The sequence below is a fragment of the Thalassospira sp. TSL5-1 genome, assembly GCF_001907695.1.
Taxonomy (GTDB): Bacteria; Pseudomonadota; Alphaproteobacteria; order Rhodospirillales; family Thalassospiraceae; genus Thalassospira.
The window spans coordinates 518,044-575,714 of sequence record NZ_KV880637.1; the positions used below are offsets into that span (position 1 = coordinate 518,044).

Genomic DNA, 57,671 nt, shown 5'->3' on the forward strand with positions numbered 1-57,671 from the left:
AGTCTTCCTGGTTGCATTAAACTCGATGTGATCAGGGCAGCATTCGGGGATGGTGTCGCAAAGGCCTTTTCAGGGGATGGGGATGAAAAGCTTTTTGAATTTGTCGGTGAAAATACAGCTTCTTATTGCGATGGTCGGGCTGTCATTAACCGCTATTGCGGCGGTGCTGGGGGTGACGCAAGTCCAGTCTTTTCAAACCATCCGCAAAATTTCCGTCGAGAATGCCTATGAGCAGGCCTCGCGCTTTGCCAGCGTGGTTTCCGAGGATATGAATACCGCTGCCGAAGTTGCGCGCAGCACTGCCGGGGCTCTGAAGGGGCTTGTACTTTCGGGCAAGCCCGACCGCGATATCGCAGCGGCGATTGTGAGCGAAAATTTGCAGGAGCATCCGACAATTTTTGCAATGGGCACCTTGTGGGAGCCAAACGCCTTTGACAATGCCGATGCCGACAATGCCAATATTGCCGGAAGTGATGCAGAAGGGCGGTTTGCGCCCTATTTTTTTCGCGATGCGGCCGGCAAGATTGATGTCACGCCGCTGGTCGGGTTTGACACGCCGGGGGATGGCGACTGGTGGCTGGTGCCCCGCAATGAACGTCGTGAATCGATTGTCGAGCCCTATATTTACCCGGTAAACGGGGCTGATGTGCTGATGACAACAATTTCAGCACCGATCTATCAGGACCAACCGGGCAGCAAGGTAATGGGCGCGGTCACGGTGGATGTGGCGCTGAAAACCCTGGAAAACATCATTCAGCAGATTGATCTACCCGCAGGGGGCATCGCCACCCTGATTTCGGAAAAGGGATATATTGTTGCCCATAGCGACAGTGCACTGGTGGGCAGGAATATTCTTGATATTTATCCGGAGCTTGGAACGGCGCTGGGTCAAGTGAAGCAGGGAAATGTATTTCAGCAGGAACTTGCGCTCGGGCAGGACAAGGACGCGTTTTTTACGGTGTTTTCGCCAATTTCCATTGGCCGGACCGGCACGAACTGGTCCATCGGGATTGTGAATCCGATGAATGCCGTGCTGGCGGAGGCCAATAACCAGTTAACCGCCGCCCTGATTGTTGGCTTGTTGTCGGTCATTGTGGTTGCCGGTGTTGCCCTGTGGCTGGGGGGCACATTGGGGCGCCCGGTTCAGCGCATGACCGAAAGCATGAGCCTGCTGGCCGGGAACCGCACAAACATTGATATTCCCTTTACCGACCGCGAAAACGAATTTGGCGATATGGCCCGGGCTGTTGAAGTGTTTCGGGAAAATGCCATGCGTGTGCGTGCCGCCGAGGAGGAAAAACACCGTGCCGACCGGGAAGCCGAACAGCGCCGTCGTGCCCATCTTAATGAACTGGCCGATACGTTTGAGCGCTCCGTCGGTGCGGTGGCCCAGTCAGTTGGCGGGGCGGCAGAGCAGCTTTCCCATGCGTCGGGTCGTATGAACCAGATTGCGGTGGATACCCGCAGCCAGGCCGCCGCCGTCAATGAAGCGGCGGAGGAGGCATCGGGCAATGTGCAAACGGTGGCTTCTGCCACAGAAGAACTTTCTGCCTCCATTCGCGAAATATCGACCCAGGTTTCCCAATCCAACGAAATCGCCAGTAATGCCGTTGATGAGGCCAATCGCACGACCGAACTGGTGAGCGGCCTTGCCGATGCGTCGGAAAAAATTGGCGATGTGGTCACACTGATTCAGGAGATTGCCGCCCAGACCAACCTTTTGGCCCTGAATGCGACAATCGAGGCGGCCCGTGCAGGCGATGCCGGCAAGGGTTTTGCCGTGGTGGCCAACGAGGTGAAAAACCTTGCCAGCCAGACAGCTCGGGCAACGGACGAGATTTCGGGCCAGATTGGCGGTATTCAGGGGGCCACGCGCGAGGCGGTGGGCGCGATTGGCGGTATCAGCGAGACCATTCGCCGTATTAGTGAGATCGCCGCAACGATTTCGGCTGCAGTAGAGCAGCAGGGGGCCGCGACCGAGGAAATCTCGCGCAATGTCAGCCAGGCGGCGCACGGAACCTCGCAGGTCACAGCAACCATTGGCGATGTTACCACATCAACAGGCATGGTCGGCGATGCTGCCAGCGAAGTTGCCGAGGCCTCGCGGGAATTGACCGGGCAGGCCGCCAGCCTGCGTGAACAGGTTGAGGGATTTTTGCGTGAAATCCGGGTTGAGGAATAAAACCGTGCGGTGATGACGGAGGACAAACCTGTCAGGCACGCAACGCAAGGCACCTGTGGGGTAAACAGGTGCCTTTTCGTTTGACTCTCGGGCAATGATCTCTATATTGCGCCTCACTTCCGAGAAAGCGGGTCGTGGCAAAAGTCTGCGGCCCCGTTCTGTATTGTGATGGATACAGAAACTATCGGGACAACAAAGCACTTTAAAAAAGCGAGTTTTAGAATGTCGAAACGTATTGCTGCCAAGCATAAAATTGACCGCCGCCTTGGTGTTAACCTGTGGGGCCGTTCCAAATCGCCGCTGAACAAGCGCGAATATGCACCGGGCATGCACGGCGCAACCCGCCGTAAAAAACCGACCGATTATGGTACCCAGCTTTTCGCCAAACAGCAGCTCAAGGGCTACTATGGCAACATTTCCGAAAAGCAGTTCCTGCGTTACTACAAAGAAGCATCGCGTCGCCCGGGTGATACCTCGGAAACCCTGGTTGGTATCCTGGAAACCCGTCTGGACGCCGTTGTTTACCGCATGAAATTCGTCCCGACCGTTTTTGCATCGCGTCAGTTCGTGAACCACGGCCATATCCTGGTCAACGGCAAGAAGGTCACCATTCCTTCTTACCTGGTGAAGGAAGGCGACGTTGTTGAAGTCAAATCGGCTTCGCGCGAAATCCCGATGGTGATGGAAGCTGCTACCCTGGCAGAACGTGATATTCCTGAATATCTCGACGTTGACGCGAAGGCTTTCAAAGGCACCTTCGTTCGCGTCCCGAAATTCTCGGAAATCCCGTACCCGGTTCAGATGCAGCCGAACCTGGTTATCGAATTCTATTCGCGTTAATCTGCCCCGCAGATTACGCCGAATTCGGACAGAAGCGCCCGCTGGTTTCAGCGGGCGTTTTTTTGTGCGCGGGCCGGATTGTCAGTTTGTCGATATTCAGGCAGGATGGCGCGTAAACGAGGACGACCTCGCCCGTTGCGGGATAAAATCGTTCGGGACGACCCGGCAATCATTACGAGGTCGCCATGCGCACGACACTGGACCGTATCCGTCACGCCCTTTCCTTTGAAATTATCGGTTTGCTGATTGTCATCCCCCTGGGCGGATGGGTGTTTGATTTTGGCATGGCCGAGGTGGGTGTTGTCGCCCTTGTCAGTGCCACCATCGCCACATTGTGGAATTATCTGTTCAATCTGGTGTTTGATCACATCCTGCGCCGCCTTAAGGGGGATACCGTCAAATCACTGGCCCTGCGCGTGTTTCATGCCATTACCTTCGAGGCCGGTTTGTTAACCGTGCTGATGCCGTTTATCGCCTGGTATCTGGATGTCAGCCTGTGGCATGCCTTTACGATGGATATATCGTTTTCGGCCTTTTATCTGGTTTATGCCTTTGTCTTTAACTGGGCTTATGACGTGATCTTTCCCGTGCCGACACAGGGCGGGAACAGCGATTACGCTCAACAGGGGCGGTAGCGTAATGCCCGGCATTTTGTTGGCATAAAAAAAACACGCCAGAGGTGCCCCCTGACGTGTTTTTGCATAATTCAAGGCCTGAAGGATCAGGCGGCAGCGGCAACACCCTTGTCGCGCATATGCTGCGAAAGTTCGCCCGAAGCAAACATTTCACGCACAATGTCACAACCGCCGACGAACTCGCCCTTTACGTAAAGTTGCGGAATGGTCGGCCAGTTTGAAAAGTCCTTGATGCCCTGACGGATGGCCGGGTCAACCAGCACGTTGACGTCCTTGAACGGAACGCCCAGTTCGGCCAGGACCTGAACCACAGCGGCCGAGAAACCGCATTGCGGGAACATGGCGGTCCCTTTCATGAACAGAACGACGTCGTTGTCGTCGATATCTTTCTGGATGCGGTCAAAAACCGGATTTTCGGACATAACGGGTATCCTTGACTGTAATAAGCGCGGTACGGCGTGCGACCGCAGGTATATGAATAAGGCTGGCCGAAGATATGGCCTTCCGGCGCGTTTCTGTCAACTGTTGGCGCGTGCGGCACGGCTTGTGCGCAGATTATCCCAGGTAAAAATCGCCAGTCCGCACCAGACAAAAATATAGGTGATCAGGTGGGCCTGCGTAAAGGGTTCGCCAAAAAGCAGGACGGCAACGCAAAGCTGAATGGTCGGGTTGACATATTGCATCAGCCCCAGCGCACCAAATTTCATATTCCGCGCGGCAAAGGCAAACATCACCAGGGGAATGGTCGTCATGGCACCCAGGCCAATCAACATGGCATCATTGCCGGTGCTGGTATGAAGAAAAACCATGTCCCCCTTGCTTTGCAGCCAGCCGAGATAAATCAGGGCGATGGGCAGCAGGGCTAGACATTCGACAAACAGGCCGGCAATCGGGTCCGCCGGGACCATTTTGCGCAGCAGGCCATAAAAGCCGAACAAAAAGGCCAGGCCCAGCGCGATCCAGGGCAGGGTGCCAAAAAAGACCAGCAGATTCACAACACCCAGCGAAACGATCACGACAGACAGGATCTGAATACGGTTAAGCGTTTCCTTTAAGAAAATGCGCCCCATCACCAGCATGATCAGTGGCATGATATAATAGCCTAGGCTGGCCTCGATGGCGTGGCCGTGATTGACCGACCAGATATAGATTAGCCAGTTGCCCGCAATCAGCAGGCTGGTAATGCACAAAACCCCGATTGTCCGGGCCGACCCCAGCAATTGCATCAGCGCCGCCTTGCGCCCCAGGGCAAAGATCAGCACCAGAGTGAGAATCACGGACCACACAATGCGGTGGCTGAGAATTTCCAGCGCACTGGCGAACCCGACAGCATGAAAATAGGCCCCCGAGATGCCCCAGGCAACAAAGGCAAATAATCCGGCCAGGGGGCCAGCGCCGATCAGGGCCGGTTTGTGTGATTGTGACATAACAGGTGAACCAGGGTCAGTTGCGGGGGCTCAGTCTGGCCCCGGAAAAACTGTGCGCCCAACGTAAAGGCTGGGCGCACGGTATGGAATTTCCGAAAGAAAAAGCCCGGAACGGTTTATTCGGGAACCGAGGTTTGCAGGGCGAGCGCGTGCAATTCGTCGCCCATTTTGCCCTTCAGGGCGGAATAGACCATCTGATGCTGAATCACGCGGGTTTTGCCGCGAAAGGCTTCGGAGACAACCAGCGCGGCATAATGATCGCCATCGCCGCGCAAATCCTCGATTCGGACCTGGGCATCGGGAAGGGCTTCCTTGATCATGGATTCAATTTCGTGTGCTGCCATCGCCATGTGTATTATCCTTTATAAAACAGAGCCTGTGGCCCGTGCGGGTGGGCGGATCTGTTAAAAATGCGTTCTTTGTTCTGGTATATGTTGCGCCATCGGGGCTGTCAATCAAGGGACGAGAGAACATGCTAATCGCCGGTTGTGGTTGCGTGGCGTTGCCTGTGTGCTTTGTCCGATGCAGGATTGCGTTGCACGGCGCGCCACATTGCGCTATTGGCTGTTCTGGCTTTGTGGCAGCCTGCCGTTCGCACCCGCAAGGGAGGGTGAATGCCGCAGCATAAAATCTTTCGGTTCCGCGTCGGACCGGCAATGCGAACACCCGGCCTCCTTGATGGAGACGATGATGCGACTGAATAATCCGATGGATCAAACCCCCGATGTCCCCGCAAACGGGGCACCGAAAAACTTTAGCAGCGATGGTGCCGATACCCTGAAAGCCCAGGCAAAGCGCCTGCGTGCGGCCCTGGCCAATCGCGATGTTCGTGTTTCCCATGCGGGCAGCCTGGAATTGATGGCGCAAAGCTATGGTTTTCGCGACTGGAACACCGCCCTTGCCATGACCCGGCGCAATGCCACCAGCATGGATGTGGCCGATTTGGGCATTGGCAAACGCTTTGCCGGGTCCTATCTCGGCCATGCTGTAACCGGTAAAATTCTCGGCCTTACGGGCACGCCGGTTGCCGGTGTTTACCGGGTAGAGGTGCATTTGGATCACCCGGTTGATGTGGTGGCGTCCAAACATTTTACCGGCTATCGCCAGCGTATTGCCGCACGGATCAACAAGGAATGTGAACCCGTGCTGGCATCAGGCCAGCGTGGGCCGGGCCTGTCGGTTGATCTGCTGTTATAGGGGCGGCAAGTGACGTTGCTGTTAAGCGACATTTCCGATCAAACCCTCCGGCTGCTGCCCAAGGCAGCCGGAGCTTATGTTCTGGCAATTGCCCTGCGGCAGCCTGTAACGCCAACACAGCACCAGTTTGCCAATCAATGCCTCCTGCCGGGCCAGTATTTTTATTGCGGCAGCGCACGCGGACCGGGCGGGATTGCCGCGCGAGTCAAACGCCATTGTGCACCCGATAAAAAACGGCATTGGCATGTTGATGCCCTAACCACCCTGCCAGCGGGGCAGGTAACAGCCGCCCTTGCCGTTATTGGCGGCGATGAATGCCTGTTACGCGCCATGTTGAGTGATGAATTTGGGCTGGTTGCGGCCATTGCCGGTTTTGGCAGTTCGGATTGCCGGGATTGCCCTGCGCATTTGCTGACGATGCCAGAAGAGCATTTATGTGGTGCCAACATTTTGAAAATGTTGGCCGGCATGGTTGGCAGCCAGGCTTAAGTTATTTTTGTGGCGCATGCCCAGGACGCACGATCGTTGCGCCGTGGATCGATGAGAAATTTGTTCGTAATTGATTTGCGGGGATGAAACAGCGATAGTTGTGGCTTGTTTGGTTTTTATGTCCCTGAAACCTCCTGTTTTTGGGCCAGTGCGATTTCTGGTAGACTTGAGACATGCTTGAGCCGAAAGCTGTTGTCCTGCTGATTATCGCTGTTGTCGGGATCGGCCAGGCGCTTTTTTTGATATTATTGCTGCTTCAGGAAGGCAAACGTGCCTTTCGGGCCAATCGCTGGTTGATGATTTTCACAGCGATAGTTTGTGTTATTTTTGTTGATAAGGTTCTCGACGTTTTCCTGTCTCCATTGATACGTTTGTATCTTGCCCCTTTATTCTCGCCCTTTGTTTTTGCCGCCATTCCGGCAATTTTTTTGTATTTTCGTGAAATTTCAGGTCGTCCTGTGCCGCAACCGGCCAGGCATTTCGCCATTGTTTTGCTTATCGCTATCTGCACGTCAGTTATTGTCTGGACCATTCATGGCAATACAGATGCAAATCGCCTGTTATTGACGGATCAGGGGCTTGGTTTGAACTGGAAGGCCCCTGTCCCGGTAACGGCGTTGATGCTGGCGATGATTGCTGTGTATTGCGGGCAATTTATTGCCTATATGATTGCGATATGGCGAACATGTCTGGTCTATCACAGGCAGGTTCAACAGCAGTTTGGGCTGGATGGGGCGGTATTGCCCAACTGGACTATCGAGTTGCTTGTTGAAACAAGTGTTATTTTTGCGATTTATACAGCGATTAATTTGTTTGATATTTTTGTATTAAGAAGCGAATGGCTGATTATTGTGGCGCATTGTGGATTTGCTTTGGTTTTTTTCCGCATAAGCCATGTTATTGCAGCCAATCCTGCGCTTTTTGTCGAGGCGGGTCTTTCTGGTAAAGGGGATGTGCCGGGCAAAGATAACCGCCCTGTTGTGGATGTTGGTTCCGATAACGGGGCTACTTCCCGACATCTGGTCGAGATGGACGAGGCACAACGCATTTGTCGGCGACTAAACCAGATTATTGCCCGGGAAGAGGTGATCTTTGATCCCTTGCTGTCGATGCCCAAACTGGCCCAACTTGTTGGGGTGACGCCCAATCAGCTTTCCTATGTGCTTAACCGATATATCGAAAAAAGCTTTTTTGATTTCGTGAATTCGGAGCGGGTTGTTCATGCCAAACGCTTGCTGGTGACAGAGCCGGATCGTCAGGTGCTCGATATTGCTATTAATATCGGGTTTAATTCAAAATCGACATTCAATCTGGCATTTAAGAAGATTACAGGCACAACGCCATCCGTTTACCGGGCTGAAAGAACAGCCAAAGACATACCGCAGATTGTGTGATTTTTGAGAATAGCATGGCCTGCCTTTGTATCTTCTACGTTTCCGTTCCCGGAGTTTAGACATGGTCCACCCGCTTTTGACACCTGCCGATATTGAAACCTATCAGCGCGACGGCGTTGTTTTGGTGCGCGGCCTGTTTGCCGATTATTTGCCGCAACTGGCTGCAGGTATCGAGGCCAATATGCGTGACCCTGGCCCTTATGGGGCGGAAAACCTCAAGACGGGCGAGGCAGGACGCTTTTTTGATGATTATTGTAACTGGCAGCGTATTGGCGAATTTGAACAGGTTATTCGCCATTCCTCCGTCGCCGAAGTGGCCGCCGATTTGATGGCGTCGCAACAAGTGCAGCTTTTTCATGATCATGTGCTGGTCAAGGAACCGGGAACCTCCAAACCCACGCCCTGGCATCAGGACAGTCCTTATTATTTTGTCGAGGGGACGCAGACGGTAAGCTTCTGGTCGCCGCTGGACCCGGTGGGCGAGGCGACATTGCGCTGTGTTGCCGGGTCGCATAAATGGCCGCGTGCGGTGTTGCCGACACGCTGGTTATCGGAAGAAAGCTTTTACCCCGACGAAACCGCCTATATGCCGGTGCCCGACCCGGATGCCGAGGATATGGATATTCGCGAATGGCATATGGCGCCGGGCGATGCCGTTGCCTTTGATTTTCGCATCCTGCATGGCGCACGCGGCAACATGACGCAAAACCGCCGCCGGGCTTTTTCGTTGCGGCTGGTGGGGGATGATGCCCGCTATGTCGAACGGCCGGGGCGCACATCGCCGCCCTTTCCGGGGCACAACATGCAGGCAGGGCAAAAGCTGCGCGAGGACTGGTTTCCGGTGATTTTTCAACGATAACGGTTACACGCGGACTTACATGAAAAAGGCGGGCCATGTGGGGTTTGGTCCGCCTTTGGAATTTGAATTTTATGTACGTTTATCTCGTGAAGGTGCGTTAACCGCCCGTCATGCTCATATGCCGCGACACGGCGGGTTTTTGGCCTTTGCGGTCGATAATAAAATCGTGGCCCTTGGGTTTGAGCAGCATGGCGCGATCCAGGGCGGCATCGAGCAATGCCGGGTCGTTTTCGCGCAGGATTTCGCGAAGGTCGATATGGTCCTCCTGGCCCAGGCACATATAAAGCGTGCCGGTGCAGGTAATGCGCACCCGGTTGCAGCCCTCGCAGAAATTATGGGTCAGTGGTGTTATAAAGCCTAGTCGCCCGCCGGTTTCTGCAACGGAAACATAACGTGCCGGGCCTGGCGTAACATGGTTGCTGGGGATCAGTGTCCAGTCTTTTTCCAGGCGTTCGCGCACCACGGTTAACGGCAGGTAATGGTCGGTGCGGTCGCCATCAATATCGCCCAGCGGCATGGTTTCGATCAGGCATAGGTCAAACCCTTCTTGGCCGCACCAGGCCAGCATGCGCGAAAATTCGTCTTCGTTTTGTCCGCGCAGGGCAACCGCATTGATTTTAATGCCAATGCCAGCTTCTTTGGCGGCCTGAAGACCAGTCAATACCTGTTCAAGGCGGCCGCGCCGGGTGATGTCGGCAAATTTCTGGTGGTCCAGCGTATCAAGCGAGATATTGAGGCGTTTGACCCCGGCACGGGCCAGATCATCGGCATAGGTGGCAAGCTGGCTGCCATTGGTGGTCAGGGTTAGTTCATCGAGCGCGCCGGATTTAAGATGGCGTGATAGATTGCGGATCAGGTCCATGATGCCACGGCGCACCAGCGGTTCGCCGCCTGTCAGGCGCAGTTTGCGCACCCCGCGCGCGATAAAGGCGCTGCAGAGCTGATCAAGCTCCTCAAGTGTCAGGATTTGTGATTTTGGCAGGAAGGTCATGTTTTCGGCCATGCAATAGGTGCAGCGAAAATCACACCGGTCCGTTACGGAAACCCGTAAATACGAAACATGACGGCCATATTTGTCGATCAGTGGCTTTTGCACGGTTTCCTGCCTGAATTTTTTTTGGGTTTCGTGGTGTTCCTGACACTTCTGTCAACAGATAGTGCACAGAGACGGCAGCGGGCAAGGCCAGCTGCCGTGTTTTTTGCCAGTTACGGCCACCCCCAGGCCATAGCCTTAGTCCTGCCAGGTTGCGGCTTCGCGGTTATGCAGGGCGGCAATATCGCGGTCGATATTGGCCATCACGGTGCGCAGCACAGCAACCTTGTCATGGTCAATTTCGGCAGCCAGCAGGGCAGAACGTTCCGGGCTGGCAAGAATGGCGCGCACGTCGCGAAAAAGTGCGTGAATCAGTTTGATGAAATGGTTTTCGGTAAATTCCCACTGCGTACCATTACGGTGCATATTGTCATTTACCAGCTGGATAAACCATTTTTTGCGTTTTTCATAATCGGCAAAGTGCATGGCCATGCGCACAAATACCATCGTGATCTGCTTGGAAACCAGCGGGTTTCCGGCAAGATGATCCCAATAATCGGTGGCATCGCGCATGTCGTCATCTTCATCGGCATGGGCTTCGACGATGCTGCGGATTTCGCTATCGATCTGCTCGATGGTGTCGGCCCCGACCATCATGCGGATGGCATGAAAAAACGGCTGTAACATATCGCGCGAAAGTGCGCCGTGTTCCAGGTCGCCCGCTTCGCGCCCCGCCAGAAGATGGGCAAAACGGCTGACCAGCAGGCGGCCAAACGGATCATTGCGGATGGAGGGGGCACGCCGGGAAGTGGCGGCGGAAATTTCGGTTTTCATCGCCGCCCAGGCATCGTCAAACAACCGGGGTTGCCCGCGCAATGCGACCAGGGATTTTTCGATTTCTTCGGCGCTGATGGCATTGCCCTGATCGCGGGCCTTGTTTGCCAGTCCGGTGGCAAAACGTTCCAGGACGGCCCACGCGGCATCGTGGTGGCGCTGTTTGAAGCTGTCCGTTTCAAGGGGCGTTTCGATTTTTTTCATTATTCTGTCCGCTTTTGTTCGGGGTCATCTGAACGCAGGTCTTGGTTTGTTTGCTCATTGCTTGCCAGGGCAAGCATCATTTTGCGCGCATTGATCGTGCCGTGACCGGCAAGGACGGGCTGTATCCTGCCTGTTTTGGGGCAGGAATTATTCATACCCCATTGCCGGTTCGACAATTTCAAGGGCGACATGGCGCGTGCGAATGATCTGGCGGCCGACTTCCTCGAAATTGACAGCAAGGCTGTCACCGTTAACGGCCTGGATGCGGCCCAGCCCCCAATCGGGCTGGCCGGGATGGCGCACAATGGTGCCGGGTGTAAGCAGAAAATCCATAAAATTGCGTTCTCAACCAAGTGGGCCGGCGGGTACGTGTTGTCGTCCTGGCTTTTAAAAAAGCGGCACGGCCAACGAACAGGGCCGGTTTTGTGTCATCTGTTAAGATAAATCTATCATTGCAAAGCAGTTGTGACAAAGAAGGAAAAAGCGGGCATCATGGTTTTGTCGCATGAGGCATGTGTTTTTTGGCCTGATATTTAAATAAGGTTTTAATACCTGTTTTGCACATTAGGGCATCGATTCCCGTATCACGATGCGGGAAAGGCTTTGTTTTCATATGGGGATGCGGCTTTTTGGGGAAGGCGCACCGTCAAGATCTGGAGCGCAGTGCATGCAGCAGGACAGGCAACTGGAGCTTATCCTGATAGAACTTATCAGCTCGCGAATTTGTCATGATCTGGTCGGGCCGGTTGGTGCGGTCAATGCGGGTGCCGAATTGATGGACGAGGCAGGGGGCAGCGATGACGAGGCCCTGGCGTTGATGCGCCGAAGCGGGCAGGAGGCACAGCGCCGCCTGCAGCTGTTTCGTTTGGCCTATGGACGGGCGGGCAACAGTGTGGATGCCGCCACCATGCGCAAGACCGTGATGCAGGCTTATGAGGCTGATGGCAAAGTCACGCTGGTCTGGGAAAGCGACATCGATATGGATGCCGTAACCGCACGGGTTGTGCTGAACATGGTGATGATGGCGCGCGAGGCCCTGCCATTTGGTGGCGAAATTGCTGTAAGTTGCGACTCCGGGGCGAAAATAAATGTCATCGCACGGGGGAAACGGGCCGCCATCAGGCCGGAAATTGAAAATGTGCTTTCGGGCCCGGTTGACCCGCAAGACCTTGATCCGCGTAACATTCAGGGCTTTTTTGCCCGGAACCTAGCCGAAAGATTAGGCCGACAGCTACAGGTGGTGTCAGAAGAAAGTTCTGTCACTTTGATCTATGTTTAAAAAAATTGACGTGCCAGTATAGTAAATCCGTATGCTAGGCTCTACCTACATGGTAGCTCTCGTGTAAAACGGGAATTTAAGATGATTGGGCAGATTTGATGCGGTTGACGTCCCGGGTCCGGTGATGGTCTGATTGCCGGCATTGTGGAGGGGATATATGGACGATCTTTTAAGTGAATTTCTTACCGAAACTTCGGAAAGTCTTTCGACGCTCGACGTAGAGCTGGTGAAGCTTGAACAGAACCCGAACGATCCGGATATTCTGTCGAATATCTTCCGTCTGGTTCATACCATCAAAGGGACATGCGGCTTTTTGGGGTTGCCGCGTCTTGAAGCAGTTGCCCATGCTGGTGAAAACGTTCTGGGCAAGATTCGCGACGGGGAACTGGTCGTTACCCCCGATGCCGTAACACTGGTGCTTGAATCGATCGACACCATCAAATATCTGCTGAGCGAGCTTGAAACCAACGAAACCGAGCCGGACGGAAATGACGCCGACCTGATCGCGCGTCTCAATCATTTCGCCGATACCGGCACGTTGCCCGCAGGTGCAGGCAGTGCGCCCAAGGCGCAGGCCCGTGCCCCGGAACCCGAGCCCGCCGTTTCGGCTGCACCAGAGCCCGAGCCGGAACCCGAACCCGAGCCGGAACCTGCCGCTCCCGCCGCCGCGGCAACACCGCCTTCGGCACCGAAATCACAGGCGGTTGCAGCAGCAGCTGCGCATGATGGCGGGGCAAAGGCGGATGCCCATCCGCGCAACGAAGCCAAGGAAAGCTCTGTTGCGGCCCAGACCATTCGTGTGAATGTTGAACTGCTTGAAAACCTGATGACACTGGTTTCCGAACTGGTGCTGACGCGTAACCAGCTTTTGCAGATGGTCCGTGGCAAGGATGACAGCGAATTTACCGTTCCGTTGCAGCGTTTGTCGCACATCACCACCGACCTTCAGGAAGGGGTGATGAAAACCCGCATGCAGCCGATTGGCAATGCCTGGGCAAAGCTGCCGCGTATCGTGCGCGATCTTGCCCTTGAAATGGGCAAAAAGATCGATCTGCAAATGATTGGTGCCGATACCGAACTGGACCGTCAGGTTCTTGAGCTGATCAAGGACCCGCTAACCCACATGGTGCGGAACTCTGCCGACCACGGCCTGGAAGACATTCAGGGTCGTCGTGACGCAGGCAAGCCCGAAACCGGTACCGTCACGCTGAACGCCTATCATGAAGGCGGTCACATCATCATTGAAATTTCCGATGATGGCCGTGGCCTGAATGTGGAGCGGATCAAGGCGAAGGCCCTGACCAATGGTCTTGTCACCGAAGGCGAACTGGAAAGCATGTCGGATCAGCAGATCCACCAGTTCATCTTCAAGCCGGGCTTCTCGACGGCGGAAAAGGTGACGTCGGTTTCCGGGCGTGGTGTGGGGATGGACGTTGTTCGGACCAACATCGAAAAGATCGGCGGTACGGTGGAACTGAAATCGGTTGAAGGGCGTGGATCGACCTTCATCATCAAAATTCCGCTGACCCTGGCGATTGTTTCTGCCCTGATCGTTGAAAGTGGCGGCGAACGTTTTGCCATCCCGCAGATCAGCGTTCTGGAACTCGTTCGTGCATCGAGCAATTCCGAACATTCGATCGAACGTATTCACGATACCCCGGTTCTGCGCCTGCGTAACCGCCTGTTGCCGCTTGTCACGCTCAAGAAAATTCTGGGTCTTGATGAAACGGCAGCCGATGCCGAGGTAGATGAAGAAGCCTTCATCGTGGTCGCCCAGGTGGGAACCTACAGCTTTGGCATTATCGTGGACCGCGTCTTTGATACCGAGGAAATCGTGGTCAAGCCGGTGGCGCCGATCCTGCGTGATTTGTCGCTGTTCTCGGGCAATACCATCCTTGGCGATGGCAGCGTGATCATGATCCTCGATCCGAACGGCATTGCCACCCGGACCGGCGAAATCACCGTTGGTGGCCAGCAGGGTGTTGAATCCAAGGCCAAGTCGGAAAGCTCGGATCGCGAAACCACCTCGATGCTGGTGTTCCGCGCCGGGGGCAACGAAATCCGTGCCGTGCCGCTGGCACTGGTGGCGCGTCTCGAGGAAATCGATGTTGAAAGCATCGAATATTCCAACGGCCGTCCGCTGGTTCAGTATCGTGGCAAGCTGATGCCGCTGGTCTTTATTGACGGGGCGTATCAGATGAAGGGCGAAGGCCGCCAGCCGACCCTGGTGTTCCAGGATCGCGAACGGACGATGGGCCTGGTTGTTGACGAGATCGTTGATATTGTTGACGATGTTCTGAATGTTGAACTGACAGCCGACCGTGATGGTCTGGTGGGCTCGGCCGTGATTGATGGCAAGGCAACCGACCTGATTGATGCCGGTTATTATCTTGAACTGGCCTTTAGCGACTGGTTTGGCAAAGAAGAAGGCGGCGGTGAAAAGAAGAAGGTTCTTCTTGTTGATGACAGCCCGTTCTTCCGCAACCTGCTGACCCCGATGCTGTCGGTTTCCGGTTTCAAGGTAACGTCGGTTGAAAGTGCGGAACAGGCGATCGAGCTGAAAAATAATGGTGCGGTTTTTGATGCCATTATCAGCGACATCGAAATGCCGGGCATGAACGGTTTTGAATTTGCCGAAAGCCTGCAAAATGACGAGCGCTGGGGTGAAGTTCCGATTATCGCCCTGTCGTCTCATACCAGCGAAGAGGATTTCGAGCGTGGACGCCGCGTCGGGTTTAGCGATTATGTTGCCAAATTTGACCGTGACGCCCTGGTCTCGACCCTGATCCAGACGCTGGCTGCTGTCTAAGTCGAAGGTAAAGTATCATGAGTGACAAAAACGCACTTGTCCCCAGCTCCGAGCGCAATACCGCCCTTGATCTGGGGGGATCAACCAAGGATTTCGTCACGGCGACAATCGGCAAGCAGATGTTTGGCATCCCGGTTTTGACCGTACAGGACGTTCTTGGCCCGCAGCGCATCACGCGCATTCCGCTGGCACCGCCCGAAGTGGCAGGCTCGCTGAACCTGCGTGGACGCATTGTGACTGCCATTGATGTGCGCAAGCGCCTTGGCCTGCGCAATAAGGAAGGCGATGATCCCGGAATGAGCATCGTGGTAGACCAGGGGGGCGAACTTTATAGCCTGATGGTCGACCAGGTTGGCGAGGTTCTGAGTGTGCCGCAGAACGCATTCGAGCGGAACCCGGCGACACTTGATCCGCGCTGGCGGGAGTTTTCGGACGGTATTTTCCGTCTGGAAAAGAACCTGCTGGTTATTCTTGATGTGACCCGGCTGCTTGATTTTGCCGGGTCTGTAAAACAGGCTGGCTGATGCCTGTCTGTTAACGATGTTCCGGGCGCGCCCGGCGCCCGGATATTGCCGGTCGTGGCTTAACACGTAAAATTGCGAGAAGGAAATCGATGAAGAGTTGTCTCGTCGTCGATGATTCAAAAGTCATCAGAATGGTGGCACGCCGTATCCTTGAGGAATTGGGATTCGAGGTTGTCGAAGCCGAAGATGGTATGGAAGCCCTTGAGAAGTGCCTGTCGGATATGCCTGACGCGGTACTGCTTGATTGGAACATGCCGGTAAAAAGCGGTATAGAATTCCTCCGGGATTTGCGTGCGGCACCGGGAGGGGATGAACCCGTTGTTGTGTTCTGCACCACGGAAAATGACCTGGAGCATATTCAGGAAGCCATTACCGCCGGGGCAAACGAATACATCATGAAGCCCTTTGATAGCGAGATCATCCAGGCCAAGTTTGAACAGGTTGGCCTGATCTGATCCTTGTGGCCGCGACTTCGCTTTGGGCGTTGCGGCCTTCTGACCAAGCGGGAACATCGTACCTGTGGAACAAAACCACATCGATCCACCATACAAAGTCCTGATTGTTGATGATTCGGCAATTGTACGCGGGCTTGTTGCGCGTATGCTGCAAGATGATTCTGATATCGAGGTTGTCGGTTCTGTTGCGAACGGAGAAGACGCCCTTGCGGTGATGCGCGACGGTGGCGTTGAAGCGGTCGTTCTCGATATTGAGATGCCGGTCATGGACGGATTGACGGCCCTGCCGAAAATTCTGGAGATTGATCCCACCGTGCGTGTGATCATGGCCTCGACCCTGACCAAGCGAAATGCCGATATCAGTTTCAAGGCGATGACCCTGGGGGCTGTGGATTACATTCCCAAGCCCTCATCGGCCAAGGATATCAATGTTGGCTCGGGCTTTCGCACCGAACTGGTTGATAAGGTCAAGGCGTGGTCCGAACAGCGTCGCAAGATGCTGGAGCAGGCCAGTGCTTTTGACGAGAGTGACGAATTCGACGAAGACGTCGCACCGCTCGAGGCCCCGGTTTCGCATCCCGAACGGGATGAACCGGGTGCAACGGTGGCCCCTGATACGGGGAATGTTGCCGGTGATGAGCCTGTTTCGGGGGCGTCTACGCCGCCCGAGGGGGATGCCGGCGACCATGACGGGGCAAAACCGTTCCGTGCCGAAATGTCGCTTGAACATCAGGTTTTGCAAAAACCGGGACGGATTCAGCGTAAACGCTTTACGGCGGAGTTGCGCCCCCGTCCGATGCAGCAGCCAATGCAACACCAGCCCATGCGCCCGCAAGTGCGGCCGATGCCGGCAGACCCGGCAGTTGCACGCGATGGTGGCCTTGCTGCCAAGCCGGGCATGGTGGCACATGTGCGTGACCCGGGCCGTTTGATCGAGGAAGCGGCGGTTGCTGCCAAAAAGGCCGGAATTACCGGTGTTGCTTCCGGAGGGCCTGCATCGTCCTCTGCAGGCAAAGTACAGGGCGGGGCCAAACCTGAAACAGGTCGGCCCGGTGCGGGTGCATCTGCTGCATCAGGTGCGCGTCCGGCGGGCGATGCCAAGGCGCGTGCAGCTGCGCAAACCCGCGAGGCAGCCCCCACGCGCCGGGCAGAGCCGCATCCGGCCCGCCCCAAAGAGGAACGTGCCAAACGGGCGCTGGTTGCGGGTAATGCCCCGGCACCTGCACGTCGCGGGCGTTCGCAGGGGCAGGTGACACTGCTGCCGGAAAAACATGTCAATGTCGAAGCGATTGCCATTGGAAGCTCCACCGGCGGTCCGCAGGCCTTGTTTGAAGTGTTACGCGGGCTTGTTGGTGTGCGTCAGCCCATTTTTATTACCCAGCACATGCCTGCGACATTCACCACCATTCTGGCCGAGCACATCACCCGGTTGACCGGGCTTAAATGCGGCGAGGGTGTAAATGGTGAGCCGGTTCAGCCCGGAAGGGTTTATCTTGCGCCCGGCGATTACCATATGGTGATCGAGGGACGGGGGAATAATCGTAAAATTGCCCTGAACCAGAATCCGCCCGAGAATTTCTGTCGCCCGTCGGTGGACCCGATGTTGCGCAGCCTGGTGGAAAGCTATGGGGGCAATATGCTGACAATCATCCTGACCGGAATGGGCCAGGATGGTATGCTGGGCGGGCGCAATGTTGTTGCCGCAGGCGGCATGGTGGTTGCACAGGATGAAGCAACCAGCGTGGTGTGGGGAATGCCCGGTGCTGCTGCCCATGCGGGAATTTGTTCCGCAATACTGCCGATAGGGGGCATTGCCCCTTACGTGAAAAAATTTGCCGGAGGTCGTTAACACAAGATGTTGAAGCCGGAAGACTTTGATTTCGTCAGCAAATTGATCAAATCCCGCTCGGGCCTTGTCCTGACGCAGGATAAGTTCTATTTGCTCGAAAGCCGGCTCATGCCGATTGCGCGCAAGCGTGGTCTGAAGGACCTTGGCGAGTTGATCGGGGCACTGCGCGGCATGGATCGCACGCTGATTGAAGATGTGGTCGAAGCCATGACCACCAATGAATCATTCTTCTTTCGCGATACCAAGCCGTTCGATCAGTTCCGCCATGTGGTGTTACCCCACATGATCAAGGCGCGGGCAAGCAAACGCCATTTGCGTATCTGGTGTGCAGCGGCCTCTTCGGGGCAGGAGCCCTATTCCCTGGCGATGATCCTGCAGGATTTTGCCAGCCAGCTTGCGGGATGGCGGATCGAGATTATCGGGACCGACATTTCGCGCGAAATTCTTAACAAGGCGCGTGCCGGGCTGTATTCGCAATTTGAAGTTCAGCGCGGCCTGCCCATCGCACTTCTGGTCAAGCATTTCCAGAAGGCCGACGATATGTGGCAGATTTCGTCGGAATTGCGCTCCAAGGTGCAATATCGCGAATATAACCTGCTTGAGGACCTCAAGCCGCTGGGTCAGTTTGACGTGGTTTATTGCCGCAACGTTCTGATCTATTTTGACCAGCCGACCAAAACCGACGTGCTTTCGCGTATTGCTGCGCAAATGCCCGATGACGGTTTTCTGTTCCTGGGTGGGGCGGAAACGGTGCTGGGGATTTCGGACAAGTTCAAACCGCTTATCCGCCAGCGCGGCATTTATCAGCTTAACCGCCCTGGCGCACCGGATGTGGATGTGTCCGAACTGGAAAAGGTTCAGGCAGGGGGCAGTGCCGCTGCGAGTGCGGGGGCAGGTGGCTTTGCTTTTCCCAAACCCAAGGCAATGCAAACCGGCGCTGGCAGCACACCGGCATCATCTGCCGGGGCAGCCGGCACGACGGCCCGTCCGGCCAGCAGCACCACAACATCGTCAACGACAACGCCGCGCAGCAGCTTTGGCACCAGCAATACCACAGGGGGCACCGGCAGCACATATAGCCGCCCGTCAACCACCGGTGGGGCCGGCACATCGCGTTATGGTACGGGCAGTACCGGGAATACTGGCAGCAGCAGTTCGTCGGACCGTGCCAGCACCTATCAGCGGCCCGCACGCCCGGCCAGCACGGATGGCACTGGCAGTACGTATTCGTCGACACGGCCGACCACGCCATCATCATCAACGTTTGGCCGCACTTACCCGCGCAAACCCGATGATAAAAAGGACTAACTAATGATTTTAACGGGTGAAGCCGCCCTGACAACGAAAACGCCCGGCGACAAACCGGGCGTTTTCGTTTGTGTGCAGTGCTTTAAAGAGGTTTGTCTTTAAGGAGTTATTCGCACAAAAACACCCCGCAGCCGGCCTGGTTGCGGAGTGTTTTGCGAAACGATACAGCAATGGCAGCAGGGGAACCGCGTTAGCTTAACCTGGTCTTAGGCCGCTGCATGCGCGCTGTTGCTGTCAGGGTCGCGCAGCACATATCCGCGCCCCCAAACCGTGTGAATGTAATTGTCGCCATCCGTTGCTGACTGGATTTTTTTGCGCAGTTTGCAAACGAAGACGTCAATGATTTTGAGTTCGGGTTCGTCCATGCCGCCATAAAGGTGGTTGAGGAACATTTCCTTGGTCAGGGTCGTACCCTTGCGCAGCGACAGCAATTCCAGAATGCCATATTCCTTACCCGTCAGATGTAGCGGTGATCCGGCCACATCCACCGTGCGGGCATCGAGATTGACATGCAATTTGCCCGTGGCAATGACCGACTGGGCATGCCCCTTGGACCGGCGCACAATCGCCTGGATACGGGCCAGCAGTTCGGTTTTGTCAAATGGTTTGGTCAGATAGTCATCCGCGCCAAAGCCAAGGCCTTTGACCTTGTCTTCGGTTTCGGTCAGGCCCGACAGAATCAGAACCGGCGTTTCCACCCGCGCATCGCGCAGGCGACGCAAAACCTCGTAGCCGTCAATATCGGGCAACATCAGGTCGAGCAAAATAATATCGTAATCATATAATTTACCGATCTCCAGGCCGTCTTCGCCCAGGTCGGTGGTATCTACAACCATGCCTTCGGATTTCAGCATAAGTTCAATGCTGTCCGACATGGCGTCATCGTCTTCTACAAGCAGCACCCGCATTTTCCGCTCCGCTCCGTTACCATGTTCCGCAATAAATTTGGTTTTTTATCCGGACTGTCCCGGCTATGCCCCAACAGCAGCCGTATCGTGGGATTTTTCCCGTTTCTTTAACGATACGTTGCTTTGCGACTCGTGGCAAGCACACGAGTCGCTATTTGTTAACTTTTTTACTGTCATATTGTTCCCGTCATGACCAAACAAAGATTTAACAGAGTGTTAGGTTGTCTTGCCTAGGCCAAAACTTTGGCGGCAATACGGCTGTATTGGCTTACTGGCTTTGTAAAAAATCGTATCTCCCCTTATATTAGGAACAGTACGCGGCATTTTCCACCCCGCGTCGCGTTTTCCAAACGCCCGACACCCTTCACGACGACTTTAAATAAAAGGCCCCCATGTTTCAGATTGGCAAAAATATCATCGCCGACCTTCGCCGTGTTCCCGATTACTGGGTCGTTGGCCGGGTAACGGCGGTTTTGGGCCTGCTGGTTGAAATTGGCGGTGTTGAAGGGGCGCTCTCGATTGGGGATCGCTGCAAGGTGGTGAAACGCGATGGCGAAGCGGTGATTTGCGAAGTTGTCGGCTTTCGCAGCGAACGGGCCCTGTTAATGCCGTTTGGCGCACTGGACGGGATCGGCATTGGCTGCGAGGTGGAACTGGCCGACACCCAGCCGCAAATTTACCCCGATGAAGGCTGGCTGGGGCGCGTGATCAATGCCTTTGGCGAACCGGTTGATGGCAAAGGCCCGTTGCCGCAGGGCAATGCGCCGTACCCTATTCGCCGTACCCCGCCCTCGGCCCATACCCGCCAGCGGGTTTCAGGCAAGCTGGATTTGGGGGTGCGGGCGATGAATACGTTTCTGACCTGTTGCCGTGGCCAGCGTATGGGCATTTTCGCCGGCTCCGGTGTTGGTAAATCCAGTATCCTGTCGATGATGACGCGCCATACCACATCCGATGTTTCCGTCGTGGGGCTGATCGGGGAACGTGGCCGCGAAGCGCGTGAATTTATCGAGGATGATTTGGGCGAAGAGGGGCTGCGTCGCTCCGTCGTGGTGGTGGCAACATCGGACGAACCACCCCTGATGCGCCGCCAGGCCGCCTATATGACAATGGCGGTTTCGGAATTTTTCCGCGACCGGGGCCGGGATGTGCTGTGCATGATGGATTCCGTCACTCGTTTTGCCATGGCACAGCGTGAAATCAGCCTTTCTGTCGGGGAACCTCCGGCATCCAAGGGCTATACCCCCACCGTTTTTGCCGAACTGCCCCGTTTGCTCGAACGGGCGGGGCCCGGCGGGCCGGGGCAGGGATCGATCACCGGGCTGTTTACCGTGCTGGTGGATGGCGATGACCATAACGAACCGATTTCCGATGCCGTGCGTGGTATTTTAGATGGGCATGTGGTGCTGGACCGCTCTATTGCCGAACAGGGGCGGTATCCGGCGATCAATATTTTGCGCAGCGTGTCGCGCACCATGCCGGGCTGCAACAATGAATATGAAAATCAGATTGTGCGCCGCGCCCGGCAATTGCTGGCAACCTACGATGATATGGCTGAACTGATCCGCCTGGGGGCCTATCGCCGGGGGACGGACCCGAAGGTGGATGAAGCCATCCATTATTTCCCGTTGATCGAGGAATTTTTAAGCCAGCGCAAAAATGAATGCACCCGCCTGGCCGATGGTTATGCCGATTTGGCCCGCAGGCTGGATATGGCCCCGGTTGAAGATGGCAATGCCCAGGTTGCGGGCAATACTGGCGGGCAGGGTTATCGTCCGGCAGGCGGGATTAACAGCCAGTCCGGCCAGCATCAAACCGACCTTAATGCTGCCAAACGGGCGTTGGGCGGATAAGGCAGGGAAGATTCTTAAATCGGGCTGTTTTTACCCGGTTGATACCGGGTTAGGGCACAATTGTGCGGCAAGGAGAAAGGCCGGGAAATGGCCAAGGATTTTAAGGCGCTGGTGCGGGTGCGTAAATGGGCGCTGGATGAAAAACAGCGTGAATTGGGCGAAATGCTGCGCGTGGCGGAGCATTTGAAACAAGAGCGCCAGGAACTGGAGCGTGCCGTGAAGGCCGAGCAAAAGGTGGCAGCAGAAAACCCGCAAACTGCCGGTTTTGCCTATGGCAATTTTGCCAGTGCGATTATCCGGGAGCGCGAGGCACTGGAACAGCAGATCAAGGCGCAGGAAGACAAAATTGATGCCTTTCGCGATCAGGTTGCCCAGGCCTTCAAGGATATGAAAACCGCCGAAATTTCCGAACGCAACCGGATTGCCGCCTTGCGCGCCGAGGAAGAGCGCAAGGAGCAGGAAACCCTGGATGAAATTGGTGCCCGTGCCGCGACCCGCAAGGACGGGCTGATGTAATAGCTGTCCTTCTTGGGGTAGGGGCAGGTGTAATAAGGCGCAGAGTGGGCAGTGGTGTTGTTTATTTGCTTTCAAGCGCCAGATCATGGCCGGTGGTAATGCCGGTAATGTGGCAAAGCTGGTCCGGGGTAAGCTGGAAAACGCTGCTGGGTGTGCCTGCGGCCAGCCAGATGGACGGTTTTGCCAACAGTTTTTCATCAATCAGCGTGCGCAGGGTATTGGCATGGCCAAAGGGCGGCACGCCGCCAATGGCATAGCCGGTATGGGTGCGAACCTGGGCGGCATCGGCCTTGCCAATTGGCTCGCCAATAATGGCCTTGACCTTTTTTTCACAGACCCGGTCGGCGCCATTCATAATAATCAGGATCGGTTCCTGACTGTTTTTGGCCTGAAACACCAGCGATTTGCCAATATCGCTTATGTCGCTGCCAACAGCTGCTGCCGCATCGGCGGCAGAACGGGTGCCAGCAGGAAATTCCAAAACATCAATATCGGTCAAACCGGCATTTTCAAAGGCGGCAGCAAGGCGTGCAGGCGGCGTTATTTTTTTCATCACGGGTTCGCTGTGTTTTGATATGGGAATGTAAAGGCGGCGCTTTGGGGCCTCGCCTGATGTTTATCGGGTTACGCTAAGGTTAAAAAGGCCCGCTTTTCAAGACTTTCTTGGTTGTGCGCCTTAAGACACAGTCGATCAATACACGCCGTTTTACCCCGGGCGACTCTATGATGGCAGACGGGACGATAAACCTGAAGTCATTCCAGGCATGTCAATTAACCCGCGCTTTGGGATAATTCTGATTTTCTTGCCGATTGAAAAGGGCGGTATTTTCTGGCTGGTTTTGCCGGTTATTCTTATTTTCTTGCGATTATTCTGGCCTTCAAGGTGTGATAATGATAATACTTCTCATGTTCTTTGGGGGCGTTGTTTCCAAAATCCTTCCTTTTCTGCCCCCATTTCAAAATTTGTAACACGTCGTTATCACCCTCGGTCTGGGGCTGATTGCCTGTTGGCATTTGGCTTCATCGTATGAAGGAATGTGCGTTATGAAATTCAAAGCCCCCTGGATTGCCAGGATTGGTGCTGCCGGTCTAGGTGTGTCTGCCTTTTTGATGTCCCTGCCTGCCCAGGCCCTGGAATATCCGATTGGGAAACCCCAAGAAGGGGGCGGTTTGGAAGTGGCGGCCGTTTATTTGCAGCCGATTACGATGGAACCCAAGGGTATCATGCGCCCGGCGGATAAATCCGATGTGCATCTTGAGGCTGATATTCACGCTCTTGCTGATAATAAAAACGGCCTGGCCGAAGGCGAATGGGCGCCATACCTGCAGGTCGGCTATACCCTGACCAGACTTGATGATGGCAAAACGGAATCTGGCATGCTGATGCCGATGGTTGCCAATGATGGGCCGCATTATGGCGACAATGTCAAATTGATGGGGCCGGGCAAATACCGGCTGACGCTCGATGTTGCACCGCCGTCGGCTGACTCGAAATTTGGGCGGCACATTGACAAGGAAACCGGCGTTGCGCCGTGGTTCAAGCCGTTCAAAAAGGACTATGAATTTGTCTTTGCCGGTATTGGCAAAAAGGGCGGTTACTAACAGGTTCGTAAAGCTGGCGTATATCAGATGCGCCAGCTTTTTCCGCATATTTGGCAATCAGGGAAGCAGGCATGATCGAACACGGGAAACAGGCTGTTTTTGCGCTTTTGGTCCTGATACTGGCCGGGGCGGGCATGGTGGGTGTCGCATCAAATGCGCAGGCCGACGAGATGCAGGTCTTCACTATGGACATCAGGGATGGCGTGATTACGCCAAACCGGATCGAGGTTCCCGCAGGCAGTACCTTTAAAATTGTGGTGACAAATTCCGGCCGCAGCCCGGCGGAATTTGAAAGTTTAAGCCTGCGTCGTGAAAAGGTTTTGGCCCCTGGGGTCAAGTCCTTTGTGGTTATTCGCAATATCTCGGCGGGCACATATAAATTTTATGATGAATTCCATATGGACCAGCCTTCGGCCAATGGGGTTATCGTGGCGAAATGACGATAGCGGCACGTTTTGGCGTGCCCGGTAATTGTGAAGCGGCCTTTAAGACATGACGATATTCACAAAAACGGCAGATGGTTCTGTTGCCGCCCCCACCGGGCGGCTTTTGGCGTTTGGCATGTGGTTGCGTCGCCATCAGGTTTTTGTCCGGCGTTTGCAATGGGCGGTGGTTGGCATTTATGCGTTCCTGCTGATTGTACCTGTTGTCATGCCCCTGCCGGGCCTGGCTGCGCATATCTGGAACAATATCACCGTTTTTGCCCAGTTTGTGTTTTGGGGCATTTGGTGGCCCGGTGTGCTGGTGTCCATGTTGCTGTTCGGGCGGTTATGGTGCGGGCTGTTATGCCCCGAAGGTGCGTTAACCGAATTTGCCAGCCGCCACGGGCGCGGGCGGGCCATTCCCCGGTGGATAAAATGGCCGGGCTGGCCGTTTGTCGCTTTTGTGCTGACCACGGTTTATGGGCAAATGACCAGCGTTTATCAGTATCCGGCCCCGGTATTGCTGGTGCTGGGCGGGTCCACCGTGGGGGCGGTTATTGTGGGCTATCTATACGGGCGTAATAAACGGGTTTGGTGCCGTTATTTGTGCCCGGTGAACGGGGTTTTTGGCCTGCTCGCAAAGCTGGCACCGATGCGTTATGGCGTGGACCGGGCAAAATGGGACATGAACGCCGCCACCCACAGCCATGAACACCGGTTTAACTGTGCGCCACTGGTGCCAGTGAAAAATATGGAAAGTCCGTCGCCCTGCCATATGTGTGGCCGCTGCAGTGGCTTTCATGATGCGGTGGCTTTGCAGGCCCGCCAACCGAATGACGAGATTGTCAACCTGTCGGGTCGCACGGCCACCAAATGGGACAGCCTGCTTATTATTACCGGCCTGATGGGCGTTGCCATCGGGGCCTTTGAATGGAGCGCCAGCCCGTGGTTTGTCGCCATCAAGCAAATGCTGGCAATGGCGCTGGTCAATCACAACATCATCTGGCCATTGCAGGCGACACTGCCGTGGTGGATTCTGACCAATTATGCCGCCCAGAATGATGTTTTAACCGTGCTGGATGGGGTGGTATTGCTGGGCTATATCGCCACAACGGCTCTTGTTCTTTCGGTGTTAATTGCCATTCCTCTGAAACTGGCCTGTGTGGCGATGGGGCGGGGGGGCAGGCCATCCTTTTATCATTTATCCCATGCTTTGATTCCGCTTGCCGCGTGCGGGGTTATTTTGGGGCTGTCGGCACAAACGGTGACATTGCTACGCGCTGATGGCTTTGCCCTGGGTTGGGTGCCTATGGCCCGCCTGGCCCTGCTGGTTGGGGCAACGCTGTGGTCGTTATGGCTGGGTGCCGCCATTTTGTGGCACAGGGATGGGGGGATTGCCCAAAAGGTTGCGGCATCGGCATTGTTTGCCCTGGGGTTGGCAGCGCCAGTTTACGCCTGGGTTTTGATGTTCTGGGTCTGGTAGTTTTCAGGATGCCGCCAGCTGCGCGATTGCAGCAGTCCGGCGGCATCACATGAACAAGGCCGGTTATGGCGCGGCATTGCCTTGATTTTGCGCCCGTTTTTTCTGTTTGCGCTGACGGTTAAGCAGGTTAAGCGTTTCGACCGACAGGCTGAACGCCATGGCAAAATAGATATAGCCCTTCGGAATATGAATTTGCACACCGTCGAGCAGCAACACAAAGCCCACCAATATTAAAAAAGACAGGGCCAGCATCTTGATCGAGGGATGTTTTTCGACAAATTCCCCAATCATGCGGGCGGCCAGCAGCATGACACCGACCGAGATGATCACCGCCAGCATCATGACGGTGAGATGATCCACCAAGCCGACGGCGGTAATAACCGAATCAAGTGAGAAGATAATATCAAGCAGCATGATCTGAATGATCGTGCCGATAAAACCTGCCACGGGTTTGACGTCATGTTCGTCGGGTTCGTCGATGGTGTGGTGAATTTCCATCGACGCCTTGGCAATCAAAAATAGTCCGCCGACAATCAGAATCATGTCGCGTCCGCTAATGCTGCGGTCAAATATTTCAAATAGGGGTGTTGTCAGTTCCATCACCCAGGCGATGCTTGCAAGCAACAACAACCGCATCAGCATCGCCCCGATCAGGCCGATGCGGCGGGCGGCTTTTTGCTGGTTTTTCGGAAGTTTGGCAACAATGACCGACAGAAAAACGATATTGTCGATCCCCAGAACAATCTCAAGTGCCGTCAGGGTGGCAAGACCGATCCACATGTGGGGATCAGCGATCCAGTCAAACATTTATCTACCCGTTCCCGTGTTGTTGCCGTGCGGCAGGCGCAGATCAAGATGTGTCTGACGCGGTTCTAACGCAAGCGTGAATTGATTTAATGGGGCGAAGGCCTAGGGTTTACAGGGTGATAACGGTCGTAAAAATATGTTATTCCGCATGGAAATGGGGCCGCGGCGGGTTTTACGACGATCCGCGGTTTAGGGGAGGAAACAGGCATGGCAAAAACATTCACCCGTCTGATGGTGGCAACTCTGTTGGGGGCAGGTGTTAGCCTGGCGTCCCTTGTGGCGCGGGCGGACCCGGCACCCGATATGAACAATTGGGATGCGGTTGTGAAACAGGCAAACGGGCAAACGGTTTACTGGTATGCCTGGGGTGGGGAGCCGCGCATTAATGATTATATTGCCTGGGCGGGCGGGCAGGTGCAGGAACGTTATGGTGTGACGGTCAAACAGGTCAAACTGGCCGATACCGCCAATGCCGTTTCCAAGGTCGTTTCCGAAAAGGCTGCCGGTAAAACCGATGGCGGTGCGGTGGATATGATCTGGATTAACGGCGAAAACTTTGCCGCGATGAAACGCAATGATTTGCTGTTTGGCCCGTGGGTGGAACAAACCCCCAATTTCAAATATGTCGATGTGACCGGCAAACCAACCACAGTAAATGACTTTACCGTGCCGACCGACGGGCTTGAAGCGCCGTGGGGCATGGCGCAACTCAGTTTTTTTTATGATACGGCACGGGTGAAAACACCGCCCCAAAGTGCCAAGGAACTTCTGGCCTGGCTGCAAAACCATCCGGGCCGGTTTACCTATCCGCAGCCGCCTGATTATATGGGGTCATCCTTTTTAAAACAGGTCCTGAGCGAACTGGTGGCCGACCCGGCGGTGTTGCAAAAACCGGCTGATCAGGCCGATGCGCAAAAGGTGCTGGCCCCGCTTTGGACCTATCTTGCCAAGCTGCAACCGGTTTTGTGGCGTGAAGGCAAGGCTTACCCGGCCAATGGTGCGGCACTACGCGCGATGATGGCCGATAATGAAATTGATATCGGGTTTTCCTTTAGTGCAGCCGAGGTTTCCGCCGCGATTGCCAATTTTGAATTGCCCGATACGGTCCGCAGTTTTGTTTTTAAGGGCGGAACGCTGGGCAATACCAACTTTGTTGCCATTCCATTTAATGCCTCGGCCAAGGCCGGGGCGGTGGTGCTGGCCGATTTTTTGATGTCGCCACAGGCCCAGTTGCGCAAACAGAACCCGGAAATCTGGGGCAGTTTTACCGTGCTGGATATGGATAAAATCCCGGCCGCAGACCGCAAGGCGTTTGATGCGCTGGATTTGGGTGTTGCCACCCTGTCGCCCGCCGAAATGGGCAATGTATTGCCCGAACCGCATCCAAGCTGGATGGAACTGGTCGAAAGCGAATGGCAAAAACGCTATGGTGTGGCGCAATAAGTGTCGCCACACCATTTTAACCGGGAAACACGCCGAATTTGTTACGTTTTGCGCCTGTTCTCACCGTTATTTTAATGGTCGGGCCGGTATTGGCCGGATTATCGGGCACATTATTGCCTGCCTTTGGCTATTTGCCTGCCCTGGGCGGTGGGGAATGGTCGCTGGCGGCCTGGCGTGAACTGGCAGCCCAGCCGGGGTTGGTCATTTCGCTGCGTCTTTCTGCCGTTACGGGCCTGCTGGCAACCCTGATTTCCTTTGTGGTGGTAATGCTGTTTTGTGCCGCCTGGCAGGGCACGCGGGTGTTTAGCGCTATCCAGCGGGTTTTATCACCGATTTTGTCCATACCCCATGCGGCGGCGGCCTTTGGTCTGGCATTTTTAATCGCCCCTGCGGGCTGGATTGTGCGGCTGTTTGCACCGCTGGCGGGGTGGGACCAGCCGCCCGATATTGTTACCTTGCAGGATGGCGGGGGTCTGGCGCTGGTGGCGGGGCTGGTGATTAAGGAAATACCGTTTCTGTTTTTAATGACGTTAGGGGCCCTGCAACAGGCCAATGCCGGGCAAAGCCAGCAGGTTGCCCTAAGTCTGGGATATGGCCGGGTGGCGGGGTGGCTTAAAACCGTGTTGCCGCGCATTTACCCGCAAATCCGTCTGCCTTTATTTGCCGTGCTGGCCTATTCGGCCTCGGTCGTTGATGTCGCCATGATTTTGGGACCCACCACCCCGGCCCCGCTGGCGGTGCGTATTTTACACTGGCTGTCTGACCCGGACCTGTCGATGCGCTTTATGGCTTCGGCGGCATCCTTGTTGCAATTGGCGCTGGTGGGGGGGCAGATTATGCTGTGGATGGCGGGCGAGAAAATTGCCGGTTCTTGCGGACGCCGCTGGGCCGAGGGCGGGGGGCGGTACCGCCGGGATGGCGTGGTGCGTCTAACGGTCGCGGTGGTTTCCATTCTCGCGGCGGGCCTGATCCTCGCGGGTATTGCGGCCTTGGCGGTTTGGAGTATTGCCGGGTTTTGGCGCTATCCTGATTTATTGCCGGGTCAGTTTACCCTAAAGTTATGGCTGCGCGAGGTGGCCGCCTTTGCCGGATCACTGGGCAACAGTGTGCTGATTGGCGGGGCGGCGATCATGATAGGCATCGTCCTTGTCATTGCCTGTCTGGAACGCGAAGGCCGCCAACTGGCCCAGCCTGGTCGTGGGGCGATGTGGCTGATTTACTTGCCGTTATTGATGCCGCAAATCAGCTTCATGTTTGGGTTACAGGTGTTTTTTGGCTATCTTGGCCTCGAACGGACATTCATTTCGGTGGTAATGGCGCATCTGGTTTTTGTGCTGCCTTACATGTTTTTGTCGCTGGCCGACCCGTTTCGCAGCCTGGATGAGCGATACCGGCACACTTCGTTGTGCCTTGGTGCCCATCCCAACCGGGTGTTCTGGCAGGTGATTTTACCCCTTCTGACCCGTCCGGTTTTAACCGCTCTTGCCGTGGGCTTTGCGGTCAGCATCGGGCAATATTTGCCAACTTTGTTAATTGGCGCGGGGCGCTTTGCCACCATTACCACCGATGCGGTGGCGCTGGCGGCGGGAAATGATCGGCGCATGATTGGCATTTATGGCCTGTTGCAGGCATTGTTGCCGTTTGCCGGTTTTGGGTTGGCAATGCTGGTGCCTGCCATTTGTTTTCGAAAGCGGCGGGGCATGCGCGATGGTCTGTAAGGCAAAAGGATTTTTAAAAATATGAGCAGCCCGGAAACAGCCAGCCGCCAAAATGGGCTTGTCCTGGAGGGTGTGAAAATCTCGCTGAAAGGGCAGGTGTTATGTGACCTGGACCTGACGGTAGCACCGGGTGAAATCGTCACCCTGATGGGCCCCAGCGGGGCGGGGAAATCATCCTTGCTGGGTTATATTTGCGGCACGCTGGCCCCCGGTTTTACCTGCCAGGGGCGGGTGTGGCTGAAGGGGCGGGAAATTGGCACCCTGCCGCCACAGGACCGGCATGTGGGTATTTTGTTTCAGGATGATTTGCTGTTTCCGCATTTATCGGTTGGGGGCAATCTGGCCTTTGCCCTGCCTGCCGATATTCGCGGGCGCGGCCCGCGGCGTGATAAAATTGACCAGGCCCTGGAAATTGCAGGGCTGGCCGGGTTTGCCGACCGCGACCCGGCAACATTGTCGGGCGGGCAGCGGGCACGGGTGGCGGTGATGCGGGTTTTATTATCCGCCCCGTCGGCCCTGTTGTTAGACGAGCCGTTCTCGCGCCTGGATGCCAAATTGCGCAGCCAGTTTCGCGAATTTGTGTTTGATCAGGCCCGCCAGCAGCAATTGCCCACCCTGATGGTCACGCATGACCCGGAGGATGCGAATGCCACCGGCGGGCCCGAGATTACGTTAACGGATTATCGCGCGTGATCAGGGCGTGAAAGGGAGGCCAGATAAAGATCGCACAGGTCTAAAATATGCCCTATTGGCCTGATATCGCAGGGGTGATTTTGGTGCGGATAAAAACGCAGCACAGTTGCTATTTTCCGCTAGGCAGCAGGGAAAAAGCGGTATAGATGGGCGCATGTGCCAATAGGGCGCGTTTTGGAGTATGGGCGAAATGTTTCCCGATGAAATGTCCCTGATCGTGCCGGATGCACTGGACGTGGCAACCTGTGACCGGTTGATTGCCAATTTCAATGATAGCCTTGATGAAGGCGGGTTGGTGCAGGGGCAATCGGCCAGCCATATTCGCAGAAGCCAGATCGGCTGGTTTAACGAGGACCAGGAACCCGAGGTGATGCGCCGGATCATTGATCTGGTGGCAACGGCCAACCGGGAATGTTTTGATTTTGGCCTGACCGATTTTGCCGAAAATGCCCAGATCGCCCGTTACGAAGGCGACCAGCGCGGCCATTATGACTGGCATAGCGATATTGGTGCGTCGGATGTAGCGCGCCGACGCAAGCTGACAATGGTGATTCAGCTTTCGGACCCGGCCGATTATGAAGGGGGACAGTTACAGCTTAACCCCGCCGGGCATGTGATTGATGCGCCGATGACACGCGGCACCGCCATTTTGTTTCCCAGTTTCGTTTTACACCGGGTCGCACCAACGGTGGCAGGCACGCGGTTTTCGCTCTCGATCTGGATTCACGGCCAGCCGTTCCGGTAAGATGATCAGTACCGCTCCAGCCGTTCAATCAGTCGGGCATTATTCCAGCGCGGCTGGCGGTCTTCCAGTGTGGCTTCGTGATGTTGTACCGTGCCGTTATCGGCGGTGTGTTTATCCAGCCGCATATTGATCCAGCGGGGTACCAGTTCGTTGTTGAAATCTTCCATCAACAGCACGGCGGCCTGTTCCAGATTAACAAATTCAATTGTTTCGATTTCCTGGAAATAGGTGGCAAGGCAGCCCGGTTTCAGGATCAGCCGGTCGGGCACATAGCGCAGGCTCAGGCGGGCGGGGAAAACGTTTTGGGCCCCGCGCAATTCGCTTTGCAATGTCACGACATAATCGAATTGGCTGCCGGGGTTGGCTTCGGTTTCGATCAGGTTGCGACGTTCAAAAATTTCTAGCATGGGCCTGTTTCCGGTGGGGATGTGAATTATGCAGCATAATGCTGCTTTGGTTTGATTGCCAGCCCCGCGAAAAGAACCCGTTATGCCTCCAGCCCGCGTTTGTGCGGGCCCGGTTTTGCCGGTTCCTGGCTGACCTCGACAAAGCGGGTGCCATTTTGGAAATTCACACTACCTCCCAGTTTGGAAATCGTCAGGGCCTGATTGAAAATCGCGCGAATATCGTCGCGTTGCGGCCCTTCAAGAACGTTTTCCGTGCGCACGATGAGGTCAAATTTCTGGCTTTCCTTGCGGATCAGCCCGTCAAGCTGGGTATGACCCAACCGGGTAAAGGACAGGTCGAGCAAAAACCGTGTGCCGGGATCGCTGGATTTATTGTCGCGGTTTTCGTCATCCTCGTTTTGGCCCTGTCGCCAGGCAAGCTGCATTTGTTCGATGCGCTCGCCCATGTGAAAGGGCATGGCCGTTACGCGCCAGCCATCGGCGCGGGGTTCGCTTGCCATGCCGCGCAGGGTGTTAAAATCCTTATCAAGCTTTTTGCCCAGTGCATTATCCCTGCCATCACGCCCGTCCAGCGCGCCAATGGTGCGGTCCCCCAGCCAGCTTTTGGCTGATCCTCCCGCGCCCACAATCGCGGTAAAGAAAAACATCATGGTGGTGGTCAGGCGCGGGCCTGCGGCCGGAATTTGATTTAACAATGCCTGGGCGGCTTGCGGGTCGCTTTGGGCCAGGGCGGCAAGGGCGCGTTGCAGGCTGTCCCAGTTTTGGCTCAGGCTGGCGGCCTGGCCCCGGGCCATCAATTCGGCTTCGGTCATTATCGGCTGGGGCAGGCGGGCCGAGGCAAGGTTGTTGCCATCAATCGCAAATGAAAGTGTTGCGCCCACAGGGGCGGGAACCGGCAGGCGCACACCGATGATCCCTGCGTTAGTGCGAAGGGCGGTAAAGCCATCGGGCAGCAGGCGGGCCTCCGGGCTGCCGGGGGGCAATACCGTGCCGGTCAGCATCATGGGGCCAGCGGGTTTCACCCCGTTGGTCGCCAACAAACCAGCATTTCCAGCGGCAGAATTTGCCGTATTGCCGATCACACCTTGCGTGGCAGTGGAGGCACCGGGCATATTGCCGGTTATGCCGCCTGTGCCCCCAGCGGTGGCAAGGCTGGCCTGTGACGTTGCCCCGGTCATGCCCGCACCCTGGGCGGCTGCCATTAAACCGGCGGCCTTGGCGGGCGCGGCGGCACCCGGGCTGACAAACATCATTTGGACCTGGCTTCCAGCGGGCAGGCTGCCGCCACCGGGTAAAGAAAGGGCACTGGTGGTGATACCGGTAAAGCTTTGCCCCGGTATGATGCTTGACGGATTGCTAAGTGTGGCGGCGGTTGCACCCGCACCAGTCCCGCCAGCCGCGCCACCTGTGCTACCTGCGCCACTTGCACCGGGGATCGTTTGCGGCAGGACCTGCAAGCGCAGGCCGCTTGCGCCATCGGTCCCGGTTTGCGGCATGATGCGTACCCATACCAGATCATTGAGGTTGCCCGGCAGGGCGCGTGGCAGTTTAACCGTGACATCGCCCGCACCCGTTTGCAGGGTCACTTCGGTGCCGGTTTTGGCCTGCAAACTGGCCTGTATCAGGCTGTCAACCGGCAGCTTTGCCAATGCGGCCGGCGGGTTTTGCACAATCGCTGTGGCCGCACCACTGCCCCCGCCTGCACCGACATTTCCGGCACCAACGCCATTGGCACCTGAAACGGACGGAACGGTTGGGCTGTTTGCGGCCATATTGGACTATCCTTCGAGCAGCCTTGTTGCAATTGCCTCGATATCCTGGGCGGCATTGGAATTGGGGTGCCGGGTTAATAGCGGCGTCTGGTTGCGGATACATTCCGAAACCTTGCTGTCCGCACGGATAACCCCCAAAAGCGGCGGCGAGATTTTAAGGAAACCCTCGCAGGCTTTTAACAGCTTACCATAAATGGCTTCGCCTTCCTTTTTATCCTTTGCCAGATTCACCACCACCCGAATGTCGGTTTTGGGCCGTGCCATATGCGTTACCTTGATAAAGGCATAGGCGTCGGTCAAGGCTGTGGGGTCGCCATTGGTCAGCACGATCACGGTATTGGCAAGGCTTGTCATTTGCTGCACACCCTGGTCCACCCCGGCGCCAAGGTCGATCAAAACCTTGTCATAGGATTTGCCGGTTTGCAGCAAGTCGTCGGACAGGGCCTGCAAGCGGGCGGTAGACAGATTGGCAAGCGTGCCCGAGCCACTGCGCCCTGCCACAATATCAAACCCGCCATCTTCAAATTCGGTAATCGCATCGCGCAGCGCAAGGCGGCCAGCAATAACGCTGCCCAGGTCATGCTTGGGCATCAGGCCCAATTGAATGTCGATATTGGCAAGGCCCAGATCGCCATCAAATAACAATGCTTTTAATTCATGCAGGGCAAGGGCATGGCACAGCGAAATGGCAAACCATGTTTTGCCAACGCCGCCTTTGCCCGAGGCAACGGCAATGACATTGCGTCCCTTGGGGCGTGCTGCCGGTTTGGGGGTGGCATCCGTTCTGGCTGTCATTTCATGACCTCGGCGAAACTCGTTTTCTTGTGGTTGTGTCTGGCTGGGATCAGCAATTTTGCCAATGCGACCGGGCTCAGGGCGGTTAATCCGTCGGCAACCTGTGCGGTCATGCTAACATTGCAAAGTGAAAGATTACCCTTGTTCGCACCATATAACGCCCCTCCCAGTCGGGATGCAACATCCAGGCGCGTTATGAGCATACGGGTTGCCCCACATTCGGCAAAGGCATTGGCGATATCCCCTGTTTCTTCAGCATCTACACCGGCGGGGCAAACCAGGATCGGTTCGCTGGGCACGGATTGCAAAAATTCCCCCATCGCGGCAAGTTCGCCCGGCTGATAGGGATTGCAATTTGCGGTATCCACAAAAACCAGATCAGCCTCCCGCGCAGCTTCAAATTTGTCGCGCAGGTCCTCGGGCGATTTGATAATGCCCAGCGGAATTTTCAGAATATTGGTAAAGGCCCGCAATTGCTCGACGCCGCCCGCCCGTTTGGTATCGCTGGTAAGCACGGCGACCCGGCGTTTTTTCATCACGGCACGCGCGGCGGCCTTGGCAACACACAGGGTTTTACCGGCACCGGGCGGGCCGACAAAGGCAATGGCGCGCGGGCTGCTTTTTTCAGGCAGCGGGGTAAATTCAAAAATCTCGTCGAGCGCACTGGCTAGTAATTGCTGCACATTGCCGGGGTTGCGTTCGCGGCCCATTGCATCACACAGTCGCAGGCGCAGCCTTTCGGGCATGGAATGGCGAACAAGGGCGGCATCTGCCTCCTCGATCAGCTCTTCAAGTCGGGGGGCATCAAAACCTTCATCCCGGCCCCGACCAGGGACGATGTCAAAATCGGCATCGCTGTCGCTGGCGGCCGTCAGGCGCACGCCCGACCCGGCAATGTCCTGGGTCGAAACAATAATGGCATTTGGCCCCATATGTTCCTTAACCAGCGCCATTGCGGCACTCATGGTTGGGGCGGTAAAGGTTTTAAGACGCATGGCACGCCTCTTTGTGCCGTGTCATCAGATCTGCCCCATTGTTTTTAATTGGGCCTTGGGGTGAATTTCGTTTTGCGACATCACCACGGTTGCCGGGCGGAAACGTTCCACAATTGATCGGACATAGGGACGAATGCCCGGGCTGGTCAGCAGCACGGGGGATTCCCCCATCATGCCCAATCGTTCAAAGGTACTGCGCACCTTGTTGATAAATTCCTGAAGCTGACTGGGCGGCATGGAAAGCTGTTTTTCCTCGCCATTGCCGACCAGGCTTTCGGCAAAAATCTGTTCCCATTCCGGCGATAATGTTACCAGCGGAATAACCCCGTCGGCATTTGAATTGGTGTCCGACAATTGCCGTGCCAAACGGGTACGGACATGTTCGGTCATGAAGGTCGGGTTGCGGGTAAAGGCCGTGGCCTCGCCAATCCCTTCCAGAATGGTCGGCAGGTCACGAATGGAAATGCGTTCGGTCAGCAGGGATTGCAAGACGCGCTGGACACCGCCGACTGAAATCTGGCCGGGGATAATATCCTCGACCAGTTTTTTCTGGTCGTCTTCGAGTTCGTCCAGCAGCTTTTGCGTTTCCGCATAAGACAGCAATTCGGGCATATGGTCCTTGACCACTTCGGTCAAATGCGTTGTGATCACGGTTTGCGGGTCCACGACCGTATAGCCCCGGAACATGGCTTCTTCCTTCATGCCCTGTTCCACCCACATGGCCGGCAGGTTAAAGGTCGGCTCGATGGTTTTTTCACCCGCAAGGGTAATTTCCTCGCCGCGCGGGTCCATCACCAGCAGCATATTGGGGCGCAAATCGCCGCGCCCGGCCTCGATTTCCTTGACCCGCACCACATAAGTATTGGCCGGAAGCTGCATATTGTCCTGAATACGCACACTGGGCATGACAAAGCCCATATCAGCCGCCATCTGGCGGCGCAGCGCCTTGATCTGATCGGTCAGTTTCTGGCCGCGTTCAGTGCTGATCAGCGATAACAGGCCATATCCCAGCTCCAGGCGGACATAATCCATGCGCAGGGCATTGGCGATGGGTTCTTCGGCGGGGGGGGCGGCGGCCTCGGCGGCGGCATCATTTTCCATGCGGGAGGCTTCTTCTTTGGCGGCATTTTGCTTTTTGCCCAAATACCACGCCAGATAGCCCATTCCAATCGCTGCCCCCATAAACCAGATCATGGGGATACCGGGCAGAAGCGACATGCCCCCCATCATCGCAGCGCCAATGCCAAGGGCGGCAGGATAGTTCGATACCTGGCCGAAAACGGCCTTTTCCGTTGCCCCTTCCATGCCACCTTTGGTGACAAGAAGGCCTGCTGCGGTTGATACGATCAGGGCGGGAATTTGCGATACCAGGCCGTCGCCCACCGTCAGAATGGTGTAGGTTTCAGTCGCCTCATTGAGCGACAGGCCCATTTGCGCGGTGCCGATGATGATGCCGCCAATCACGTTGATAAAGGTAATCAGAATGCCGGCAACGGCATCGCCGCGTACGAATTTCGAGGCACCATCCATCGCCCCGAAAAAGGCGCTTTCTTCTTCCAGTTCCTTACGCCGCGCCTTGGCCTGTTCTTCATTGATCAGGCCCGATGACAAATCGGCATCCACGGCCATTTGCTTGCCGGGCATGGCATCAAGGGTAAAACGTGCCGCAACTTCGGCAATACGGCCCGAACCCTTGGTGATCACCACAAAGTTGATGATGACAAGGATGGCAAAAACAATGATCCCGATAACGAAATTGCCGCTGACCAAAAAGCTGCCAAAGGCCTGAATAACATGACCTGCCGCCTGTGGTCCTTCATGGCCGTGGCCCAGAATAAGCCGTGTTGTGGCAATGTTGAGCGCCAGTCGGAGCGATGTCGCAACCAGCAGAATGGTCGGAAAAGAGTTAAATTCCAGCGGCTTTTGAATGAACAATGCCGTCATCAGGATTAGAATGGAAAAACTGATCGAAACCGCCAGAAACATATCGAGAAGCCAGGTTGGCAGCGGGAACATCATGATCACGAGGATCAGGACGAAGCCCAGCGCCATTGCAATGTCGCCACGCCGCATGGCGGAACGCAGGCGTCCCTGCATATTGGCCATAAAGTCGCGGCCGCCGCCTGAACCGCCGGAATTTCCCGACCCCGAAGGGGTTATTTGGCGACCATCTGCCATGTCTGTTAATCGGTTTCCTGCCTATTGCCCGTCTGGCATTTTGCCTGTCTTTTAGGGGCGATTTCCCGCTGTGTCATTGTTTTAAGACAACGATCTTTCACAGCTTTGAGTGTGCCTTGCAAGGTGTGCTGTGCCCTGTCGGGTTATCCATTCCCCGGAAGCGGAATATCAACACCCTCGTCGGTATATTGGCGCAGTTTGTTACGCAAGGTACGGATCGATATACCCAATATATTGGCAGCGTGCGTGCGATTGCCAAAACAATGTTTCAGGGTATCGATAATCAGTTCCCGTTCGACATCCGCCACCGTGCGCCCGACCAGGGCCGCCGTGATGGATCCATTCTCGGAAATGACCGCGTCATGATCCGTTTCTGTTGGCTCGGCCATCGCATTGGCCCCGTTTTCCTCTGCCGGGTGTGACGGGCTGGCTGGGGTTGGCTGGGGGGCGGTATATCCGTTTTGGCCGGTTGGGGCCGGTTGGGGGGGCTGGTTATATGCCCCGCTGGCTGCCCCCGAATTACGATAGGCCTGGTTGACATAAGCCGGGTTATAGGCCGCAGCGGCGGCATTGCTGCGCGCAATATCGCGTGGATCACCGCCGCCTTGGGTCGTAGGGTTCGGGGCGGGGTTTGAGGCCGCGTTTGCTGGCGCCGGTGCAGGCTGTTGTGCGGTTGCAGCGGCCGGTGCGCCGCCGGTCAGAAAAATGGCCTCGGGGCCAATTTCATCGGGCCCGGCAATCAGCACCGCGCGGTGCATGGTGTTTTCCAGTTCGCGCACATTGCCGCGCCAGTAATGCCCCATCAGTCTTTCAATCGCCAGCGGGCTGATCGGACGGATCGGCATGTCGTTGGCTTCGGAATATTTTCGGACAAAAAATTCGGCCAGAACCGGAATATCACCGGGCCGTTCGCGCAATGACGGAATATCAAGATTGACGACATTCAGCCGGAAATAAAGGTCCTCGCGGAAATGGCCCTGCTGGACATAGGATTCTAGATCGCGGTTGGAGGTTGCCAGAATACGCACATCTACCTTGACCGGTTTGCTGCCGCCCAGCCGGTCAATTTCGCGTTCCTGAATCACGCGCAACAGCTTGGCCTGTAAGCGCACATCCATTTCGCTGATTTCATCAAGCAAAAGGGTGCCGCCATTGGCCTCTTCAAATTTACCAATCCGGCGGGCCTGGGCACCGGTAAAGGCGCCCTTTTCATGGCCGAAAAGCTCGGATTCCAGCAAATTATCCGGAATGGCCGCACAGTTTACGGCGACAAAGGGTTTATCGGCCCGGTTTGATTTACGGTGGACAAACCGGCTGAGAATTTCCTTGCCGGTGCCGCTTTCACCCGTGATCAGGATGGATGCGTTGCTGCGTGATACCTGTTCGGCCAGGCGCAGGGTTTCGGTCATGCGCGGGTCACGATGGATCAGAGCATGGCTTTCTTCGGTAACGGCTTCAAAAATGGCGGCAATCAGGGCGGCTTCGGGTGGCAGCGGGATATATTCCTGCGCCCCGGCCTTAATCGCATTGACCGCGCCGTTAATGTCATTGCCCACACCGCAGGCGACCACCGGCACGCTGATGCGTTCGGCCGACAGGGCGGTAATCAGGGCGCCAACATCCAGGGCGATGTCGGCCATCACCAGATCAATCCGCTTGCCCGCGCGCAGGATGTTTAACGCCGTGGTGACGCTTTCGGCCAATTGTACCGTGGCACCCCGGGCCATCGCGATCTTGCTGGCTGCGCCAATCTGGCCGCCCAGTCCACCAACGATCAATACCTGCATTGCCTAATCTCTTTCTGATCCGCTTTTTGTGTGTCTGTGCTGTAATACCATTGATTTATCACTAAAAAATGGCAACAGAAGATCAATCAAAATAACTGACCCGTTTTGCCGGCGGCAAAATGGAATTCAGCAACATTTCCAGGCGACGGGGGTTTTCCTGCCGGCCAATGGAAACCGCGCCCACCATATAAACCGAATTTAACAGTTCTTCTTCCTGCGAGTTGCGTTCCAGCTTGGCTGCCAGCGGCATGAACACCATGTTGGACAGGACTGCGCCATAAAATGTTGTCAGCAGGGCGACTGCCATTGACGGGCCAATTGATGACGGGTCATCAAGATTGCCCAGCATCTGCACCAGACCAATAAGCGTTCCGATCAGGCCCATTGCCGGGGCAATGTCACCGGCCTTCTTAAGGATGCTGGCCCCCTTGTGGTGGCGCGAAATCGTGGCATTCATATCTTTGCGCATGATGCCTTCAACTTCTTCGGGCGGGGTGCCATCCACCACCAGCGACAGGCCCTTCCACAGATATTCCTCGCTTAACAGGCTATCAAGGTGGCCCTGCAGCGACAAAACACCGCCTTTCCGGGCAATTTCGGCCAATTGCAAAATTTGCAGCGCCGCATCGGACGGGTTGCGCGACGGATGAAAAATCGTCCGTGCCAGTACCCGGCCAATGCCCAGAAACTCGCCCAGGGAAAAACACACCGCTGTAATCGCGGCAGTCCCCCCGATGACGATCAGGATTGACGGTACGTCAATAAATGCGCCCGGCGATCCGCCCAGCACAACTGCAGCTATCACCAGCGCAAACCCGACGATAAGCCCGACCACCGTTGCGATGTCGAACGTCGTCTTCGTCCCCCCGTCCGCCATTCCCAGCTATCCTTCTGACCAGCCTAGTTTCGTTCCGATTTAATGATTTCCGTCATGGTGACACCCAGACGGTCTTCGACAACAACCACTTCGCCACGCGCGACCAGGCGGTTGTTGACATATATATCAATAGCTTCCCCAACTTTGCGGTCAAGCTCCACGACAGCACCACGGCCCAATTTCAGCAACTGGCTGACCTGCATGGTGGCTTTTCCCAGCACCGCCGAGACCTGGACGGGAATATCATATACCGCTTCCAGGTCCTTGGAGGTTTTCATCCCCTCGCCACTGGTATCGAGTCCGGCCAGCAATTCGGTTCCTTCGCCTTCCAGCTCGATATCGTCATCATCGAGTTCGGACAGTTCAAGATCGTCATCATCTGCCATTTTGTTCTCCTGCTTGTATCAGGTGGATTGCGCCTGGCGAACCTGTATTGTCGCTTTCATCACCGCTGTGATGCAATCTATTGTTTTATTGTGCCAAAGTCATTGATTTAGGCAGCTCAACTATTGTGATCGGTTTGCGGTTTTTTAGCGGGGCTTTCATCGTTTCGCGAGGCAGGCCCGGTGCCCTGCGATGCTGTGCTGTCAGGGCGGGCTGAAGGCTCCGACAGTTCGGCTGACGGCGACGATGCGGCGTCAGTCGTGGCATTTTCGGCTGTGCTATCGTTGGGGGCAGGCTGCTTTGCCGTTTGGGTCGGGGCCTGTTCGGGGACTGGCGATGGGGCATGATTTGCCGGGGTTGCCTCAGCCTCAGCATGGTCTGCCGTCGTTTCGTGCATACCTGTATTTATGTCCTCGTCGGGCAGGCGGCTTTCCTGCAGGGCCGGGTCGGCCATCGGGTTTTGGTCGAGCAGGTCATGGGCTTCGCGGTGGGCGGCAATCGCCTTTTCGATAATGGCATTGATCTCGCCCCATGTGCGGGCCTGGTCGCGCACGGCAGTACCATCGCCCCAGGATACCCGGCAATCCCCTTTGGCAATGCTGGCTTCGCCTACAACCACGGCCTGCCCGGAAAAACCCCGGCTTCGTGCAATTTCGGCAACGCGGTCCTGCAAGCTATCGGCAATTTCGGGGTGAACCTGGATCAAGACTTTGGGCGCATCAAACAGGTTTGATAGCGATTGACGAATGATTTGTTCAATCTCGGCGGTTGAATTTTCACTCATCCAGACCGGCAACAGTTTTTTGACAATCGCCTGGGTGACGTGAATGGCATCCTCGGCGGTGCTGGCGTGAGCCCGCTTTTGCAATTCGTCAATATGGTTCATCCAGGCGGCGATTTGTGCGGCGGTATCGGAAACTGCCTTTTCCAGCGATGACAGAATTTCCTCGCGTCCCTGGGTCAGGCCTTCCTGATGGCCCTGGGCAAAGGCTTCTTCACGCGCGCGGGTTTCGGTGTCGCGCAGCATGGTTTGCATTTGCTCTTCGGTGTAAATGGCGGGTGGGGGCGGCGGGGCCTCTTCTTCCGCAGTCTTCTTTTTTGATTTGCGTTTTAGCGAATAATGTTCTTCCTGCGCGCCGGCCGGCCGGATGACGGTATCGGCGTCGTCAAAGTTCAGGGTAAATTTGAATTTTTCGATCGCAGTCATATGATATCGGCAATCTGTCGGGTGTTAGTCCGGGGTCGTAACCCCGGATCAGGAAAGTATCAAACAGGCAACATCACACCATTGGCGATCAGTTTTCCTGATAAAGCCAGTTGCGAATGATCGCCAGGGCCTCTTCCGGGTGTTTGTCGACAATTTCGCCAATCTTTTTGACAGACGATGCCTTCACCCGGCCTTCAACCTGCGAAATATTGATCAGCTCTTCATGCTCGTCATTCATGCTTGCCCCCGGGACGGGGGCCGGGCCCGCCAGGGCGGGCTGTCCGCCCTCGGTCATCATGCTGCCATCTTCGGACAGAAGCTGCCGCTGCGCCATGTCGGCGGCGCTGGGCAGGGTTTCAAAGGCACGGGTCAGTAGCGGACGGACCACCAGCAGGATGACCAGGATGGCGACAATCGCCAGCACCAGCATTTCAGCAATGCGGTAAACTTCGGTTTTGTCGAGCCCCAGGAAGGTATCAACCGGCGCATCGCTGAACATGTCGGATGTATCGGCAAATTTCATATTGATCACTTCAACCTGGTCGCCCCGGTTGGGATCATAGCCAATTGCACTGCGCACCAGGGCGGCAATCTTGTCCAGGTCCTGCTTGGAGCGTTCCTGATAAACCTTCTCGCCATTTTCGTTGGTGGTATAGGTTCCGTCTACCAGTACCGCGACGGTCACACGTGAAACTTCGCCAATTTCCTTGATACTTGTGGTCGTGGTTTTGGAAATTTCGTAATTGACCGTTTCTTCCGACCGGGTTTCCTGGCTGTTGCTGCCCGCATTGTTGTTGCCCAGATTGGGGTCGGGCAGGTTGTTTTGCAATGTGACAGGGTCGGAACCATCAGTTTCGGTGTTGGTCGAGGATTGATCCACAGTCTGGCTCGAACGCACAACCTGTTCATCGGGGTTGAAGCGTTCGTTGTTGGTCGTGATCTTGTCGAAATTCATATCGACAGAAACTTCGGCACGTACCTGGTCATATCCCAGCGAGCGCGACAGCAGGTCTTCGATGGTGTTGCGCAGGCGCGTTTCGTTGCGCACGCGCATTTCATTGGCGGTCTGGGTCAGGAAGGTGGCAGTTTGCTGTTCACCATCGCCCCGCGCCAGCAAATGCCCGCGTTCATCAATGATGGAAACCTTGCTGGGCACCAGTTGCGGCACGGCGGCCGCCACCAGATGCTGGATGGCGGCAATCTGTTCGGCATCCAGTTCCTTGCCCTGCAATTGCAGCGCGATCGAGGCACTTGGTTCCTGGGTTTCGCGTGAAAACATCTGGCGTTTGGGTAAAACCAGGTGGACACGGGCCTGTTTCACCGCCTGGATCGAGGCAATGGTCCGTGCCAGTTCACCTTCGAGCGCGCGAACATGGTTGATGTTCTGCTCGAAACTGGTCGAGCCCATGCCGTCCTGCTTGTCGAAAATTTCGTAGCCGACCGACCCACCCGAGGGCAGGCCTGCTTCGGCCATCGAAATGCGCATCCGGTTGACCTGGTCGGCGGGCACCAGAATTTCGGTACCCCCTTTAAGCAATTGATAGTCGATCTGTTGGGTTTCCAGGCGATCCACGATCTGCCCGGCATCGGCAGGGGACAGGTCACGATAGAGCAGTTCCATATTCGGCGCGGAAACACGCAGAATCAGAAACGCAAAAAACACAATCAACAATAGGCCCACGCCCGACAACGCCATCAGACGTGTCGGCCCCAGGCTCTTGAGAGTCTGTAAAATGCCGCCCATTCAGGCTGCTCCTATCCCGCTCGGTCGCCCCAATTCCCAAACTGGCAAGCTGTCATTGCCTAGCATCCCCTAACACGAATAGGGGGGCAAGTTGAAGAACAGGTTAACGACCGGCAAATTTTGCCCACTTGTGCCCCTATGCCGGGTCTTTCGGGTGCATCAATCCACATTATACCATGTAGGTATTCGCGCAGGAAAAAAAAAGCCCGGCCAAAAAAGCCGGGCAAGGTCCTAACAGCATAACTGTGGCAGAACGTGCCAAACCGGTCACGCGGGTGATAAACCCGCGTTTGCCCGGTTTAACGTTTCAACCGGATCAGCTCTTCAAGCATTTCGTCCGTTGTGGTGATGGTTTTGGTATTGGCCGAATAGGCACGCTGGGTCACGATCATGTTGGTGAATTCTCCGGCCAGATCCACGTTCGAGGATTCAAGGGCCGATGCCACCACCTTGCCCGCCCCGTTCTGGCCCGGTTCGCGCAACAGATAATCGCCTGATTCACGGGTCTGGCGGTAAACGTTGCCGGTATGGTGCTCAAGGGAATCGGGGGACTCAACGGTGGCAATCGCCAGTTTGTAGACCGGGCGTTTCACCCCGTTGGCAAATTCGACCTGCAAATAACCATCTTCGGTAAAGCCGTAATTCACCATCGTCCCGGCCCGGGCACCGTCCTGGTTAATATAGTGCGTGGTGTAATCGATCAGGTTGCCGTTGGCATCGGTGCCCGCAGCAAACTGGGTGATGCCGTCGGTCTGGCCGATGGTCCCGGCATCCAGGGTAAAGGAACTGGGTTCTGCGCCGTTGGTCCAGGTGATGCCGGTGATGGGCTGATCAACACGCGACAGGCCACCTTCATCGGTAAAGGTTTTAAGCGAACCATCGCCGTTAAAGGTTATGGTACCCGACGCGATCAGGCCGTTCGGATGCTGTGTCGAGTCAAGTTGACCTGCTTCAGTCGACCCGGTTAGCTCATAGCCCCATTTGTTCTGACCCAGCTTGACGATTTGCAGGTTCAGCTTGTGGGCTGTACCGAGAGAATCATAAACCGTAATTGGCAGACTGTTATTTGCCGTAATCGCACCCGAGGCAATATTGCCTGCACCCGGGGTAAAGGCCGGCGTTGTTGTCAGGGTGCCAATGCCAAGGCCTGCCAGCGGGGTATTGGTACCTTCGGCCAGGGTCAGGGTTTCTTCAGGGTCGGTCGAGGCAATGGACAGGGTATGGTTGGTGCTGGTGGTATCCACCTTCGCCGTTACGCCGGTCAGGGCTGAAATCTTGGTAGCGAGGCTGTTAAGGGTTTCACCCGCTGCAATGGTAACGGTCTGTGCTGCGCCGGTGCCAACCGCAATCGTGAAGGTGTCACCGGCATTGACGCCGGGCAGGGTGGTCAGATCGGTAGTGTCGGCATCAATACCAGCCGTGCTCGAGGTTGTCGGGGTGCCGTTCAGTGCGGTTTCATCCGAATTGAAGTTTGCGCCAAATTCGATACGGGTGGTCGAGGCGGCGGCTGTCAGGATGGAGTTGATGTCCAGAACCTGCAGGTCGCCTGCAGCCGAACTGTTCGACGAGGTGACATTACCGTTACGATCCAGAAGCTGGCCGTTACGGTCTGTTGCCCAACCCTGGACATAATAGCCAGCGGTATTTTTAAGCAGGCCGTTGTCATCGGGTTTGAAATCACCCGCACGGGTAAAGAACATCTCGCTATCCTCGCCCGGGGTTGCGGTGTCTCGCACCAGGAAAAAGCCGTCGCCCGAAATGGCCGCAGCCGTGGTCGACGAGGTTGCCTGCAGCAACCCCTGTTTGCTGATCAGGGCTGTCGGGTGAAACTGTACACCGCCCGGCGTGTATTTGGTGCCGGTGGCAGCCTGTGTCACAAGGGTCGAAAAACGACCCACTGTGCTTTTATAACCCACTGTATTGAGGTTCGAGATGTTGTCCGAAATAACGCCAAGGTTCTGACTTTGGGCGTTCAGGCCGGATACACCGGAAATCATTGCACCGAAAAGGCTCATTTTTATCTCCTGCGCTTACAGGCTGTTAGGTTTTTCAATTGATTATTCGATCAGGTATTGTTGTTGTCTGATGTTTGGTCGCCGCTGCCGGTCGTGTTGTCGGCAGTATCTTCGCTGGTGCCGCCGGTCTCGCCGTCGCCTGCCGTTCCGTCAGTGCCGCCGGTGCCATCCGTGCCTCCTGTGCCGGGTTTGTCGTCTGTCGGATTCGAGGCGAGTTTGACGTTGGTCAGGGTTCCAAATGGTACCGATACATCGCCGACGCGCAGATAAATGTCGTTATCACCAATATCGACACTGTCGACCTTGCCGACGATGCCAATCGAGACGCGGGCCGGGTTGCCTTCTTTGTCTTTGAAGGGTTCGCCAGACGTCGAGAGGGGTTGGACTTTCAGGGTATAGGCACCTGCTTCATCTTCTATGGCATCCCCGGAATTGTTCTGACCTTTCCAGGTGAAGTTTTGAACACCTTCGATGTTTTTTACTTCTTCGGCATAAACCGTTTTGCCATTCTGATCGACCACCGAAATCTTCGCGGCGGGCACTTGTGGTGAAATGCTGTATTTGAAGTTCAAAGGCTCGCCCGGTGTGTACCAGTTGGTATCGCCAACGGCCTCGATCTGTGCACCGACATAGGACAGGGCCGAAAGCTGGCGCTGCTGTCCCTGCATGGTCAGCAGGTTTTCAAGGTTTTTGTTGGTCTGAATTCCCTGTTCAACCTGGGCGAACTGGCTCAGCTGGTCGGTGAATTTGTCACTTTCCATCGGCGAGGTCGGGTCCTGGTTTTTCAACTGCGTTGTCAGCAGCGTCAAAAAGCTGTCAAAGTTTTGCGACAGCGACTGCGCCGCGCGTGACGAGGCCGCATTTGCGTTGGTACCCTGGAGACCGATATTGGTCATGGATGATACGGTCATCTGCTATCTCCGGTGTCTAAATGCGGATATCGACAAGGCCGTTGGAATTGATCCCGTACCCCACAGCCACATGCTGTGCCAGTTCGGCACCGCTGATAATGTCGCCGTCATTGGGGCGGGAAGCCACGCCACGTCCGGAATTTCCGGCCTGCTGTTGCGGGTTTTGGCCCTGTCCCCCGTCCTGGCGGTGTTCAAAGGTAAAACTTTGGGAATCGGCGTTCAGCCCGGCATCACGCAGGGCCTGCTGCAAACCCTTTACATCCTGGCGCAGCATATCAAGCGTTTGGCGATTATCAGCCTGGACCACGGTCTGAACCCGTCCGTCATGCGATATTTCCAGTTTCACATCGACCCGGCCTAAATGTTCCGGGCGGAGCTGTACGGAAATGCGATCTACCCCGTCGCCCGCAGCATTTTTAATATGGACGGCAACCTGTTGTTGCACGGTCTGGGCGGTGGCCGCCCCTTTACCGGCCTGCGTGGCGGCCTGGGCGGTGGCTGCGGCGTTTGCGCCATTGGCATTCTGTCCGGTCAGGCCAGTCACTGGGCCATTGGCATTTGTCCCGTCAACCGCCCCGACACCGGCATTGGCCGGGTTTTGCGCCTTGGCTGTGGCCGGGGTTGAGCCTTGCGGCGTTACGGCATTTTGCAGGGCGGCAAGATTTGCCATAGTGGTGTTAGTGGCCTGATGACTGGCATTGGCGGTATTGGACCCATTAGCCCCGTTGGCCGCAGCGTTATTGTTGCCATTCTGGTTGTTCGCACCTGCATTGGCACTTGTGCTGGCATCCGTTTTGCCGGCCCCCTGCTGTTTTAAGGCGGCTTCAAATCCGGCTTTGGCATCGGTACCTGTGGCGTCCCCCTCTGCAGGTGTGCCGGATTTGGCGGCAGCCTGCATGGTTTTGGCGGCTGCGCCATCTCCCTGCACGGCATTATTTGCCGAGGCCGATTGTGACAGCGCGGTTGAATTTAATAACGCATCCTTTGATGATCCGTCACCGGTCTGCATATTTGTGCCCTGTGTGCCAACGCCCATCGGCAGGCCAATATTGCTTTGGCTGGCAATAACGGGCTGGGTTGCAGCCGCCAGGGCTTCGGTCACAGTGGGGGTGCCATTAACGTCCAGTTCGTCCTGCGCGGTTCCGGTTTTGGCAGGTTTGCTCGTGTCCGCCAGTTTTTCGCCAGTTTCGGTGTCCTGGCTGTTTTCCGGTTTGGCCGTGTCGTTGGCGGCCGTTTTTTCTGCAGGTTTATCTTCTGTGCGCGTGTTGTCTGTATCGTTTGTCTGCTCTGCCGTTTTCGGCTTGTCTTTGTGGTGAACGTCTTCTTTGGTCGGGCTGTCGGCTTTTTGCGCCGGTTCGTCCGGGCGGTCACTTTTTCGTCCGTCCACATCGCGGTCGTCGCGTGCGCTCTCGCGAACAGGGGCACGGTCTTCACGGTCGTTGCGCGTGTCGCGCAAGGCGGTTTCCGTGGCGGCAGTATTTGCCGGTTGGGTCCGGGTGCGGGCCGCATTATTGGACCGTTCCGCCTGGACTTTGTCCATGACGTCGGCAAAGGCCACGCTGCTGCTGGCAGTTTGGTTCTGCGCAGGCACCGATATGGTTGGCGTGTTGATTTTATCGATCGCAGAGCTGTGCATGACACGGTCCCTTTTGTAAGTCTGCGATAGAGGATGCAAACATCGGGCCAGTTTCGTGCGTGCTGTAATCTCTTTTAAATCAGTACCTTAATCCGAGGTGGAGATGATCGGGCACTTTTTGCCGGTTTGCATCGGTGCCTGTTGCCCGGAACAGGGTAAAAAGAGCAGCGCGATCATGTCAGGAAAAGAATGAAGCGAAGGATACCGAAAGGGCGAAAACGGGAAGGAAGTTTTGCCTGCGGGACAAAAAATCCCCCGGTCCTGTGGATCGGGGGACATGAGCGCAAACTCTGCGCTTTTTTGTGCTGTCAAACTGTTATCTGCTGTCTGAGCAGGTCAGGCGGAAATCGAAATGCCCGACGGGCGTGGCGGTTGTTTATCACCTTCGTCTGATGATGCGACCGGTTTATTGCCAGCAGCTTCACCATCGGCTTGAGTCGCTTCGGGTGACAAATCCTGCTGTTCCGGGTTTCCATCCTTGGCATTTTGCATGGCCTGGCGTAATTCATCGCCCCCGCGCCGCGCCAGAATGGCCCAGGAATCCCGCATTGGCGTCAGCAGGCCAATAACATCCTGTGCTGCCTGTGGGTCGTTATGTCGGTCAACCTTCATTAGGTGCACCAGCGAAAACCGGTAAATTTCCTGCAGGTTGCGGGCAATTTCGCCACCCTGATCCAGGTCGAGTGTTCCTTGCAGGTGGGCAATAATGTCCATTGCTTTGCAATTGGCATTGCAACGTGCCTGAATATCGTTTGCTTCAATCGCCTTGATGGCTTCCTGCAATACGGATATTGCCTTGTTATACAGCATGTAAACCATTTGGGCCGGCGATGCCGTGTTGACCTGCTGGTCGCCATAGGCTCGGGCTGCGTTTGTATTCATGCCATATTCCTTGATCGTCTAAACACGGAAATCGAAAAAACGGGATCGATTTCTTACTTATCTTTCTTGCCAGCCGCCATCAACTCGCTAAGCGAGTTCTGAATGTTTTTAAACTTGGCAAGAGACTGTTCCATATTGATGAATTTGTTCATCATGACTTCACGCTGGTTGGCAATGCGCATGTCAATGCCATCGATTTTCTTTTTAAAACTTTTGTTTTCTTTTTCAAAAGCTTCGATGCCCTGATGGAGGGTGCCGTTTTCGCTGTCGAGCATCCCTTTCATTGCAAAGTGCATGCGTGATGCCAAACCAACCGATGTCGTGATGGTGCCTGTTTCGGTTTTATCATCGCCGCCATTATAAAACAGCTTTAAACCGTCGGCCGTCGTTAAAGTGTCACCGTTGATGGTGGCATTCTGTGGGTCGCCGCCATCCTGTGTATAGGTTGCACTGGTAATATTGCCAGCGGCATCCTTGGTGACAGAAAACTTGTAAGATGCGGCATTGGTGTTGCCGGTAAAGCTGGTCATGATCAAAGACGGATTGTCCGTAACCGACTTGAAACCAAACAATTCAGAAACTTCATCCGCATTGTTGATCAGCGTGTCGTTCAGCTTGCTTTCGTCGAGAACAAGCGTACCTGCGGTATATTTGCCCTTCTCGCTGCTGTCGGCTTGGGCGTCAGCTATCGACTTAAACGTAATACCAATTTGTGCAAGTACTGATATGTCAGAATCTTCTGACGTTGTCCGGAACGGTGTCGCTCCGGCGATCGCCTGAAGGGTACTTTCAACCGACTTTGCCGTGGAATTGCCCAGCAGAACCGAGCCTTCTGCAGCCTTATTATTTGCCGGGTCCACATAGGTTTTTTCGTTGATGAAGGATTTGACCGCGTTATAGGCATCTACAAAGCCAACGATGGCGTTTTTGGCTTTGCTCAAGTCCTGTTCGATGGAAACATTGATTGTTGTGCCGGGTTTGGCGTCGAACAGGCTGATCGACATGCCATCGACCAGATCGTCAATATTGTTTGACGACCGCGTAATCGTCACACCATCCATCGTGAATTGCGCATCATTGCCCGGGTCAATTTCCTGGTCACTATTGATGAGCATCGTGCCAGAGCCGTCATCCTTGAGGATGCCCATATTCTGAAGCACATTGCCACTGTCATCGGACAGAGTCATGCGATTTGGCGAGCCTTCGTCTGTCGAGGTCAGGATAAGGGTGGATTGCCCCTCAGCCACCTTGACGACAGAGGCCTGAACTCCGGTCTTGCTGGATGTCGCGTTAATTTTGTCGCGTACATCCCGCAGCGTGTCGGTGTCGGTCACTTCAATCTGAACAGATCCCTTGGAGGTGCCGACAGAAAATGTCCCGGTGCCAATGGCAGTGCCGCCACCATTTGTCGTCGTGCTCAGGGCGTCTGTGGGGTTTGCGCCAAGGGTCTCCGAACCAACCTTGTGTTTGGAGGCAATCTGCGAAATTTCGAATTTGTAATTGCCCGTTGCAGCATTGTTATTCGCGCTGACGGATATCAGATTGCCAGCATTGCCATCCGCCGATGAAACGAAAGCCTGTTTCGAGGCAAACGTATCCTTGGATTTATCAAAGCTCGCCTCGCCGTAAAGTTTGTCAATCGAGGTCTGTAAGGTTTTGACAAGGTCCTGCAACTCGCGCAGGCTAGTTACTTTCGTATCGTTTGACTCGATGCGTTTTTCAAGTGTGTCAGCCGGGATGCGGCGTGCCTTCATCATCTGGTCAACAACATTGACAAAGTCAATGTTGGAACTCAGCCCCGAAAGCTGAATTCGGCCATTCTCGCCGACATAGACGTTATTTAAATTGACGCCACTCATGATGCGTCTCCCGGTAACATAATGTTGGGCAAATTTTGCCCGAAAACGATGATGCGCTAATCGTTACGCAAATACCATGCCTGTTCCGTCATGATAACAGATTTCAGGCTTCTTCGTTTACAAAGGTACCGAGGTAATCACGGATTTGGGAAAACAGCTTTTGAAGTTCTTTTGACGGAATTTCGCGAAGAACCTCGCCGTTTGAGCGATCTGTTACCTTGGCAATAACGCGTCCGGTATCGCGGTTGAAATTCAGTTCAACCCGATAATTGTCAATCGAGCGATCCGGAAGGTCAAGGTCGGCAAAGGCCTGTTTTAACTGATCTGTCGCATCAATCGGAGCAATATCCCCAGATGCCTGATATCTTGATACCGGTGCGGGGGCCGAAGCCACCGAATTTACAGAGGGCTGGCTTGAAGAAGAAACACCTAAAGCCGCAGCAGAGCCGGTTGAAGAAGAACCGGAACCATGAAGCGGCGATACAGATTGTGTAATTTCCATTTAAGCCTCCCATGCCGATAAAATCGACAAAGGATAATCCGTAGAAGGAACGGGGGACCAGCCCCCGTTCCGTCACGAATATCCGGATTACTGCAACAGACGCAGCAGGTTCTGCGGCATCTGGTTGGCCTGTGCCAGCATGGCAACACCAGACTGGACCAGCACCTGTTTCGAGCTGAACTTGGTCATTTCCGACGCAACGTCAAGATCCATCAGGGTCGACCGGGCAGCTTCAGTATTTTCCTGTGTGGTCGACAGGTTCTGAGCGGCAAAGTCAAGGCGGTTCTGGAACACACCGACCTTTGCACGAGCGGTCTGCAGATCGTTGATCGCGTTACCAACTGTTTCAATCGCAGATTTTGCGTTGGTCTGGCTGTTCAAGTCACTAGCTGACAAAGCTGTTGTGCTAGAACCACCTGCGCCGCTTGTACCAAGCGTAGCGGAATTGACTGAATCCAGAGTAATTGTGAACCGGTCATTCGCCGTGTTACCAGAACCAATCTGGAATTCAACCGGATCCAGAGTGGCGGTTGCTGTTGAGGCACGTGTGGTAATTGTACGATTCGCTGCGGCGGAACTGTTGGCCGTAGCATCATTCGTCCAGTCGTTGGCCGTTGCGCCGTTAGACTGATCTACGGTCTGCGAAAAGTTTTCATTAACGGTCAGCGTGATGCCAAGTTCATCGAAGTTAAAGTCTTGGGTTTCACCGGCGCCAAGTGCTTGGCTGCCCCCTGTTTTAGCAAAATTAGTCACGTCAATTGATTGACTCGTACCCGAGGTCGTATCCTTCAACGTCAAGACTGTGCTGCCGTTAACATCCTGCAAGTTAAATTCAATATCAGAACCACCAACTACAGACGTATTGCTACCAAAAGTCAATTTCTGGATACCAGAAGCTGCTGTGACATCAGAGCCAATAGCGGCAGGGTCGACTTCAACCCCGGCAACAGAGCCCAACAATTGCTTGTCGTTGAATTTGGTAGTACCAGCGATACGGTCAATTTCGTTTGTCAGACTACCATATTCGTTATTGAGGAAGCCACGTTCCACGTCGGACAAGTTGCCCGAAGATGCCTGAACAGCGAGGCTTTTCATACGAACGAGAACGTTGTCGATAGTTGCCATACCACCATCGGCGATCTGCAGCATCGAGTTGGCCTGGCCAACGTTAACGGTTGCTGTTTTGAGCGACTGGCTTTCCGCATTCAGGCGGGCACCAATGGCCATCGAGGCAGCGTCGTCACGGGCGGAAACAACACGGGTACCCGAAGACAGCTTGGCGAGCGACCGGGTCGCTGCTTCATCAGAAGCCGTGAGGTTACGGTGTGCAACGTTGGCAGCGTAGTTGGAAATAATGTTCAAAGCCATAGTGATATACTCCTACATGGATCACTTGCAATTGGCGATCTTGCCAATCAAACCCGGCGATTTCGCCGGAAGGCTCCGAGATCTTCTTGATCAGGGATTGCCGATTCGATAGTCAAAATATACCCAACTGCGAAGATAGAGTCTACTGTTATTTGAAATCCCGAATTATGCAAAGATAATCATGGGTTTCGGGGTTTTCTCGCCAGAAACGTGCGGTTTGGGCTGGCGAAAAACGGGGTCAACAAAGCGAAAACGAGTCCCGCTTTGCCTCAAAGATCGGGCTCAGATGTCGTGCTGAACAGGATATTTGTCATGCGGCATAATATGCTGCCACGCAATCTGGCGGGTTGTATTGACAATGACCGGTGCCTGGAGATTAACCGACATGGCATATCCCTGATCATTTCCTGTGGGGCGCACCGTGACAATCAGAAGGATCGCCATATCTTCCTCGGGGATCGCCAGGCTTTTGGCTGCCCGTTCAAGATCTGCGGCATCGTAAATCCCGCTTTCGGGGTTATATGGCGCGATGATGAAGGACAGATCGGCGTCCGTCAGGCTTTGGTAAAGTTTGAACTGGTCCAGGCTTTTACCCGGAATATTGGCAAGGCCAAACACATGCTGGTCAGTAAAGCCCAGCAGGCCGACGGGCATGTAAATCGCCTTGTCCCACAGAAATTCGATATCGCCAAACCGTGTTTCAACAAGGATCGATTTGGGTACATTGGCGTCTTGCGTTGGCTGCGTGGTCATTTGCTGTGGTCTTTCCCCAAATATAGCGCCCTTGGGCGGAAGTTTTAAAACATGTGATGCCTGATGGCAGCTTCGTCAAGTTTGCGTGTTGCTTCCATGTTTTAAATCAACGCTTACCGCAAATAATTCACGAGAGAAATATCCGAAGTCTTGGCAATTGCCATGAAACTGGCCTGCAGGGCGGTTGTATGTTGTTCAACCTCGATCAGGGTTAGAGGCACATCGACATTTTCGATGTCGGAAATGGCATTATTGGCAAAAACTTCAAAGTCACGGTGCTGTGATTCAACGCTTTCGACATTTTTTGTATCAATACCGATTTTTGACCCGACATTGGGCAGGTTTTCAATCGCATATTCGATGTGCCCCAGTGCCATACGTAAAGAATCTTCGTCGGTGGTTGAACTGACAATACGCAAACTGGCAATCAGGCTGGCAAAGGCCGGGTCATCGGCACGGACCCCGTAATTAACGGAATAATCTTCATCCACACGCGCCGACAGGTGTTTCTGATCGCCCTGATAATAGCCGGTTTCGGCGCTCAACGCGGGATTATGCGATAATCCATCCAACAGATTGCCGCCCCCGGTTTCGCTAATCGACATCGGGTTGCCGGAAAAATCCTCGATCACCAGGCGATAGTTGTTTGAGCCGGGGTCGGCGCGTACTGATGCTACGGCTGGCGGTGGTGAAAGCTGATTGATCTGGTTGACGAGGTCTTTAAGGGTATCGGTCGGCGCATATGTTATCGTTTGCCCGTTAATGTCCAGGCTGCCTGCGGTCGTGCCCCCTATTGAACCCAGTGTTGCCGTGTCATAACCTGTCACCTTGGCAAAATAGGTGTCGGGAACGGGCGATTGCTCGAGATTGACCGGGGGCGAATCGGTTGTCGCCCCGCCAAACAGGTATCGGCCATCCAGCGTTGAGTTGAGCAGTGAATTCACCTGGGCCATTGCCTGACGACCTTCCTCGTCAAGGTTAAGGTCATCGGCCTGCGAATTGCTCAGCCCCTGCAGGAGCAGCGTTTTCATACGCGTAGCAATATCGGACATCGAGGAGGTTGCCGATTCCATGTTTTGCAGGCGCAATTTTACCTGGGTGATATTGTTCATGTACTGGCTGTTACGTGTCAGCGACCCTTCCAGATTCAACAACTGTTGTGTATCGCTGGCGATACCGGAATAGGTGCGCGATTTGACACCACCAGAAGCCTGATTGCTCAGTTCGGCAACTTTTGCCGCATTGCTCTGCGCCAGATTGCTGAGCAGGGTGTGGCTGGTATAGGTCGCAACCCGTGTTACCATTTCAACTCTCCTTTGCGAGCGGTATCTTAAACCGCCCTGAGCAAGGCATCAAACAATTCATCGACCGTCGTTATCACTTTCGCCGAGGCCGAGTAGGCCCGCTGAAAGATGATAAGGTCCGACATTTCCTCGTCAAGGTTAACCCCGGCTTCATTTTGAATTCGGGTATCAAGGTCGGTGGCTATCGAATTCTGGAATTTGTTTTGGTCGGCGGCGGTGGCGGCCTTTGTTGATGCGGTGCTGATGATGCTGGCGGCATAGTCGATCAGCGAGGTTTTTTCAGGTGACAGGCCCCCTGCGGCATCAAAATTGATATCGTTGCGCGCAAGTGACCCGGCAAGTCTGGCCGAAGATGAATTATCACCTTCGCGAATGCCATAGGGGATGCCCAGACCCAGTGTTTCGACCAGGCTTTTTTGTGTCGCACCCGCAGCCGGCATCGAGGCAAAATTATCGGTAATATACATCGAGTCGCCATCTGCATCCTGCACCCGCAATTTATAGGTGCCAGCCGCGCCATCAAAATACACTTCGGCATTGATGTTATTATCGGTCAGGGTGGAATCGGCATTGATGCGTGCGGCAATTGAGTTAAGCGAGTCGGTGCTGCCATTATAGGAAATCGGCACGGTGCCAAAGGGGCCGACAACATTAAGGGTATAATTTGTGCCCGCCGGGGCCGGCGGGGTTGCCGGGGTACCCAGACCGGGGATCGAGGCCGCCGGATCAGCAATTACAACACCGCCAGAACCGGTTTTTGATTCATAAACGTCGGCATTGAGCGTCCCACGCGACAGGCGTGCCGGATCATTGAGAATGTCGTGCGACACCGTCATGCTGCCCGACATGTTTGGCTGGTCTTCGGTCAGGCCGATTGTTTTTGATAAATTGCCCGTATCGGTGACTTTCATATTGGCATCGTTGGCAATCACCAGGCGGGAGCGGTCACCATCCTGGGTGACATAGACCATGTTTTCGGCCTGTTCGGCTGTGAGGCCAAGGCTGCCTGTCAATTGTGCACGCAGCTTGTTCTGGATGGTGGTCAAACTGTCGGAATTGGCATAGGTGATCGACAGTGTGGGAGAAAGCACACTGGAGCTGCCCGCAGCAAAAGTCAGTGTCCCGGAAACACCCAGCGCGCGGGTCGCATCTGACAACGGTTTTGAAGTCATGGTGCGGGAATTTTTGGCCGTGGTGAACAGGTCATTGAGGCCAAAATAATGCGACAGGCCCTGGCTGCGCCCGTCACTCGTCGTAACAGCGCTGTCCAGCTCGTTGATGGCAACACGGTTGCCGTTCTTGCCTTCAACCACCAGGCGACCGTCGGCAATTCTTGCCTGCAAGTCCCCCCCAACCCCGGACGAATTGATGGCCGAAACCAGATCATTGATGGTAGCCGGGCTGGGCAGGGTTGAAAGGTCGATATCCGAATAGCTGACAATATCGCCCGCTGAATCAAGGGCTGCCACACGGAATGTGCCGGTGCCTGAAAAAAGGTCGGTTCCTTCGATCTGGCGTGCCCCGGTCATGTTGGTGGGCGGCGGAAAGGCGGTTCCTTTATTGTGTTCTTCGTTAATGGCATCACGCAACTGGATGGCAAGTTCATTGATCTGATCGGCCAGTTGCGGCAGGTCCTGGTCGCGCATGTCGATCAGGCCGCGCAGGGTGCCGGTCTTGATTTCGTTGGTGATATCTACGCCATCAAGCGTGATGTTAGAACCGCTGGAGCCGGGTTCATAACCGGCTGTGGGCGAAAAGCTCAGCGGTATCGGGCTGCGGTCCAGCAACGGACGCGAGCCGTTGGCTGTGAAGATCACCATCGACCCATCGTCACGGGTATAGGTGGATGTATTGATGATTTTGGACAGCGCATTGACCTTCTGGTCGCGTTGATCGCGTAGTTCTGTTGTCGGCTGGTCGATATTGCCCAGTCGAACAATATCGGTATTCAGTTTGGCTATCTGGCTGAGAAGCTCGTTGGCCTGGTTGACTTCCTGGCTGATCCGGTCATCGGCATTGCCGCGCAGACCCTGGATCTGGTCGGAGAGTTTGCCAAAAGAATCCACAAGCTGGGTTGCCGCAGCCAGCACCTGCACTTTGGGCGAGTTTTGTTCGGGCGAACTGTTGAGCTGTTCAAACGCGTCGGAAAGATTGCTGATGCGCTGGCTGATGGCCGAATTTGATTTTGGCGTGCCAAACAGCACCTGTACGCGCTGAAAAAATTCGTCACGGACTGATGCCGTTCCGGCCTTGCCCAGTTCACCGCGCAGTTCGGCCTGCAGCCCCGTATTCACATTGCGGGTAATGGAGCTAACGGTCACGCCGGCCCCCTGACCATTCAGGGTCAGAGATTCCTGACCGGCATATTTGCGCGAATAGCCAGGTGTATTGACGTTGGCGATGTTTGACGACGTGATCGCGATCCGCGATTGTGCGGTGTTCAATCCGGTAATGGCGGAATTAAGAGCCTGTGTCAGTGACATGGTTTTTTCCCCGGACCTTAAAACGTTTCGTTCAGGCTGATCGATAGGGTGCTGCGGCTTTTGCCTGTATTGTAACCACGGGCGGCCGGGCTGTTGACATAGCCGCCACGGTTATAGGTCGTGACCTGTTCATTGGCCTGGCTTTTGACGGCCTTGACGATGGTGTCAATCATGCGCTGATTGGTGATTTCGGCTGCTTTCAGGGCGCGCATATTGCGTTTGGCCGCATCCTGAAAAAGGGCATGAAGGTCGCGCAGTTCGTCTTTTTCCTCTTCGGGCAGGGCTTTTAGCTCTTCCGCACGGG

General features: G+C 55.3%; 51 protein-coding genes and 1 pseudogene (1 of these 52 running past the window's edge). 22 read left to right on the top strand and 30 right to left on the bottom strand.

The window, feature by feature from the left end; genetic code table 11:
- Nucleotides 1–82: 82 nt before the first annotated feature.
- From LF95_RS02425 to LF95_RS02435, 3 genes are all read left to right on the top strand, one after another.
- On the top strand, nucleotides 83–2,182 hold the full coding sequence (locus tag LF95_RS02425) for a methyl-accepting chemotaxis protein (RefSeq protein WP_073953518.1): 2,100 nt from the start codon (nucleotides 83–85) through the stop codon (nucleotides 2,180–2,182).
- A 222-nt stretch (nucleotides 2,183–2,404) separates the two neighbouring features.
- Nucleotides 2,405–3,022 carry a 30S ribosomal protein S4 gene (rpsD, locus tag LF95_RS02430; protein ID WP_073953519.1) on the top strand — a complete coding sequence of 206 codons (618 nt, stop codon included), beginning with the start codon at nucleotides 2,405–2,407 and terminating at the stop codon, nucleotides 3,020–3,022.
- A gap of 185 nt (nucleotides 3,023–3,207) precedes the next feature.
- The gene (locus LF95_RS02435) at nucleotides 3,208–3,657 is read left to right on the top strand and encodes a PACE efflux transporter (protein WP_073953520.1); all 450 of its coding nucleotides are present in this window, start codon (nucleotides 3,208–3,210) and stop codon (nucleotides 3,655–3,657) included.
- Nucleotides 3,658–3,743: 86 nt separating this feature from the next.
- Here LF95_RS02435 and grxD read toward each other — a convergent pair whose 3' ends face one another.
- The 3 genes from grxD to LF95_RS02450 all read right to left on the bottom strand — a co-directional run bounded on the left by grxD (nucleotide 3,744) and on the right by LF95_RS02450 (nucleotide 5,434).
- Complete coding sequence (gene grxD, locus LF95_RS02440; protein ID WP_073953521.1) at nucleotides 3,744–4,079, bottom strand: Grx4 family monothiol glutaredoxin; 336 nt, start codon at nucleotides 4,077–4,079, stop codon at nucleotides 3,744–3,746.
- A 96-nt stretch (nucleotides 4,080–4,175) separates the two neighbouring features.
- The gene (gene rarD / locus LF95_RS02445; RefSeq protein WP_073953522.1) at nucleotides 4,176–5,084 is read right to left on the bottom strand and encodes an EamA family transporter RarD; all 909 of its coding nucleotides are present in this window, start codon (nucleotides 5,082–5,084) and stop codon (nucleotides 4,176–4,178) included.
- A 116-nt stretch (nucleotides 5,085–5,200) separates the two neighbouring features.
- Complete coding sequence (locus LF95_RS02450) at nucleotides 5,201–5,434, bottom strand: BolA family protein (RefSeq protein ID WP_073953523.1); 234 nt, start codon at nucleotides 5,432–5,434, stop codon at nucleotides 5,201–5,203.
- Between the two features lie 337 nt (nucleotides 5,435–5,771).
- Here LF95_RS02450 and LF95_RS02455 point away from each other — a divergent pair, with 337 nt between their 5' ends.
- The 4 genes from LF95_RS02455 (at nucleotide 5,772) to LF95_RS02470 (ending at nucleotide 9,023) form a co-directional block, all read left to right on the top strand.
- The gene (locus LF95_RS02455) at nucleotides 5,772–6,281 is read left to right on the top strand and encodes a glyoxalase superfamily protein (protein WP_252509630.1); all 510 of its coding nucleotides are present in this window, start codon (nucleotides 5,772–5,774) and stop codon (nucleotides 6,279–6,281) included.
- 9 nt (nucleotides 6,282–6,290) lie between these two features.
- A complete protein-coding gene (locus LF95_RS02460; protein ID WP_083607470.1) occupies nucleotides 6,291–6,770 on the top strand; it encodes a GIY-YIG nuclease family protein in 480 nt (159 codons plus the stop codon).
- A gap of 296 nt (nucleotides 6,771–7,066) precedes the next feature.
- On the top strand, nucleotides 7,067–8,164 hold the full coding sequence (locus LF95_RS02465; RefSeq protein ID WP_252509708.1) for a helix-turn-helix domain-containing protein: 1,098 nt from the start codon (nucleotides 7,067–7,069) through the stop codon (nucleotides 8,162–8,164).
- Nucleotides 8,165–8,225: 61 nt separating this feature from the next.
- On the top strand, nucleotides 8,226–9,023 hold the full coding sequence (locus LF95_RS02470) for a phytanoyl-CoA dioxygenase family protein (protein WP_073953525.1): 798 nt from the start codon (nucleotides 8,226–8,228) through the stop codon (nucleotides 9,021–9,023).
- Between the two features lie 97 nt (nucleotides 9,024–9,120).
- On the opposite strand, the gene moaA is transcribed toward LF95_RS02470, so the two are convergent.
- From moaA to LF95_RS02485, 3 genes are all read right to left on the bottom strand, one after another.
- Nucleotides 9,121–10,119 (bottom strand): GTP 3',8-cyclase MoaA, encoded by a 999-nt coding sequence (moaA, locus tag LF95_RS02475; protein WP_073953526.1) that lies wholly within the window; start codon nucleotides 10,117–10,119, stop codon nucleotides 9,121–9,123.
- A gap of 135 nt (nucleotides 10,120–10,254) precedes the next feature.
- A complete protein-coding gene (locus LF95_RS02480) occupies nucleotides 10,255–11,094 on the bottom strand; it encodes a hypothetical protein (RefSeq protein WP_073953527.1) in 840 nt (279 codons plus the stop codon).
- A gap of 147 nt (nucleotides 11,095–11,241) precedes the next feature.
- Nucleotides 11,242–11,427, bottom strand: coding sequence for a DUF3553 domain-containing protein (locus LF95_RS02485; protein ID WP_073953528.1), 186 nt, complete (start codon nucleotides 11,425–11,427; stop codon nucleotides 11,242–11,244).
- Between the two features lie 334 nt (nucleotides 11,428–11,761).
- Between LF95_RS02485 and LF95_RS02490 the strand changes: the two genes are divergently transcribed.
- From LF95_RS02490 to LF95_RS23505, 6 genes and pseudogenes are all read left to right on the top strand, one after another.
- Entirely contained in the window at nucleotides 11,762–12,373 is a 612-nt protein-coding gene (locus LF95_RS02490; protein ID WP_073953529.1) for a histidine phosphotransferase family protein, read from the top strand.
- Nucleotides 12,374–12,530: 157 nt separating this feature from the next.
- Entirely contained in the window at nucleotides 12,531–15,182 is a 2,652-nt protein-coding gene (locus tag LF95_RS02495) for a hybrid sensor histidine kinase/response regulator (RefSeq protein WP_073953530.1), read from the top strand.
- A 17-nt stretch (nucleotides 15,183–15,199) separates the two neighbouring features.
- Nucleotides 15,200–15,706: a chemotaxis protein CheW gene (locus LF95_RS02500; RefSeq protein ID WP_073953531.1), complete on the top strand. Its 507-nt coding sequence runs from the start codon at nucleotides 15,200–15,202 to the stop codon at nucleotides 15,704–15,706.
- A gap of 89 nt (nucleotides 15,707–15,795) precedes the next feature.
- Nucleotides 15,796–16,161: a response regulator gene (locus LF95_RS02505; protein WP_073953532.1), complete on the top strand. Its 366-nt coding sequence runs from the start codon at nucleotides 15,796–15,798 to the stop codon at nucleotides 16,159–16,161.
- Nucleotides 16,162–16,225: 64 nt separating this feature from the next.
- Complete coding sequence (locus LF95_RS02510; protein ID WP_073953533.1) at nucleotides 16,226–18,010, top strand: chemotaxis protein CheB; 1,785 nt, start codon at nucleotides 16,226–16,228, stop codon at nucleotides 18,008–18,010.
- Nucleotides 18,011–18,019: 9 nt separating this feature from the next.
- A pseudogene (locus LF95_RS23505) lies at nucleotides 18,020–18,829 on the top strand (protein-glutamate O-methyltransferase CheR); the annotation flags it as partial.
- Nucleotides 18,830–19,524: 695 nt separating this feature from the next.
- Here LF95_RS23505 and ctrA read toward each other — a convergent pair.
- Entirely contained in the window at nucleotides 19,525–20,226 is a 702-nt protein-coding gene (ctrA, locus tag LF95_RS02520; protein ID WP_073953535.1) for a response regulator transcription factor CtrA, read from the bottom strand.
- Nucleotides 20,227–20,618: 392 nt separating this feature from the next.
- On the opposite strand from ctrA, the gene fliI reads away from it, so the two are divergent.
- Together fliI and LF95_RS02530 are read left to right on the top strand one after the other, a co-directional pair.
- Nucleotides 20,619–22,079 carry a flagellar protein export ATPase FliI gene (gene fliI, locus LF95_RS02525; protein WP_073953536.1) on the top strand — a complete coding sequence of 487 codons (1,461 nt, stop codon included), beginning with the start codon at nucleotides 20,619–20,621 and terminating at the stop codon, nucleotides 22,077–22,079.
- Between the two features lie 87 nt (nucleotides 22,080–22,166).
- Nucleotides 22,167–22,595 carry a flagellar FliJ family protein gene (locus tag LF95_RS02530; RefSeq protein ID WP_073953537.1) on the top strand — a complete coding sequence of 143 codons (429 nt, stop codon included), beginning with the start codon at nucleotides 22,167–22,169 and terminating at the stop codon, nucleotides 22,593–22,595.
- Between the two features lie 61 nt (nucleotides 22,596–22,656).
- Here the strand turns inward: LF95_RS02530 and LF95_RS02535 are convergent, their stop codons facing one another.
- Nucleotides 22,657–23,148, bottom strand: coding sequence for a YbaK/EbsC family protein (locus tag LF95_RS02535; RefSeq protein ID WP_073953538.1), 492 nt, complete (start codon nucleotides 23,146–23,148; stop codon nucleotides 22,657–22,659).
- Between the two features lie 491 nt (nucleotides 23,149–23,639).
- On the opposite strand from LF95_RS02535, the gene LF95_RS02540 reads away from it, so the two are divergent.
- The 3 genes from LF95_RS02540 to LF95_RS02550 all read left to right on the top strand — a co-directional run bounded on the left by LF95_RS02540 (nucleotide 23,640) and on the right by LF95_RS02550 (nucleotide 26,102).
- On the top strand, nucleotides 23,640–24,197 hold the full coding sequence (locus LF95_RS02540) for an iron transporter (RefSeq protein WP_073953539.1): 558 nt from the start codon (nucleotides 23,640–23,642) through the stop codon (nucleotides 24,195–24,197).
- Between the two features lie 71 nt (nucleotides 24,198–24,268).
- Nucleotides 24,269–24,637, top strand: a complete 369-nt coding sequence (locus tag LF95_RS02545) for a cupredoxin domain-containing protein (RefSeq protein ID WP_073953540.1) — start codon at nucleotides 24,269–24,271, stop codon at nucleotides 24,635–24,637.
- Between the two features lie 52 nt (nucleotides 24,638–24,689).
- On the top strand, nucleotides 24,690–26,102 hold the full coding sequence (locus tag LF95_RS02550; protein WP_083607472.1) for a 4Fe-4S binding protein: 1,413 nt from the start codon (nucleotides 24,690–24,692) through the stop codon (nucleotides 26,100–26,102).
- A 63-nt stretch (nucleotides 26,103–26,165) separates the two neighbouring features.
- Here the strand turns inward: LF95_RS02550 and LF95_RS02555 are convergent, their stop codons facing one another.
- Nucleotides 26,166–26,909, bottom strand: coding sequence for a TerC family protein (locus LF95_RS02555; RefSeq protein WP_073953541.1), 744 nt, complete (start codon nucleotides 26,907–26,909; stop codon nucleotides 26,166–26,168).
- A gap of 207 nt (nucleotides 26,910–27,116) precedes the next feature.
- On the opposite strand from LF95_RS02555, the gene LF95_RS02560 reads away from it, so the two are divergent.
- The 4 genes from LF95_RS02560 (at nucleotide 27,117) to LF95_RS02575 (ending at nucleotide 31,508) form a co-directional block, all read left to right on the top strand.
- The gene (locus LF95_RS02560; protein WP_073953542.1) at nucleotides 27,117–28,352 is read left to right on the top strand and encodes an ABC transporter substrate-binding protein; all 1,236 of its coding nucleotides are present in this window, start codon (nucleotides 27,117–27,119) and stop codon (nucleotides 28,350–28,352) included.
- Nucleotides 28,353–28,390: 38 nt separating this feature from the next.
- Nucleotides 28,391–30,070, top strand: coding sequence for an ABC transporter permease (locus tag LF95_RS02565; protein ID WP_073953543.1), 1,680 nt, complete (start codon nucleotides 28,391–28,393; stop codon nucleotides 30,068–30,070).
- A gap of 21 nt (nucleotides 30,071–30,091) precedes the next feature.
- On the top strand, nucleotides 30,092–30,763 hold the full coding sequence (locus tag LF95_RS02570; RefSeq protein ID WP_073953544.1) for an ATP-binding cassette domain-containing protein: 672 nt from the start codon (nucleotides 30,092–30,094) through the stop codon (nucleotides 30,761–30,763).
- 181 nt (nucleotides 30,764–30,944) lie between these two features.
- The gene (locus LF95_RS02575) at nucleotides 30,945–31,508 is read left to right on the top strand and encodes a 2OG-Fe(II) oxygenase (RefSeq protein WP_252509631.1); all 564 of its coding nucleotides are present in this window, start codon (nucleotides 30,945–30,947) and stop codon (nucleotides 31,506–31,508) included.
- A gap of 5 nt (nucleotides 31,509–31,513) precedes the next feature.
- Here the strand turns inward: LF95_RS02575 and LF95_RS02580 are convergent, their stop codons facing one another.
- From LF95_RS02580 to LF95_RS02680, 21 genes are all read right to left on the bottom strand, one after another.
- The gene (locus tag LF95_RS02580; RefSeq protein ID WP_073953545.1) at nucleotides 31,514–31,915 is read right to left on the bottom strand and encodes a hypothetical protein; all 402 of its coding nucleotides are present in this window, start codon (nucleotides 31,913–31,915) and stop codon (nucleotides 31,514–31,516) included.
- An 80-nt stretch (nucleotides 31,916–31,995) separates the two neighbouring features.
- Entirely contained in the window at nucleotides 31,996–33,687 is a 1,692-nt protein-coding gene (locus tag LF95_RS02585) for a hypothetical protein (RefSeq protein WP_073953546.1), read from the bottom strand.
- 6 nt (nucleotides 33,688–33,693) lie between these two features.
- Nucleotides 33,694–34,482, bottom strand: coding sequence for a MinD/ParA family protein (locus LF95_RS02590; RefSeq protein ID WP_073953547.1), 789 nt, complete (start codon nucleotides 34,480–34,482; stop codon nucleotides 33,694–33,696).
- Complete coding sequence (locus LF95_RS02595; protein WP_073953548.1) at nucleotides 34,479–35,477, bottom strand: flagellar biosynthesis protein FlhF; 999 nt, start codon at nucleotides 35,475–35,477, stop codon at nucleotides 34,479–34,481. Before LF95_RS02595 ends, LF95_RS02590 begins: the two co-directional genes overlap by 4 nt.
- A gap of 24 nt (nucleotides 35,478–35,501) precedes the next feature.
- Nucleotides 35,502–37,655: a flagellar biosynthesis protein FlhA gene (gene flhA, locus LF95_RS02600; RefSeq protein ID WP_073953549.1), complete on the bottom strand. Its 2,154-nt coding sequence runs from the start codon at nucleotides 37,653–37,655 to the stop codon at nucleotides 35,502–35,504.
- A gap of 143 nt (nucleotides 37,656–37,798) precedes the next feature.
- Nucleotides 37,799–39,442, bottom strand: a complete 1,644-nt coding sequence (locus tag LF95_RS02605; RefSeq protein WP_073953550.1) for a sigma-54-dependent transcriptional regulator — start codon at nucleotides 39,440–39,442, stop codon at nucleotides 37,799–37,801.
- Between the two features lie 82 nt (nucleotides 39,443–39,524).
- Nucleotides 39,525–40,319 carry a motility protein A gene (locus tag LF95_RS02610; RefSeq protein WP_073953551.1) on the bottom strand — a complete coding sequence of 265 codons (795 nt, stop codon included), beginning with the start codon at nucleotides 40,317–40,319 and terminating at the stop codon, nucleotides 39,525–39,527.
- A 23-nt stretch (nucleotides 40,320–40,342) separates the two neighbouring features.
- The gene (fliN, locus tag LF95_RS02615) at nucleotides 40,343–40,597 is read right to left on the bottom strand and encodes a flagellar motor switch protein FliN (RefSeq protein WP_371440813.1); all 255 of its coding nucleotides are present in this window, start codon (nucleotides 40,595–40,597) and stop codon (nucleotides 40,343–40,345) included.
- Nucleotides 40,598–40,821: 224 nt separating this feature from the next.
- Nucleotides 40,822–41,910 carry a FliH/SctL family protein gene (locus LF95_RS02620; protein ID WP_073953553.1) on the bottom strand — a complete coding sequence of 363 codons (1,089 nt, stop codon included), beginning with the start codon at nucleotides 41,908–41,910 and terminating at the stop codon, nucleotides 40,822–40,824.
- An 88-nt stretch (nucleotides 41,911–41,998) separates the two neighbouring features.
- Complete coding sequence (fliF, locus tag LF95_RS02625) at nucleotides 41,999–43,654, bottom strand: flagellar basal-body MS-ring/collar protein FliF (RefSeq protein ID WP_073953554.1); 1,656 nt, start codon at nucleotides 43,652–43,654, stop codon at nucleotides 41,999–42,001.
- A 299-nt stretch (nucleotides 43,655–43,953) separates the two neighbouring features.
- A complete protein-coding gene (locus LF95_RS02630; RefSeq protein WP_073953555.1) occupies nucleotides 43,954–45,669 on the bottom strand; it encodes a flagellar hook-basal body complex protein in 1,716 nt (571 codons plus the stop codon).
- Nucleotides 45,670–45,719: 50 nt separating this feature from the next.
- Nucleotides 45,720–46,580: a flagellar hook assembly protein FlgD gene (locus LF95_RS02635; RefSeq protein ID WP_073953556.1), complete on the bottom strand. Its 861-nt coding sequence runs from the start codon at nucleotides 46,578–46,580 to the stop codon at nucleotides 45,720–45,722.
- A gap of 16 nt (nucleotides 46,581–46,596) precedes the next feature.
- Nucleotides 46,597–48,216: a flagellar hook-length control protein FliK gene (locus LF95_RS02640; protein ID WP_073953557.1), complete on the bottom strand. Its 1,620-nt coding sequence runs from the start codon at nucleotides 48,214–48,216 to the stop codon at nucleotides 46,597–46,599.
- 336 nt (nucleotides 48,217–48,552) lie between these two features.
- A complete protein-coding gene (gene fliS / locus LF95_RS02645; protein WP_073953558.1) occupies nucleotides 48,553–49,098 on the bottom strand; it encodes a flagellar export chaperone FliS in 546 nt (181 codons plus the stop codon).
- Between the two features lie 53 nt (nucleotides 49,099–49,151).
- Nucleotides 49,152–50,957 carry a flagellar filament capping protein FliD gene (gene fliD / locus LF95_RS02650; protein WP_073953559.1) on the bottom strand — a complete coding sequence of 602 codons (1,806 nt, stop codon included), beginning with the start codon at nucleotides 50,955–50,957 and terminating at the stop codon, nucleotides 49,152–49,154.
- A gap of 103 nt (nucleotides 50,958–51,060) precedes the next feature.
- Nucleotides 51,061–51,459 (bottom strand): flagellar protein FlaG, encoded by a 399-nt coding sequence (locus LF95_RS02655; protein ID WP_073953560.1) that lies wholly within the window; start codon nucleotides 51,457–51,459, stop codon nucleotides 51,061–51,063.
- 87 nt (nucleotides 51,460–51,546) lie between these two features.
- Nucleotides 51,547–52,827 carry a flagellin N-terminal helical domain-containing protein gene (locus tag LF95_RS02660; protein ID WP_073953561.1) on the bottom strand — a complete coding sequence of 427 codons (1,281 nt, stop codon included), beginning with the start codon at nucleotides 52,825–52,827 and terminating at the stop codon, nucleotides 51,547–51,549.
- 282 nt (nucleotides 52,828–53,109) lie between these two features.
- Nucleotides 53,110–53,580, bottom strand: a complete 471-nt coding sequence (fliW, locus tag LF95_RS02665; RefSeq protein WP_073953562.1) for a flagellar assembly protein FliW — start codon at nucleotides 53,578–53,580, stop codon at nucleotides 53,110–53,112.
- Between the two features lie 113 nt (nucleotides 53,581–53,693).
- Nucleotides 53,694–54,884 carry a flagellar hook-associated protein FlgL gene (flgL, locus tag LF95_RS02670; protein ID WP_073953563.1) on the bottom strand — a complete coding sequence of 397 codons (1,191 nt, stop codon included), beginning with the start codon at nucleotides 54,882–54,884 and terminating at the stop codon, nucleotides 53,694–53,696.
- Between the two features lie 26 nt (nucleotides 54,885–54,910).
- Entirely contained in the window at nucleotides 54,911–57,367 is a 2,457-nt protein-coding gene (gene flgK / locus LF95_RS02675; protein WP_073953564.1) for a flagellar hook-associated protein FlgK, read from the bottom strand.
- Between the two features lie 17 nt (nucleotides 57,368–57,384).
- A protein-coding gene (locus tag LF95_RS02680) for a hypothetical protein (protein WP_073953565.1) crosses the window boundary here: on the bottom strand, nucleotides 57,385–57,671 show its 3' portion. 175 nt of this gene lie beyond the right edge of the window; 287 of the gene's 462 nt are visible here — the last part of the coding sequence; the start codon falls outside the window, past its right edge — the gene reads right to left on this strand; its stop codon occupies nucleotides 57,385–57,387.

Bases quoted from the DNA above. Each gene is read 5' to 3' on its own strand.
- LF95_RS02425 (WP_073953518.1), top strand. From the start codon at position 83: ATGAAAAGCTTTTTGAATTTGTCGGTGAAAATACAGCTTCTTATTGCG.
- rpsD (WP_073953519.1), top strand. From the start codon at position 2,405: ATGTCGAAACGTATTGCTGCCAAGCATAAAATTGACCGCCGCCTTGGT.
- LF95_RS02435 (WP_073953520.1), top strand. From the start codon at position 3,208: ATGCGCACGACACTGGACCGTATCCGTCACGCCCTTTCCTTTGAAATT.
- grxD (WP_073953521.1), bottom strand. From the start codon at position 4,079: ATGTCCGAAAATCCGGTTTTTGACCGCATCCAGAAAGATATCGACGAC.
- rarD (WP_073953522.1), bottom strand. From the start codon at position 5,084: ATGTCACAATCACACAAACCGGCCCTGATCGGCGCTGGCCCCCTGGCC.
- LF95_RS02450 (WP_073953523.1), bottom strand. From the start codon at position 5,434: ATGGCGATGGCAGCACACGAAATTGAATCCATGATCAAGGAAGCCCTT.
- LF95_RS02455 (WP_252509630.1), top strand. From the start codon at position 5,772: ATGATGCGACTGAATAATCCGATGGATCAAACCCCCGATGTCCCCGCA.
- LF95_RS02465 (WP_252509708.1), top strand. From the start codon at position 7,067: ATGATTTTCACAGCGATAGTTTGTGTTATTTTTGTTGATAAGGTTCTC.
- LF95_RS02470 (WP_073953525.1), top strand. From the start codon at position 8,226: ATGGTCCACCCGCTTTTGACACCTGCCGATATTGAAACCTATCAGCGC.
- LF95_RS02480 (WP_073953527.1), bottom strand. From the start codon at position 11,094: ATGAAAAAAATCGAAACGCCCCTTGAAACGGACAGCTTCAAACAGCGC.
- LF95_RS02485 (WP_073953528.1), bottom strand. From the start codon at position 11,427: ATGGATTTTCTGCTTACACCCGGCACCATTGTGCGCCATCCCGGCCAG.
- LF95_RS02490 (WP_073953529.1), top strand. From the start codon at position 11,762: ATGCAGCAGGACAGGCAACTGGAGCTTATCCTGATAGAACTTATCAGC.
- LF95_RS02495 (WP_073953530.1), top strand. From the start codon at position 12,531: ATGGACGATCTTTTAAGTGAATTTCTTACCGAAACTTCGGAAAGTCTT.
- LF95_RS02500 (WP_073953531.1), top strand. From the start codon at position 15,200: ATGAGTGACAAAAACGCACTTGTCCCCAGCTCCGAGCGCAATACCGCC.
- LF95_RS02505 (WP_073953532.1), top strand. From the start codon at position 15,796: ATGAAGAGTTGTCTCGTCGTCGATGATTCAAAAGTCATCAGAATGGTG.
- ctrA (WP_073953535.1), bottom strand. From the start codon at position 20,226: ATGCGGGTGCTGCTTGTAGAAGACGATGACGCCATGTCGGACAGCATT.
- fliI (WP_073953536.1), top strand. From the start codon at position 20,619: ATGTTTCAGATTGGCAAAAATATCATCGCCGACCTTCGCCGTGTTCCC.
- LF95_RS02530 (WP_073953537.1), top strand. From the start codon at position 22,167: ATGGCCAAGGATTTTAAGGCGCTGGTGCGGGTGCGTAAATGGGCGCTG.
- LF95_RS02535 (WP_073953538.1), bottom strand. From the start codon at position 23,148: ATGAAAAAAATAACGCCGCCTGCACGCCTTGCTGCCGCCTTTGAAAAT.
- LF95_RS02540 (WP_073953539.1), top strand. From the start codon at position 23,640: ATGAAATTCAAAGCCCCCTGGATTGCCAGGATTGGTGCTGCCGGTCTA.
- LF95_RS02545 (WP_073953540.1), top strand. From the start codon at position 24,269: ATGATCGAACACGGGAAACAGGCTGTTTTTGCGCTTTTGGTCCTGATA.
- LF95_RS02550 (WP_083607472.1), top strand. From the start codon at position 24,690: ATGACGATATTCACAAAAACGGCAGATGGTTCTGTTGCCGCCCCCACC.
- LF95_RS02555 (WP_073953541.1), bottom strand. From the start codon at position 26,909: ATGTTTGACTGGATCGCTGATCCCCACATGTGGATCGGTCTTGCCACC.
- LF95_RS02560 (WP_073953542.1), top strand. From the start codon at position 27,117: ATGGCAAAAACATTCACCCGTCTGATGGTGGCAACTCTGTTGGGGGCA.
- LF95_RS02570 (WP_073953544.1), top strand. From the start codon at position 30,092: ATGAGCAGCCCGGAAACAGCCAGCCGCCAAAATGGGCTTGTCCTGGAG.
- LF95_RS02575 (WP_252509631.1), top strand. From the start codon at position 30,945: ATGGGCGAAATGTTTCCCGATGAAATGTCCCTGATCGTGCCGGATGCA.
- LF95_RS02580 (WP_073953545.1), bottom strand. From the start codon at position 31,915: ATGCTAGAAATTTTTGAACGTCGCAACCTGATCGAAACCGAAGCCAAC.
- LF95_RS02585 (WP_073953546.1), bottom strand. From the start codon at position 33,687: ATGGCCGCAAACAGCCCAACCGTTCCGTCCGTTTCAGGTGCCAATGGC.
- LF95_RS02590 (WP_073953547.1), bottom strand. From the start codon at position 34,482: ATGACAGCCAGAACGGATGCCACCCCCAAACCGGCAGCACGCCCCAAG.
- LF95_RS02595 (WP_073953548.1), bottom strand. From the start codon at position 35,477: ATGCGTCTTAAAACCTTTACCGCCCCAACCATGAGTGCCGCAATGGCG.
- flhA (WP_073953549.1), bottom strand. From the start codon at position 37,655: ATGGCAGATGGTCGCCAAATAACCCCTTCGGGGTCGGGAAATTCCGGC.
- LF95_RS02605 (WP_073953550.1), bottom strand. From the start codon at position 39,442: ATGCAGGTATTGATCGTTGGTGGACTGGGCGGCCAGATTGGCGCAGCC.
- LF95_RS02610 (WP_073953551.1), bottom strand. From the start codon at position 40,319: ATGGCGGACGGGGGGACGAAGACGACGTTCGACATCGCAACGGTGGTC.
- fliN (WP_371440813.1), bottom strand. From the start codon at position 40,597: ATGAAAACCTCCAAGGACCTGGAAGCGGTATATGATATTCCCGTCCAG.
- LF95_RS02620 (WP_073953553.1), bottom strand. From the start codon at position 41,910: ATGACTGCGATCGAAAAATTCAAATTTACCCTGAACTTTGACGACGCC.
- fliF (WP_073953554.1), bottom strand. From the start codon at position 43,654: ATGGGCGGCATTTTACAGACTCTCAAGAGCCTGGGGCCGACACGTCTG.
- LF95_RS02630 (WP_073953555.1), bottom strand. From the start codon at position 45,669: ATGAGCCTTTTCGGTGCAATGATTTCCGGTGTATCCGGCCTGAACGCC.
- LF95_RS02635 (WP_073953556.1), bottom strand. From the start codon at position 46,580: ATGACCGTATCATCCATGACCAATATCGGTCTCCAGGGTACCAACGCA.
- LF95_RS02640 (WP_073953557.1), bottom strand. From the start codon at position 48,216: ATGCACAGCTCTGCGATCGATAAAATCAACACGCCAACCATATCGGTG.
- fliS (WP_073953558.1), bottom strand. From the start codon at position 49,098: ATGAATACAAACGCAGCCCGAGCCTATGGCGACCAGCAGGTCAACACG.
- fliD (WP_073953559.1), bottom strand. From the start codon at position 50,957: ATGAGTGGCGTCAATTTAAATAACGTCTATGTCGGCGAGAATGGCCGA.
- LF95_RS02655 (WP_073953560.1), bottom strand. From the start codon at position 51,459: ATGGAAATTACACAATCTGTATCGCCGCTTCATGGTTCCGGTTCTTCT.
- LF95_RS02660 (WP_073953561.1), bottom strand. From the start codon at position 52,827: ATGGCTTTGAACATTATTTCCAACTACGCTGCCAACGTTGCACACCGT.
- fliW (WP_073953562.1), bottom strand. From the start codon at position 53,580: ATGACCACGCAGCCAACGCAAGACGCCAATGTACCCAAATCGATCCTT.
- flgL (WP_073953563.1), bottom strand. From the start codon at position 54,884: ATGGTAACACGGGTTGCGACCTATACCAGCCACACCCTGCTCAGCAAT.
- flgK (WP_073953564.1), bottom strand. From the start codon at position 57,367: ATGTCACTGACACAGGCTCTTAATTCCGCCATTACCGGATTGAACACC.